At 65.9% G+C, this 56,975-nt stretch carries 51 protein-coding genes, 5 tRNA genes and 1 other RNA gene (2 of these 57 running past the window's edge); 25 read left to right on the top strand and 32 right to left on the bottom strand.

Features of this window, described 5'->3' with window-relative positions:
* The 4 genes from N2K95_RS09895 to N2K95_RS09910 form a co-directional block, all read right to left on the bottom strand.
* Positions 1-604 carry the start of a bifunctional folylpolyglutamate synthase/dihydrofolate synthase gene (locus tag N2K95_RS09895; protein ID WP_260651428.1) on the bottom strand. Its footprint begins 776 nt before the window's first position, so only the first 604 of its 1,380 coding nucleotides appear in the window; its start codon is at positions 602-604; its stop codon lies off the left edge, out of view.
* Complete coding sequence (gene ileS, locus N2K95_RS09900; protein WP_260651429.1) at positions 604-3,906, bottom strand: isoleucine--tRNA ligase; 3,303 nt, start codon at positions 3,904-3,906, stop codon at positions 604-606. The genes N2K95_RS09895 and ileS overlap by 1 nt, the downstream gene beginning before the upstream one ends.
* A gap of 351 nt (positions 3,907-4,257) precedes the next feature.
* Positions 4,258-5,016: an SDR family oxidoreductase gene (locus N2K95_RS09905; protein ID WP_260651430.1), complete on the bottom strand. Its 759-nt coding sequence runs from the start codon at positions 5,014-5,016 to the stop codon at positions 4,258-4,260.
* Positions 5,017-5,224: 208 nt separating this feature from the next.
* Positions 5,225-6,055, bottom strand: coding sequence for a hypothetical protein (locus N2K95_RS09910; RefSeq protein ID WP_260651431.1), 831 nt, complete (start codon positions 6,053-6,055; stop codon positions 5,225-5,227).
* Between the two features lie 605 nt (positions 6,056-6,660).
* Between N2K95_RS09910 and N2K95_RS09915 the strand changes: the two genes are divergently transcribed.
* Both N2K95_RS09915 and valS read left to right on the top strand, forming a co-directional pair.
* Positions 6,661-6,951: a hypothetical protein gene (locus N2K95_RS09915; protein ID WP_260651432.1), complete on the top strand. Its 291-nt coding sequence runs from the start codon at positions 6,661-6,663 to the stop codon at positions 6,949-6,951.
* Between the two features lie 260 nt (positions 6,952-7,211).
* Positions 7,212-9,839, top strand: coding sequence for a valine--tRNA ligase (valS, locus tag N2K95_RS09925; protein WP_260651433.1), 2,628 nt, complete (start codon positions 7,212-7,214; stop codon positions 9,837-9,839).
* A 73-nt stretch (positions 9,840-9,912) separates the two neighbouring features.
* Here valS and N2K95_RS09930 read toward each other — a convergent pair whose 3' ends face one another.
* From N2K95_RS09930 to N2K95_RS09955, 6 genes are all read right to left on the bottom strand, one after another.
* Positions 9,913-10,542, bottom strand: coding sequence for a mycothiol-dependent nitroreductase Rv2466c family protein (locus N2K95_RS09930; protein ID WP_260651434.1), 630 nt, complete (start codon positions 10,540-10,542; stop codon positions 9,913-9,915).
* A gap of 65 nt (positions 10,543-10,607) precedes the next feature.
* Complete coding sequence (clpX, locus tag N2K95_RS09935; protein WP_260651435.1) at positions 10,608-11,900, bottom strand: ATP-dependent Clp protease ATP-binding subunit ClpX; 1,293 nt, start codon at positions 11,898-11,900, stop codon at positions 10,608-10,610.
* A 168-nt stretch (positions 11,901-12,068) separates the two neighbouring features.
* Entirely contained in the window at positions 12,069-12,743 is a 675-nt protein-coding gene (locus N2K95_RS09940; protein WP_227921049.1) for an ATP-dependent Clp protease proteolytic subunit, read from the bottom strand.
* A 47-nt stretch (positions 12,744-12,790) separates the two neighbouring features.
* Positions 12,791-13,411: an ATP-dependent Clp protease proteolytic subunit gene (locus tag N2K95_RS09945; protein WP_227922731.1), complete on the bottom strand. Its 621-nt coding sequence runs from the start codon at positions 13,409-13,411 to the stop codon at positions 12,791-12,793.
* 283 nt (positions 13,412-13,694) lie between these two features.
* Positions 13,695-15,050: a trigger factor gene (gene tig, locus N2K95_RS09950; RefSeq protein ID WP_260651436.1), complete on the bottom strand. Its 1,356-nt coding sequence runs from the start codon at positions 15,048-15,050 to the stop codon at positions 13,695-13,697.
* A gap of 54 nt (positions 15,051-15,104) precedes the next feature.
* A tRNA-Pro gene (locus tag N2K95_RS09955) sits at positions 15,105-15,178 on the bottom strand.
* 151 nt (positions 15,179-15,329) lie between these two features.
* Between N2K95_RS09955 and N2K95_RS09960 the strand changes: the two genes are divergently transcribed.
* Positions 15,330-15,403, top strand: a tRNA-Gly gene (locus tag N2K95_RS09960).
* Positions 15,404-15,457: 54 nt separating this feature from the next.
* On the opposite strand, the gene N2K95_RS09965 is transcribed toward N2K95_RS09960, so the two are convergent.
* Together N2K95_RS09965 and N2K95_RS09970 are read right to left on the bottom strand one after the other, a co-directional pair.
* Positions 15,458-16,363, bottom strand: a complete 906-nt coding sequence (locus N2K95_RS09965) for an Fpg/Nei family DNA glycosylase (protein WP_260651437.1) — start codon at positions 16,361-16,363, stop codon at positions 15,458-15,460.
* Complete coding sequence (locus tag N2K95_RS09970) at positions 16,363-16,833, bottom strand: ribose-5-phosphate isomerase (RefSeq protein ID WP_260651438.1); 471 nt, start codon at positions 16,831-16,833, stop codon at positions 16,363-16,365. The genes N2K95_RS09965 and N2K95_RS09970 overlap by 1 nt, the downstream gene beginning before the upstream one ends.
* Before the next feature lie 336 nt (positions 16,834-17,169).
* Here N2K95_RS09970 and N2K95_RS09975 point away from each other — a divergent pair, with 336 nt between their 5' ends.
* The 5 genes from N2K95_RS09975 to N2K95_RS09995 all read left to right on the top strand — a co-directional run bounded on the left by N2K95_RS09975 (position 17,170) and on the right by N2K95_RS09995 (position 24,507).
* Complete coding sequence (locus tag N2K95_RS09975) at positions 17,170-20,007, top strand: zinc-dependent metalloprotease family protein (RefSeq protein WP_313771014.1); 2,838 nt, start codon at positions 17,170-17,172, stop codon at positions 20,005-20,007.
* A gap of 176 nt (positions 20,008-20,183) precedes the next feature.
* Positions 20,184-22,736, top strand: coding sequence for an aminopeptidase N (gene pepN / locus N2K95_RS09980; protein WP_260653781.1), 2,553 nt, complete (start codon positions 20,184-20,186; stop codon positions 22,734-22,736).
* Positions 22,737-22,792: 56 nt separating this feature from the next.
* Positions 22,793-23,281: an OsmC family protein gene (locus N2K95_RS09985; protein WP_260651439.1), complete on the top strand. Its 489-nt coding sequence runs from the start codon at positions 22,793-22,795 to the stop codon at positions 23,279-23,281.
* Positions 23,282-23,360: 79 nt separating this feature from the next.
* Positions 23,361-24,029, top strand: coding sequence for a mechanosensitive ion channel family protein (locus N2K95_RS09990; protein ID WP_260651440.1), 669 nt, complete (start codon positions 23,361-23,363; stop codon positions 24,027-24,029).
* Positions 24,022-24,507, top strand: a complete 486-nt coding sequence (locus N2K95_RS09995) for a globin (RefSeq protein WP_260651441.1) — start codon at positions 24,022-24,024, stop codon at positions 24,505-24,507. Before N2K95_RS09990 ends, N2K95_RS09995 begins: the two co-directional genes overlap by 8 nt.
* A 20-nt stretch (positions 24,508-24,527) precedes the next feature.
* On the opposite strand, the gene N2K95_RS10000 is transcribed toward N2K95_RS09995, so the two are convergent.
* Together N2K95_RS10000 and N2K95_RS10005 are read right to left on the bottom strand one after the other, a co-directional pair.
* Positions 24,528-25,199: a hypothetical protein gene (locus N2K95_RS10000; RefSeq protein WP_260651442.1), complete on the bottom strand. Its 672-nt coding sequence runs from the start codon at positions 25,197-25,199 to the stop codon at positions 24,528-24,530.
* Positions 25,200-25,679, bottom strand: a complete 480-nt coding sequence (locus tag N2K95_RS10005) for an acyl-CoA thioesterase (protein ID WP_260651443.1) — start codon at positions 25,677-25,679, stop codon at positions 25,200-25,202. It abuts the gene before it with no gap.
* Positions 25,680-25,825: 146 nt separating this feature from the next.
* On the opposite strand from N2K95_RS10005, the gene N2K95_RS10010 reads away from it, so the two are divergent.
* The gene (locus N2K95_RS10010; protein ID WP_260651444.1) at positions 25,826-26,710 is read left to right on the top strand and encodes an acyl-CoA thioesterase; all 885 of its coding nucleotides are present in this window, start codon (positions 25,826-25,828) and stop codon (positions 26,708-26,710) included.
* Positions 26,711-26,786: 76 nt separating this feature from the next.
* On the opposite strand, the gene ettA is transcribed toward N2K95_RS10010, so the two are convergent.
* From ettA to N2K95_RS10030, 4 genes are all read right to left on the bottom strand, one after another.
* Positions 26,787-28,469, bottom strand: coding sequence for an energy-dependent translational throttle protein EttA (gene ettA, locus N2K95_RS10015; RefSeq protein ID WP_255791676.1), 1,683 nt, complete (start codon positions 28,467-28,469; stop codon positions 26,787-26,789).
* A gap of 114 nt (positions 28,470-28,583) precedes the next feature.
* Positions 28,584-29,069 carry a DUF6993 domain-containing protein gene (locus tag N2K95_RS10020; protein WP_260651445.1) on the bottom strand — a complete coding sequence of 162 codons (486 nt, stop codon included), beginning with the start codon at positions 29,067-29,069 and terminating at the stop codon, positions 28,584-28,586.
* Between the two features lie 66 nt (positions 29,070-29,135).
* Positions 29,136-29,714, bottom strand: coding sequence for a single-stranded DNA-binding protein (ssb, locus tag N2K95_RS10025; RefSeq protein ID WP_260651446.1), 579 nt, complete (start codon positions 29,712-29,714; stop codon positions 29,136-29,138).
* Positions 29,715-29,955: 241 nt separating this feature from the next.
* Positions 29,956-30,028: transfer RNA gene (locus N2K95_RS10030), tRNA-Arg, on the bottom strand.
* Between the two features lie 195 nt (positions 30,029-30,223).
* On the opposite strand from N2K95_RS10030, the gene N2K95_RS10035 reads away from it, so the two are divergent.
* From N2K95_RS10035 to N2K95_RS10055, 5 genes are all read left to right on the top strand, one after another.
* Positions 30,224-31,051, top strand: a complete 828-nt coding sequence (locus N2K95_RS10035) for a DUF4397 domain-containing protein (protein ID WP_260651448.1) — start codon at positions 30,224-30,226, stop codon at positions 31,049-31,051.
* Between the two features lie 94 nt (positions 31,052-31,145).
* Positions 31,146-31,835, top strand: coding sequence for a class F sortase (locus tag N2K95_RS10040; protein WP_260651449.1), 690 nt, complete (start codon positions 31,146-31,148; stop codon positions 31,833-31,835).
* A gap of 62 nt (positions 31,836-31,897) precedes the next feature.
* Positions 31,898-32,470, top strand: coding sequence for an RNA polymerase sigma factor (locus N2K95_RS10045; RefSeq protein WP_260651450.1), 573 nt, complete (start codon positions 31,898-31,900; stop codon positions 32,468-32,470).
* A complete protein-coding gene (locus N2K95_RS10050; RefSeq protein WP_260651451.1) occupies positions 32,451-33,251 on the top strand; it encodes an anti-sigma factor in 801 nt (266 codons plus the stop codon). The genes N2K95_RS10045 and N2K95_RS10050 overlap by 20 nt, the downstream gene beginning before the upstream one ends.
* A 41-nt stretch (positions 33,252-33,292) precedes the next feature.
* On the top strand, positions 33,293-34,030 hold the full coding sequence (locus N2K95_RS10055; protein ID WP_260651452.1) for a M50 family metallopeptidase: 738 nt from the start codon (positions 33,293-33,295) through the stop codon (positions 34,028-34,030).
* Positions 34,031-34,038: 8 nt separating this feature from the next.
* Here N2K95_RS10055 and N2K95_RS10060 read toward each other — a convergent pair whose 3' ends face one another.
* A complete protein-coding gene (locus tag N2K95_RS10060; RefSeq protein WP_260651453.1) occupies positions 34,039-34,458 on the bottom strand; it encodes a DUF3224 domain-containing protein in 420 nt (139 codons plus the stop codon).
* A gap of 119 nt (positions 34,459-34,577) precedes the next feature.
* Between N2K95_RS10060 and N2K95_RS10065 the strand changes: the two genes are divergently transcribed.
* On the top strand, positions 34,578-35,843 hold the full coding sequence (locus tag N2K95_RS10065; protein ID WP_260651454.1) for a glycosyltransferase family 87 protein: 1,266 nt from the start codon (positions 34,578-34,580) through the stop codon (positions 35,841-35,843).
* On the opposite strand, the gene mptB is transcribed toward N2K95_RS10065, so the two are convergent.
* Positions 35,806-37,350: a polyprenol phosphomannose-dependent alpha 1,6 mannosyltransferase MptB gene (gene mptB, locus N2K95_RS10070; RefSeq protein ID WP_260651455.1), complete on the bottom strand. Its 1,545-nt coding sequence runs from the start codon at positions 37,348-37,350 to the stop codon at positions 35,806-35,808. The two genes, N2K95_RS10065 and mptB, sit on opposite strands and share 38 nt — an antisense overlap.
* A 242-nt stretch (positions 37,351-37,592) precedes the next feature.
* On the opposite strand from mptB, the gene N2K95_RS10075 reads away from it, so the two are divergent.
* From N2K95_RS10075 to def, 5 genes are all read left to right on the top strand, one after another.
* A complete protein-coding gene (locus N2K95_RS10075; protein WP_260651456.1) occupies positions 37,593-38,222 on the top strand; it encodes a hypothetical protein in 630 nt (209 codons plus the stop codon).
* Between the two features lie 93 nt (positions 38,223-38,315).
* Entirely contained in the window at positions 38,316-38,876 is a 561-nt protein-coding gene (orn, locus tag N2K95_RS10080) for an oligoribonuclease (protein ID WP_260653782.1), read from the top strand.
* Positions 38,877-39,016: 140 nt separating this feature from the next.
* Positions 39,017-39,092: transfer RNA gene (locus N2K95_RS10085), tRNA-His, on the top strand.
* A 172-nt stretch (positions 39,093-39,264) separates the two neighbouring features.
* Entirely contained in the window at positions 39,265-40,422 is a 1,158-nt protein-coding gene (locus N2K95_RS10090; RefSeq protein ID WP_260651457.1) for an acyl-CoA dehydrogenase family protein, read from the top strand.
* A gap of 41 nt (positions 40,423-40,463) precedes the next feature.
* The gene (gene def, locus N2K95_RS10095; protein ID WP_260651458.1) at positions 40,464-41,036 is read left to right on the top strand and encodes a peptide deformylase; all 573 of its coding nucleotides are present in this window, start codon (positions 40,464-40,466) and stop codon (positions 41,034-41,036) included.
* A gap of 98 nt (positions 41,037-41,134) precedes the next feature.
* On the opposite strand, the gene N2K95_RS10100 is transcribed toward def, so the two are convergent.
* The 3 genes from N2K95_RS10100 to rnpB all read right to left on the bottom strand — a co-directional run bounded on the left by N2K95_RS10100 (position 41,135) and on the right by rnpB (position 44,559).
* Positions 41,135-42,565 (bottom strand): glyceraldehyde-3-phosphate dehydrogenase, encoded by a 1,431-nt coding sequence (locus tag N2K95_RS10100; protein ID WP_260653783.1) that lies wholly within the window; start codon positions 42,563-42,565, stop codon positions 41,135-41,137.
* A 146-nt stretch (positions 42,566-42,711) separates the two neighbouring features.
* Complete coding sequence (locus tag N2K95_RS10105) at positions 42,712-44,025, bottom strand: MFS transporter (RefSeq protein WP_260651459.1); 1,314 nt, start codon at positions 44,023-44,025, stop codon at positions 42,712-42,714.
* A gap of 127 nt (positions 44,026-44,152) precedes the next feature.
* An RNA gene (gene rnpB, locus N2K95_RS10110) (RNase P RNA component class A) lies at positions 44,153-44,559 on the bottom strand.
* Between the two features lie 76 nt (positions 44,560-44,635).
* Here rnpB and N2K95_RS10115 point away from each other — a divergent pair.
* Positions 44,636-45,400 carry a YaaA family protein gene (locus N2K95_RS10115; protein WP_260651460.1) on the top strand — a complete coding sequence of 255 codons (765 nt, stop codon included), beginning with the start codon at positions 44,636-44,638 and terminating at the stop codon, positions 45,398-45,400.
* A gap of 5 nt (positions 45,401-45,405) precedes the next feature.
* Here N2K95_RS10115 and N2K95_RS10120 read toward each other — a convergent pair whose 3' ends face one another.
* The 3 genes from N2K95_RS10120 to N2K95_RS10130 all read right to left on the bottom strand — a co-directional run bounded on the left by N2K95_RS10120 (position 45,406) and on the right by N2K95_RS10130 (position 48,107).
* Positions 45,406-46,371, bottom strand: a complete 966-nt coding sequence (locus N2K95_RS10120; protein ID WP_260651461.1) for a reverse transcriptase-like protein — start codon at positions 46,369-46,371, stop codon at positions 45,406-45,408.
* A gap of 3 nt (positions 46,372-46,374) precedes the next feature.
* Positions 46,375-47,115 (bottom strand): zinc ribbon domain-containing protein, encoded by a 741-nt coding sequence (locus N2K95_RS10125; RefSeq protein ID WP_260651462.1) that lies wholly within the window; start codon positions 47,113-47,115, stop codon positions 46,375-46,377.
* Positions 47,116-47,192: 77 nt separating this feature from the next.
* A complete protein-coding gene (locus N2K95_RS10130) occupies positions 47,193-48,107 on the bottom strand; it encodes a Nif3-like dinuclear metal center hexameric protein (protein ID WP_260651463.1) in 915 nt (304 codons plus the stop codon).
* 129 nt (positions 48,108-48,236) lie between these two features.
* Between N2K95_RS10130 and msrA the strand changes: the two genes are divergently transcribed.
* From msrA to epsC, 3 genes are all read left to right on the top strand, one after another.
* Positions 48,237-48,761, top strand: coding sequence for a peptide-methionine (S)-S-oxide reductase MsrA (msrA, locus tag N2K95_RS10135; RefSeq protein WP_255791651.1), 525 nt, complete (start codon positions 48,237-48,239; stop codon positions 48,759-48,761).
* Positions 48,762-48,858: 97 nt separating this feature from the next.
* Positions 48,859-49,794 carry a cysteine synthase A gene (gene cysK / locus N2K95_RS10140; RefSeq protein WP_260651464.1) on the top strand — a complete coding sequence of 312 codons (936 nt, stop codon included), beginning with the start codon at positions 48,859-48,861 and terminating at the stop codon, positions 49,792-49,794.
* A 51-nt stretch (positions 49,795-49,845) separates the two neighbouring features.
* Positions 49,846-50,430, top strand: coding sequence for a serine O-acetyltransferase EpsC (gene epsC, locus N2K95_RS10145; protein ID WP_255791649.1), 585 nt, complete (start codon positions 49,846-49,848; stop codon positions 50,428-50,430).
* A gap of 81 nt (positions 50,431-50,511) precedes the next feature.
* Here epsC and gndA read toward each other — a convergent pair whose 3' ends face one another.
* The 6 genes from gndA to N2K95_RS10175 form a co-directional block, all read right to left on the bottom strand.
* Entirely contained in the window at positions 50,512-51,948 is a 1,437-nt protein-coding gene (gene gndA, locus N2K95_RS10150) for an NADP-dependent phosphogluconate dehydrogenase (protein WP_260651466.1), read from the bottom strand.
* 117 nt (positions 51,949-52,065) lie between these two features.
* Positions 52,066-52,926 carry a class A beta-lactamase-related serine hydrolase gene (locus N2K95_RS10155; RefSeq protein ID WP_260651467.1) on the bottom strand — a complete coding sequence of 287 codons (861 nt, stop codon included), beginning with the start codon at positions 52,924-52,926 and terminating at the stop codon, positions 52,066-52,068.
* Positions 52,927-53,048: 122 nt separating this feature from the next.
* Positions 53,049-53,121 (bottom strand) — tRNA-Val (locus N2K95_RS10160).
* An 85-nt stretch (positions 53,122-53,206) separates the two neighbouring features.
* A complete protein-coding gene (locus N2K95_RS10165) occupies positions 53,207-54,160 on the bottom strand; it encodes an NAD-dependent protein deacetylase (RefSeq protein WP_260651468.1) in 954 nt (317 codons plus the stop codon).
* Positions 54,157-54,621 (bottom strand): peroxiredoxin, encoded by a 465-nt coding sequence (locus tag N2K95_RS10170; RefSeq protein WP_260651469.1) that lies wholly within the window; start codon positions 54,619-54,621, stop codon positions 54,157-54,159. The genes N2K95_RS10165 and N2K95_RS10170 overlap by 4 nt, the downstream gene beginning before the upstream one ends.
* Positions 54,618-55,037, bottom strand: coding sequence for a DUF3052 domain-containing protein (locus tag N2K95_RS10175; RefSeq protein ID WP_260651470.1), 420 nt, complete (start codon positions 55,035-55,037; stop codon positions 54,618-54,620). Before N2K95_RS10175 ends, N2K95_RS10170 begins: the two co-directional genes overlap by 4 nt.
* 290 nt (positions 55,038-55,327) lie before the next feature.
* Here N2K95_RS10175 and aceE point away from each other — a divergent pair, with 290 nt between their 5' ends.
* Positions 55,328-56,975, top strand: partial view of a pyruvate dehydrogenase (acetyl-transferring), homodimeric type gene (gene aceE, locus N2K95_RS10180; protein ID WP_304659209.1) — the 5' portion only. Its footprint extends 1,097 nt past the window's final position; the window shows 1,648 of its 2,745 coding nt (coding positions 1-1,648); it begins with the start codon at positions 55,328-55,330; its stop codon lies beyond the right edge, outside the window.

A 56,975-nucleotide genomic window follows, 5' to 3' on the forward strand; every position in this document is an offset into this window, starting at 1 on the left:
TTTCCCGGGCAATATCGGCGACGTCGTCGCCCAGCAGCTCGGTGTGGTCCAGCGAAATGGGTGTGACGACGGAGACGGTGCCGTCGCTGACGTTGGTGGCATCCGTGATGCCGCCGAGGCCGACCTCGATGACCGCCACGTCCACGGGCTCGTCCGCGAAGACCGCAAACGCGAGGATGGTTACGGCTTCGAAATAGGTCAGCCGGGGCTCGCCCTCGGCCTCGAGTTCGGCGTCGACAATGTCCAGGTAGGGATGGATCTCGTCCCAGATCCGGACAAACGTTTCATCGCTGACGGGCTCGCCGTCAATGCTGATCCGCTCGGTGACGCTGGTCAGGTGCGGGCTGGTGTAGCGGCCGGTGCGCAGTCCGTAGGCGCGCAGTCCTGCTTCGATCATGCGGGCCGTTGAGGTTTTGCCGTTGGTGCCGGTGATGTGGATGATCGGGAACGCCTTGTTCGGCTCCCCCAGCACTTCCATTGCCCGGAACAGCGGAGCCATGCGCGGCTCCATCTTGTTTTCCGGCGCGCGGCTGAGCAGTTCGGCATAAACGCTCTCCACCGAGAACCCGTCAATGGAACCGGACGGGCGGTCTGCTGAACTCATTAGATCTTCTCCACTGTGACGATGTACTTGTCGGCGTCGGTGTCGGCGCCGTCGGTGACCAGGTCGCCGGTGACCACCAGGTCATCGGTGAGCGTTTCGGCCTTCACCAGGTTCCCGTTGGCTTCGAGCGCGGCCGCTTCTTCCGCGCCAGTGCTGATGCGCGTGCGGATGCGGTCGCTGATGTGCAGGTCCGCGTCGCGGCGGGCCTGCTGGACGGCGCGGATGGCGTCGCGGGCGGCGCCTTCGGCAGCCAGTTCCGGGGTGACCTCGGTGTTCAGCACCAGGAATCCGATTCCGGGCAGCAACCCTATTTCGGTTTGACCGGTACCAGTTGCGACAGTTCGCATCTCGTACATGAACTGAGGGAGCTTTATGAACTCACCCTCGCCAATTTCTACGTTGAGCCCATCAGGCCCGCCAACAAACTTATTAGCATCTATGGCCTTTTTGATGACCGGGAGTTGTTTGCCAAATGATTTGCCGATCTCCCGGAAATTCAGCCTTAGCTCGCTGCCCAGTCCATACTCTTCGGCCCGCGCTTCCGACCAGTTCTCCAAGCGCACGGACTTCAGGTTCAGTTCATCGGCGATGATGGCCGCGAACTGTCCTTCAAGCGCGTCGGCATCCGGTGCCACTACGGTCATTTCGGACAGCGGAAGCCGCACTCGGAGGTTTGCAGCCTTGCGCAGCGAGGAACCCACGGAAGCGATCTTCCGGGTGGCTTCCATGCGTTCCACCAGTGCGGGGTCGCTCGGGAAGAGGTCGGCGTCCGGCCAGTCGGTCAGGTGCACGGAGCGCCCGCCGGTGAGGCCGCGCCAGATTTCCTCGCCGATGAGCGGCAGCAGCGGGGCTGCCACCCGGCACACGGTTTCCAGGCAGGTGTAGAGCACGTCGAAGGCCTGCGGATCCTCTTCGAAGAAGCGCGTGCGGCTGCGGCGGATGTACCAGTTGGTCAGCGTGTCCATGTAGGCGCGCAGGATCTCGCACGCCACGGACACGTCGTAGCCGTCCAGTGCCGTGCCCATGTCCCGGACCAGGTCGCCTGTGGCGGCGAGCAGGTAGCGGTCCAGCGGTTCGGTGGAGTCGTAGCAGGCCTTGGCCTCGTAGCCGTTGCCGTTGTTCGCGGCGTTGGTGTAGAGGCTGAAGAAGTGCCACACGTTCCACAGCGGCAGGATGGCCTGGCGGACACCGTCGCGGATCCCCTGTTCGGTGACAATCAGGTTGCCGCCGCGCAGGATCGGGGAGGCCATCAGGAACCAGCGCATGGCGTCGGATCCGTCGCGGTCCAGGACCTCGGAGACGTCCGGGTAGTTGCGCAGCGACTTGGACATCTTCTGTCCGTCGGAGCCGAGCACAATGCCGTGGCTGATGACGTTGCGGAAGGCGGGCCGGTCAAACAGTGCCGTGGCCAGCACGTGCAGGGTGTAGAACCAGCCGCGGGTCTGTCCGATGTACTCCACGATGAAGTCGCCGGGGTTGTGGCTTTCGAACCAGTCGGCGTTCTCGTGCGGGTAGTGCACCTGGGCGTACGGCATGGACCCGGAGTCGAACCACACATCCAGCACGTCCTCCACGCGGCGCATGGTGGACTGCCCGGTGGGATCGTCCGGGTTGGGGCGGGTCAGCTCGTCGATGAACGGGCGGTGCAGGTCCGGCTGGCCCTCCTTGTTCAGCGGCAGCCGGCCGAAGTCGGCTTCCATTTCCGCGAGCGAACCGTAGACGTCGGTGCGCGGGTAGTTGGGATCGTCCGAGACCCAGACCGGGATGGGGCTGCCCCAGTAGCGGTTGCGGCTGATGGACCAGTCACGGGCGTTTTCCAGCCATTTGCCGAACTGTCCGTCCTTGACGTTCTCCGGGATCCAGTTGATCTGCTGGTTCAGCTCGACCATGCGGTCCTTGATCTTGGTGACCTCCACAAACCAGGAGGAGACCGCCTTGTAGATCAGCGGGTTCCGGCAGCGCCAGCAGTGCGGGTAGCTGTGCTCGTAGCTGGCCTGGCGCAGCAGCCGGCCGTCCGCCTTCAGCACGCGGGTGATCAGCTTGTTGGCGTCGAAGACCTGCAGCCCGGCGATGTCGGCGAGCTCCCCGGTGCCGAACATGGGCAGGAACTTGCCGCCCTCGTCCACGGAGAGGATCACGGGGATGCCGTACTGCTCGCAGACCTTCTGGTCGTCTTCACCGTAGGCGGGTGCCTGGTGGACGATGCCGGTGCCGTCGGTGGTGGTGACGTAGTCGGCGGTGACGATCTGCCAGGCGTTGGCAGTGCCCCACTTCTCGGTGTCCGTGTAGTAGTTCCACAGCGGGGCGTAGCGCAGGCCGGCCAGGTCCGTGCCGAGGTGGACGGCGGTGACGGCAGCGCGGGCGGCCTCGGCGTCGTCGTACCCCAGGTCCTTAGCGTAGGAACCCACGAGGTCTTCAGCGAGCAGGAAGCGTCCCTCGCCTGCCTGCGTGCCCTTCGGACCGGCGGGCACGACGGCGTAGCGGACCTCGGGTCCGACGGCGAGGGCCATGTTGGTGGGCAGGGTCCAGGGAGTGGTGGTCCAGGCGATGGCCTGCACGCCTTCGAGCTCCGCGGAGAGCGCGTTGTCACCGGCGGTGATGGGGAAGGTGACCGTGACCGTCTGGTCCTGGCGCATCTTGTAGACGTCGTCATCCATGCGCAGCTCATGGTTGGACAGCGGCGTCTCGTCCTTCCAGCAGTACGGAAGCACGCGGAAGCCGCTGTAGGTCAGGCCCTTTTCGTGCAGGGTCTTGAACGCCCAGATGACCGATTCCATGTACTCGACGTTGAGCGTCTTGTAGTCGTTCTCGAAGTCCACCCAGCGGGCCTGGCGGGTGACGTAGTCCTGCCACTCACCGGCGTACTTCATGACGGAGGCACGGCAGGCATCGTTGAACTTGTCGATGCCCATCTTCTCGATCTGGACCTTGTCGCTCATGCCGAGCTGCTTCATGGCCTCGAGTTCGGCGGGCAGCCCGTGGGTGTCCCAGCCGAAGCGGCGTTCCACGCGGCGGCCGCGCTGGGTCTGGTAGCGGGCCACCAGGTCCTTCACGTAGCCGGTCAGCAGGTGTCCGTAGTGCGGCAGGCCGTTGGCGAAGGGCGGGCCGTCGTAGAAGACGAACTCGTTCTCGCCGTCTTTTCCGGCCGGCCGTGCGTCAATGGAAGCCTGGAAGGTGCCGTCCTTGTCCCAGTACTTCAGAACGCGTTCTTCGAGTTCCGGAAACCGGGGGGATGAGGGGACAGCGGCAGATGCTGCGTCGCCGGTGCTGGCTTTGGGGTATACAGAGGGCATATTCGTCATCCTGATAGCGGCAAGTGAATCTGGCTGTGGAACAGGATGCGAGGGCGGCCTCTACCGGCCCCGAAAGGCCGGCGGTAACCGCGGTACCACCTCGCTTGCCGCCGTGCGTCCCCGGTGCTGCTGGGTTCGCGCGGCTGCCGCTCATTGACTGCTGTGACGGGCTTACCCGTCCGGTTCTACTGGGCTGCCCTTATTAAAGAGGTAACCGTTCTTCCGGAAGCTCACCGGTGATGGCCGGGTCAGTGCTGTTCCGGTCAAGTTTAGGCCACGCCCGCGCCGGTTGTCGAAGCACCTGTCCCTGCGGGGCTGCCCGAGGACTTCCAGCCGGGCGTCCCCGGGACTACCGGCGGTCTACTGCCCGGTGCGTATGACCTTGTGCTGGGCCGCCTGCGCCACCGGCCGCAGGACCACCTGGTCCAGATTGACGTGGTGCGGCAGGTTCAAAGCGAACGCCATAACCTCGGCGACATCTTCCGCCGTCAGCGGCTTTTCGACGCCGGCGTACACCTTGTCCGCAGCTTCCTTGTCCCCCACCCGGTTCAGGGAGAATTCCTCTGTCTTGACCATGCCCGGGGCAATCTCAATGACACGGACGTTGTGTTCGGCTTCCTCCAGGCGCAGGGTCCGGGCCAGCATTTCCTCCCCGGACTTCGCCGCGCTGTAGCCGGCCCCGCCCTCGTAGGCGGTAAAGGCCGCCGTCGACGTGAGCAGCAGAACCGATCCACGGCCGCTGTCCCGCAGTGCCGGCAGGAACGCCTGTGTCATGCGCAGTGCGCCCAGGACATTGACGTCATACATGCGCTGCCAGTCGCTGATGCTTCCTCCCGCAACCGGATCGAGTCCGAAGGCGCCGCCGGCGTTGTTGATCAGGGCGTCCACTCCCCCGCCGGCCAGGACCTGCTCTGCGAGCCGTGCCACCGAGGCGTCATCGGTGACATCCGCAGCGATTGCTTCCGCGCCGGTTTCTTCGGCGAGCGCCTGCAGCCTGTCTCCGCGGCGGGCGACGGCGACGACGTTCCAGCCCGAGGCGCGCAGCGCCCGCACTGCGGCGGCTCCGATCCCTGAACTTGCTCCGGTAACAACGGCCCGCTTCGGTGTGATCTCAGTCATGTGATCACTTTAGCCAGCGTTTCGATTCCTAACGGGGTTCTTCCGCGCGTCCACCCCTCTGTTACGGCTGCGGCTCTGTTATTACTGCTGCCCTCTGATCGCTGTGGCTGCTGGCCCTTTGCTGCAGCATTACCGGGCTTCCCTCTGACTGCTGTGGCTGCATTACAGCTACTTGGACACTATGGCTGCTGCTCCCTTACTGCCGCCGTCACCGTCGCACACGGAGGCTCCACGTATCCCGCGCCATTTTCACCAGTTTCACAAACTCTTCCGGCCGGTGCAGGACAAGTTCAGCGGTGATCCGCAGCGTGATCCACCCGGCTGCTGCCGACGCGTTCCACCGTCGCCGGTCCACGCGGTAGTGTGCCCGGCTGCTGTGGAACGCGAACCCGTCGATCTCGATGATCAACCACCCGTCAACAAGCAGGTCCACTCGTCCGATACCGGGCAGGGCCACCTCTGTCTCAACCCGAAGTCCGGCGTTCAGCAAGTGGAACCGTGCGCAGACCTCCAGTGGCGATGCCGTAGTGCGCCGAATGGTCCCCAGCAGGGCCCGGACGTGCCAGTCCTGCTGCCCGGAGAATTCCTTCTGCAGGGCCTGCAGTCCCACGGCGTTGGTTACAACTGCGGATTCCGCCATCACCAACGCATGCAGCCGGGGAAGGCAGCGGAAGGCGTCCCGGAGGATCTGCCGGGGCGGCGCTATCAGCCGGTGTGCCGAGCGCTGTCCCCGGTGGACAACCGTGCCGGGTATTGTCCGAGCCGCGTCGCACCGGACGTGTACGGATCCGGGTGGGGCTAACAACCACCAGCCAAGAACCTCTGCCGCCGAGATGCATGTCAGCGAGGCCTGGCTGCGTGCGGCATCAACCAACCGGGCGTCTGCTTGAGGCAGCGCAAACGTCCCGCGGGCCACGCGCCGGACGATCCCTGTGCGCAGAGCCTGGTCAATCGTCGACCGCGGGAACCCGTTGGCGGTCAGCGTCCCGTAGCTGGCTACTCCGTACCGTGAGAGCAGGAATGCCTCCAGTTGCTGCATCCCCCTCACAATGGTGTGTCTCCGGCCGGTTCTTGCTCTTCCAAGCTGCGGGGTGGAGCCCGCCAGGTCACCCGGTGCGGTTCGATCCTGTGTGGAGGGATGGAAGCCGCTGTCTGCGCGCACGGGGTCCCACGGTTTGGGACTGGTGGTGTCTCCTGGGGTCCCACCAGCACCAGGAGCACCACCCGGTGGGACGCTGTGTGCTGCGAGACGGGCCCAGGCCAGCACGCCATCCCACAGTTTGGGGCTGCTGGCATCTCCTGAGGTCCCACCCGCACCACCAGCACCAACCTGTGGGACGCTGTGCCGGCCTGCACGGGGTCCCACGGTCTGGGACTGGTGATAACTCCTGAGGTCCCACCCGCACCAGCAGCACCACCCTGTGGGACGCTGTGCTGCGAGACGTCCCAGGCCAGCACGCCATCCCACGATTTGGGGCTGTTGTTACCCCCTGAGGTCCCACCCGCACCAGCAGCACCACCCGGTGGGATGCTGTGCCACGACTCCCCCGCCCCGCCGGATGCCGAAGCTGTAGGCTCTGGCCTGAATACCCGTCGGGCTGCCTCCATGCCCAATCCATGCCGACACGGACAGGACACCAGGCCATGTCTTCCACGAAGAAATTCCTCGCAGGGATACTCCTCGCCAATGCAGTCCCCCACGGGCTCAGTGCCGTGCAGGGAAGACGGTTCCCAACACCGTTTGCCAACCCGCCCGGCGTCGGGCTCTCCGGCCCCATGGCCAATGCCCTCTGGAGCGGCTTGAACGCAGCCGGCGGCGTCGCCCTTCTGGGCCGGTCTCCCCAGGGCTTCCGCGAACGGATCTCGCTGGGCGCCGGCGCTATTGCCATGAGTTTTTTCCTGGCCCACTACTTCGGCAAGGCACGGGACAACTAGGTTTCGGCCCGGGGCAGGAAGGTTTCCTCCGGGAAGATCCTGCCTCTGCGCCTGCCGCACGGCAACTCCGGCAACCCCGGCAACTCCGGAGCCCCACTCCGGAGGCAACTTCGGCAACCCCGGCCGCCCCGGAGCCCAACCCCGGAGCCCCCACTCCGGCAACCCCGGAGCCAACTCCGGAGCCCGGCAGTACAGCCGCCCAACATCCCGGCAGGCCGCCGGTGCCTCAGAGCACAGGCCTGCATGGAAGAATGGAAAGCATGGCTGAACATATCCCGGGCACAGACACGCCCGACAACGAACCCCAGACCGTATCCGTCCCCGACAAGCCCGCCCTTGAGGGGCTCGAGTCCAAGCTGAGCGCCCGCTGGCGCGAGGAGGGAACGTACGCGTTTGACCCGGACACGGTCCGGGACGAGGTCTACTCGATCGACACTCCCCCGCCCACGGCCTCCGGTTCGCTGCACGTGGGACACATGTTCTCCTACACGCAGACCGACGTGATGGCGCGCTACAAGCGGATGACTGGCAAGAACGTCTTTTACCCCATGGGCTGGGATGACAACGGCCTGCCCACCGAGCGCCGCGTCCAGAACTACTACGGCGTGCGCTGCGACCCCACCAAGCCGTACGACGCCGACTACCGCCCGCCGGCGAAGGCCGCCAAGAACCAGCGTGATTTCGATGTGATCTCCCGCCGCAACTTCATCGAGCTGTGCGAGGAGCTCGCTGTGGAGGACGAGAAGGTCTTCGAGGACCTCTTCTCCACCCTCGGCCTGTCCGTGGACTGGAACCGCACCTACCGCACCATCGACGACTCCTCGCGTGCCGTCAGCCAGCGTGCCTTCCTCGACAACCTGCGCGCCGGCGACGCCTATATGGCCGAAGCCCCGACCCTCTGGGACGTCACCTTCCGCACCGCCGTCGCCCAGGCCGAGCTTGAGGACCGCGAGCAGCCCGGCGCCTACCACCGGGTGAGCTTCCACGCCCCCGACGGCGAGAAGATCTACATTGAGACCACCCGCCCGGAACTGCTTCCGGCGTGCGTGGCCCTGGTGGCACACCCCGACGACGAACGGTACCAGCGCCTCTTCGGCACCACTGTGAAGTCCCCGCTGTTCGACGTCGAGGTCGAGGTGAAGGCGCATCCGCTGGCCAAGCCCGACAAGGGCTCCGGCATCGCCATGATCTGCACCTTCGGCGACCTCACCGATGTCACCTGGTGGCGCGAACTGAACCTGCCCACCCGCGCCGTGATCGGCCGTGACGGCCGCATCCTCGCCGAGACCCCGGAGTGGATCGCCACCGAGACGGCCAAGGAAAACTACGCCGCCCTCGCCACCAAGACCGTCTTCAGCGCCAAGGAAACCGTGGTCGAGATGCTGCGCGAAAGCGGCGACCTCGACGGCGAACCGAAGAAGATCACCCACCCGGTCAACTTCTTCGAAAAGGGCGACAAGCCCCTCGAAGTGGTGACCAGCCGCCAGTGGTACATCCGCAACGGCGGCCGCGACGAGGAACGCCGCGGACGCCTGATCGCCCGCGGCAAGGAAATCGACTTCCACCCCGCGTTTATGCGCTCCCGCTATGAGAACTGGATCGAGGGCCTCAACGGTGACTGGCTGGTCTCCCGCCAGCGCTTCTTCGGCGTCCCCGTTCCCGTCTGGTACCCGCTGGATGCCGCCGGCAACCCGGACTACGACCACCCCGTGCTGCCCGCACCCGAGTCCCTGCCCGTGGACCCGGCCGCCGAAGCGGCTCCGGGTTACGAAGAATCCCAGCGCAACCAGCCGGGCGGCTTCATCGGTGACGCGGACGTGCTCGACACCTGGGCCACCTCCTCGCTGACCCCGCAGATTGTGGGCGGCTGGAGCCGGGACGAGGACCTCTTCGCGAAGGTCTTCCCGTTCGACCTCCGTCCGCAGGGCCACGACATCATCCGCACCTGGCTGTTCTCCTCCGTGGTGCGCGCCGATGCGCTCAATGCCGCCGCGCCGTGGAAGCACGCCGCGATTTCCGGCTGGATCCTGGACCCGGACCGGAAGAAGATGTCCAAGTCCAAGGGCAATGTGGTGGTTCCCACCGATGTGCTCAACGAGTTCGGCTCCGACGCCGTGCGCTACTGGGCCGCCTCGGCGAAGCTCGGCGCGGACACGGCGTACGAAATTGCGCAGATGAAGATCGGCCGCCGTCTGGCCATCAAGCTGCTCAACGCCTCCAAGTTCGTCCTGAACCTGGGCGCCACGGAGAAGAACGTGGCACTGGCGGACACCTCGGTGATCACCAACGCCCTGGACCTGTCCCTCCTGGCCCAGCTCACCGACGTTGTGCAGGCCGCCACGAGCGCCTTTGATCGCTACGACTACGCCAAGGCCCTGCAGCTGACCGAGTCCTTCTTCTGGTCCTTCACGGATGACTACGTGGAGCTGATCAAGGACCGCGCCTACGGTGCCGCCGGCGAGGCTGAGCAGGCCTCGGTGCTGGCCACCCTGGCCACCACGCTGGATGCGCTGCTGCGCCTGTTCGCCCCGTTCCTGCCATTCGCCACCGAAGAGGTCTGGGGCTGGTGGCGCGCCGGGTCGGTGCACCGGGCGCCATGGCCGAATGTGGACGGGCTGTCCACGGCCGTGGCGGACGCCGACGCCGGGATCCTCGGCACGGTTGCCGCCGCCCTGGGCGGGATCCGCAAGGCCAAGTCCGAAGCCAAGGTCAAGCAGCGGACCGAGGTCCTCAAGGCCACGGTCACCGCACCCGAGGGTGCAGTGACCCGGCTCCGCGCCGGACAGGCGGACCTCAAGGCCGCCGGCAACGTGCGGGAACTCAACCTGGCCGTCGGCGAGGGCGAGCTGGCCGTTTCCGACGTCGAACTGGCGCCTCCGGCGGAGTAGTGCCGTAGAACCAAAAACAGAACGCCCGGCCGGATATTTCCGGCCGGGCGTTCTGTTTATGGAGGCAGAATAATCAGTCGAACGCCGGGCTCTCGGTGCGGCTGCGCTTGAGTTCGAAGAACGCCGGGTTCGAGGCCAGCATCACGGCGCCGTCGAACATCGCACCTGCTTCTTCGCCGCGCGGGATGCGCGTCAGCACCGGACCGAAGAAGGCGGTCCCGTTGAAGGCCACGATGGGGGTTCCGACGTCGTCGCCCACCTTCTCGATGCCTTCCTTGTGCGAGGCGCGCAGCTGGTCGTCATACTCGTCCGTGTCGGCGTACTGCGCCAGCTCGGCGGGCAGGCCCACCTCGGCCACCGCCTCACGGATGACCGTGGGGAAGTCGCTGTTTCCGCCGATGTGGATGCGGGTTCCCATGGCGTCGTACAGCTTCTTGATGTACTCGGTGCCGTGCAGCTCCTGCGCCGCGATGATCACGCGGACCGGACCCCAGGCCGCCTCCATGCGCTTTTGGTAGTCCTCCGGCAGGTCCCGGCCCTCATTCAGGACGGCCAGGCTCATCACGTGCCAGTTGGTGCGGACATCGCGGACCTGTTCCACTTCGTCCATCCAGCGGGACGTGACCCAGGCGAACGGGCACATCGGGTCGAACCAGAAATCGGCGGTCGATGCGGAACCGGACACGGAAGCATTAGCGGTCATGGAAACTCCTTGGAAGCGTTGAACGGCGCAGACACGCCCTGCATACTACTTCTACCAACCGCGGGTCAGGCCGATTTGTTCCGGCGCTTCGTGGCGACGGCGTGCGAAATGAGGGTCGGTTCGGCCTTCTTCTCCACGGTGTCTGCGGTGATAACCACCGTGACGACGTCCTCCTGGCTGGGCAGGTCGAACATGACCGGCAGCAGGACTTCCTCCAGGATGGCACGCAGACCGCGGGCACCGGTGCCCCGCTCCAAGGCCTGCTCCGCGATCGCGTCCAGGGCACCCTGCTCGAAGGTGAGTTCGACGCCGTCGAGCTGGAACATCTTCTGGTACTGCTTGACCAGGGCGTTCTTGGGCTCGGTCAGGATGCGGATGAGCGCCGTGCGGTCCAGGTTCGAGACCGTGGTGATGACGGGCAGGCGGCCGATGAATTCGGGAATCAGGCCGAATTTCAGCAGGTCCTCGGGCATAACCTCCGCATAGGAGTCAGTGCCCTTGGTGGTTTCGATCAGCGGTGCGCCGAACCCGATGCCCTTGCGGCCGGACCGGGACCCGATGATTTCCTCCAGGCCGGCGAAGGCGCCGGCAACAATAAAGAGGACGTTGGTGGTGTCGATCTGGATGAATTCCTGATGCGGATGCTTACGCCCGCCCTGCGGCGGCACGGAGGCCACCGTGCCTTCGAGGATCTTCAGCAGGGCCTGCTGCACGCCTTCGCCGGAGACGTCCCGGGTGATGGACGGGTTCTCGCTCTTGCGGGAGATCTTGTCGATCTCGTCAATGTAGATGATGCCCTGCTCGGCCTTCTTGACGTCGTAGTCCGCGGCCTGGATCAGCTTGAGCAGGATGTTCTCCACGTCTTCACCCACGTAGCCGGCTTCGGTGAGCGCGGTGGCGTCGGCGACGGCGAAGGGGACGTTGAGGCGGCGGGCCAGGGTCTGCGCCAGATAGGTCTTGCCGCAGCCGGTGGGGCCGATCAGGAGGATGTTGGACTTGCCGATTTCGACGTCGTCGGCAGCCACTGCATCGGCGAGGTTACCGGCGCCGCGGGGAGCGTGGCCGGCCTGGATGCGCTTGTAGTGGTTGTAGACCGCAACGGCCAGCGACCGCTTGGCGGGTTCCTGGCCGATGACGTATTCCTGCAGCGAATCGAAGATTTCCCGGGGCTTGGGGAGTTCGAAGGTGCCGAGATCGGCAACCTCGGAGAGCTCTTCCTCGATGATTTCGTTGCAGAGGTCGATGCACTCATCACAGATGTACACGCCGGGGCCGGCAATGAGTTTGCGTACCTGCTTCTGGCTCTTTCCGCAGAAAGAGCACTTGAGCAGATCCGTGCTCTCACCAATGCGAGCCATAGTTCAGTCCCCTTAGATGGTCCATCAAAAAACGGTTCCGCAGCATGGGCTGAGCCAACCATGATCCACTCTAGGACACTTGGAGGAGCTATTCAGCAACCAAACGGCCCGTGGTGCGATATTACGCGCCACGGGCCGCCGGAACATGCTGCTTGTCAGCAGGGCAGGTTACATCTTGTTGATGGCCGGAGTCTTGAGCTTGCGGGAATCAAGAACCTGGTCGATCAGTCCGTATTCCAGGGCCGAATCGGCGGTGAGGATCTTGTCACGCTCAATGTCCGTGTTGACCTGCTCGGAGGTGCGGTTGGAGTGCAGCGCCAGGGTGTCCTCCAGCCATGTGCGCATCCGCATGACCTCGGCGGCCTGGATTTCCAGGTCGGAGGCCTGCCCGCCCTGTCCGCCGGACAGTGAGGGCTGGTGGATGAGCACGCGGGCGTTCGGCAGTGCCAGGCGCTTGCCCGGCGTGCCGGCAGCAAGCAGCACGGCGGCCGCGCTGGCTGCCTGGCCGAGGCAGACCGTCTGGATCTCCGGGCGGATGTACTGCATGGTGTCGTAAATGGCCGTCATGGCCGTGAATGATCCACCCGGGGAGTTGATGTACAGGGTGATGTCGCGGTCCGGGTCGGTGGACTCAAGGACCAGCAGCTGGGCCATGACGTCGTCTGCGGAGGCGTCGTCGACCTGGACACCCAGGAAGATGATGCGGTCTTCGAACAGCTTGGTGTACGGATCCTGGCGCTTGAAGCCGTAGGGCGTGCGCTCTTCGAACTGCGGCAGGACGTAGCGGCTGGTGGGCATCTGCGGGGCGACGGCGGAGCCGGCGGTGCCGAAATTATGGTTCATGAATTACTCCTGAAGTCTGCAAATGGAGGGGTGGCTGGCCGGGGACCCTAGTCCTCGTCCTTGCCCTCTGCCTGGTCCTGGTTGGTTCCGCCGCCGCCGGTTACTCCGCCTGCGTGGGCGGAGATCTTGTCGAAGAAGCCGTATTCCAGGGCTTCCTGCGCGGTGAACCACTTGTCGCGGTCGTTGTCCTTGAGGATGGTCTCGACGGTCTGGCCGGTCTGCTCTGCAGTCAGTTCAGCCATCACGCGCTTCATGTTCAGGATCAGCTCGGCCTGGATCTTGATGTCCGAAGCCGTGCCGCCGATTCCGCCGGAGGGCTGGTGCATCAGGATGCGGGCGTGCGGCGTTGCGTAACGCTTGCCCTTGGTGCCGGAGGAGAGCAGGAACTGGCCCATGGAGGCGGCCAGGCCGGTGGCGACCGTGACAACGTCGTTCGGGATGAACTGCATGGTGTCGTAGATCGCCATGCCTGCGGTCACGGAGCCGCCGGGAGAGTTGATGTAAAGGTAGATGTCCTTCTCAGGATCTTCTGCGGAAAGCAGCAGAAGCTGGGAGCAGATCGCGTTGGCATTCTCGTCCCGGACTTCCGAGCCCAACCAGATGATCCGCTCTTTGAGCAGGCGGTTGTAGATGTAGTCGTCCCGGCCGGCCGGGTCCACCGTAGCCATGGTGGGTGTGTTCGGTGCAGTTGCCATACTGAGTGACCTCTCGCTCTGGCAGGAACGGGTGCTGGCCGTGCCAGCGGCTCCTGCCGTTTGTCTCTTCTAGGACACTAGCCTGTTGCAGCGGCGATCTGCGCCCGTTTGGCTGACTGTTCGCTGACGGCGCACGATGCGCGTCACAGCGGTGTGTGGCGCAGACCGGGCCGTGAAAGGTCCGTTAAACCACGGTGCCGCCGGCCCTTTCGGACCGGCGGCACCCTGGCTGGTGTCCGTGGGACACCCTGACAGGCTAGGCCTTGTCGTCGTTCTGCTGCTCTTCGGCTTCGGCTTCGGCTGCCTCGACCTCTTCGCCTGCGGGGCGGACGAAGTCGGTCAGGTCAATCTCGGCACCGGTGGTGTCGGTGACCTTGGCCAGCTCGAGGACCTTGGCCAGTGCCTTGCGGCGGCGGACCTCGCCGACCATCATCGGAACCTGGCCGCTCTGGTCGATCAGCTGGGCGAACTGGTTCGGATCCATGCCGTACTGGGAGGCGGAGGAAACGATGTAGTCGATCAGCTCGTTCTGGGCTACGCCTACTTCTTCCTTCTCCGCTACTGCGTCAAGGATGATTTCGTTCTTGAAGGCGGCCTCGGTGTTGGCGCGGACCTCGGCGCGGTGCTCTTCGGTGTCGTGATCGGCACCGGAAGACTGGGCGCTCTCCGAGTTGAAGTGCTGTTCGATCTGCTCTTCGATGACCGACTCCGGAACCGGAACCTCCACGAGTTCGAGCAGCTTCTCGAGCACCTTGTCGCGGGCTTCAACGCCCTGCTCCATGAGCTTGGACTCAGCGGCGCGCTTGACCAGGTCTTCGCGCAGTTCGCCGATGGTGTCGAATTCGCTGGCCAGCTGTGCAAAGTCGTCATTGGCTTCGGGGAGCTCGCGCTCCTTGACGGCCTTGATCGTGACGGTCACCTCGGCGTCGGATCCGGCGTGCTCGCCGCCGGCCAGCTTGGTGTTGAACGTGGCGGATTCGCCGCTGCTCAGGCCGGTGACGGCCTCGTCCATACCTTCGAGCATGGTGCCGGCGCCTACCTGGTAGGACAGGTCAGCGGCGGAATCCACCTCTTCACCGTCTACCTTGGCAACCAGGTCCATGGTCAGGAAGTCATCGGCAACTGCGGGGCGGTCCACGGACTTCAGCGTGCCGAAGCGGCTGCGCAGTTCGTCCAGGGCCTTGTCGACGTCGGCGTCGGAAGCCTCGGCGGGCTCAACGGTGACCTCGAGGCCGGCGTAATCCGGCAGTTCGATTTCAGGACGGATGTCCAGCTCGACGGTGAAGACCAGCTGGCCTTCGTCGGTGGCGGGGTCCGGCACTTCGGTGATCTCAACTTCGGGCCGGCTCAGGGGGGTGATGCCCGTCTCGTTGACGGCCGCGGCGTAGAAGCCGTTCAGTCCGTCATTGATCGCCGTCTCGAGAACGTAGCCGCGGCCAACGCGCTGATCGATGAGGCGGTTGGGAACCTTGCCCTTGCGGAAGCCCGGGACCTGCACCTGAGTGGCGATGGTCTTGTAGGCCTCTTCGATGCTCGGCTTCAGTTCCTCGAACGGAACTTCAACGTTGAGCTTTACCCGCGTGGGTGTGAGGTTTTCTACGGCGCTCTTCACAGCGTAAGTTCTCCTGAGGGTTCTGGGATTGGTCTGCACCATGGTTATACAGAGTCGGGGTGACAGGATTTGAACCTGCGACTTCCTGCTCCCAAAGCAGGCGCTCTTCCAAGCTGAGCTACACCCCGTCAGTGCACCTGACAGCCTACCTGTCCTGAAGCGGGTATGACGAATTTCCGTGCTCCGGAGTGGATTCCGCACCCGGCCGGGAACCGGATGCGGGGCCGATTACTCTCGGCCGGTTATCGCGTGCTAAGGTAAAACCTGCCTTACGGCGCCGGGGATGTAGCTCAATGGTAGAGCCTCAGTCTTCCAAACTGATTACGCGGGTTCGATTCCCGTCATCCCCTCCACCATAGAAGGGCCTTCCGCAGCAGCGGAAGGCCCTTTCTGCGTTAACCCTGCTCTCAGGCGGCCTGGCAGGCCGGGCACCAGTACAGTTTCCGGGCGCCCATGTCCGTTCCGGCCACCGGTGTTCCGCAGCGCCGGCACGGAAGGCCGGTCCGTTTGTAGACGTAGTGGGCTTCGGACACCGGTACCGGTTCGGCGGTGTCCTCGCGGTCCTGCGGGGCGGTGGTTATGATCCTGCCCTGCCGCACGCCGTCATTCATGAGTCGCACGACGTCGCTCCACAGGTCCGCGGCTTCGGCCTCGCCCACGCTGCGGCCCAGCCGCCAGGGAGAGATCCGGGCACGGAAGAGCACTTCGGCGCGGTAGACGTTGCCCACGCCGGCCAGCACCTCCTGGTTCATCAGGAGCAGGCCGACCGGTGAGCCCTTGCTGCGGAGCCGGCGGGTGAATTCCGCTGCACGTTCGGCGCCGGCGGGTCCGTCCGCGCCGTCAGCCAGCGGGTCCGGCCCGAGCCGGGCGAGCACCTTGCTGCGCTCGGCGTCGGTGATTACCTCGCAGGCGGTGGGGCCGCGCAGATCCGCCCAGCCGTGCTCGGACACCAGCCGGACCCGCACCGCACCCCGGGGCTCGGGCGGACCCGCGTAACCCGCGCCGTCGTCGCCGGCTACCTCCTGTTCCCCCACCCGCCGGGGCGCGCCGATGCTCGAGGCGCCGGTGAAGGTTTCATCTCCGCCGAAGTCGAAGGCGCCGTAGAGGCCCAGGTGGATGCGCAGGTAGAGATCGTTGTCGAAGTGCAGGAACAGCTGCTTGCCGTGGGCGGAGGCCGCCTCAAGCACGTGTCCGTCCAGCCGGGCTGCGCCGGCGGCAAACCGGCCCTGCGGGCTGCTGACGGACAGGCGGGACCCGCCGAACACCGAGGTGAACTGCCGGGCCAGACGGTGGATCGAATGGCCCTCGGGCATTAGAGCGCGGAACCGGTGGTTTCATACCGTGCAATCTGCGCGATCCGGCGCACGTGGCGTTCGGCGTCGCTGAAGGGTTCGGCAAGGAAGGCTTCAATGATGCCCGTGGCCTCTTCGACGCTGTGCTGGCGGCCGCCGACCGCCACGATGTTGGCGTCATTGTGCTGCCGGGCGAGCCGGGCGGTGTCGAGGTTCCAGGCCAGGGCCGCACGCACGCCCCGTACCTTGTTGGCAGCGATCTGCTCGCCGTTCCCTGAACCGCCCAGCACAATTCCCAGGGCCTCGGTGCCGGCCTCCCGGTCCCGCACCACGGCCTCCGCCGCGTCAATGCAGAACGCCGGGTAATCGTCCTCGGCATCGTATTCGCGGGGTCCGTGGTCAACCACGTCGTACCCCTTGCCGGTGAGATGGGCGATGAGGTGGGAGCTCAGGTCCATGCCTGCGTGGTCGGTTGCAATGTGGACGCGCATTTGGGGTAAGTCCGTTTCTTAGGGGAGGGAAAAGACGCTTCCAGCCTAGCTTCCGAGGCAGCGCTGCCTCCAAATTCCGGGCCGCCGCGGGGACTTCCGGCTTACATATTCCGGCTCCCGGCCGATAGACCACTACGGACACGTTCGCCGGCTGCATTATCCCGGCGCGGTTCTCCGCCCCGGACGCGGGCTTTGCGGGTGCTTCACCGCTAAGTGCCCGCCAGGTCTCGTTCTACAAGGAATCCATTGAAAAGTGCAAAACTCGCAGTCTTGGCTCTCCTCGCTGCCTCATTAACGGCCGGGGGGCTCCCCGCCCAGGGGCTAGTCGCTCCCGGTGTGCCCACCCCGTCCCAGGCCCCGGCGGATCCGGAGACGGCACCTTTTGATGTCCGGCCGTCCGACCCTGCCGAAACCGCCGTGCCCGTCCCGGCGCCGTCCGGCACCCCGGGCCCCGAAGCGGTGACGCCTGAGCCCGCCGCTCCTGCACCCACTCCCGCTCCCGCTTCCACTCCCAGCCCCACCGCGGAGGCTGAGGAATCGGAAGAGGACAAAGACAAGGGCTACGACCCGGTAGTCGGCGGCGGCTTCCCCGTTCCGGGTCCCGCGACCCCCATGGTCACCGACCCCGACGGAACCGTCCGGTCCGCCGTCGAAACTGATATTTCCGCGGCGCATGACCACGGTGCGCAGTCCTTCAGCAGCGCGGCCGGTGGTGCGAGCACGGCAGGTGCCGCTGCCCGCAGCGGAACCATCCAGGTGACCATGGTGTTCGCGACGCTTACCGACAACCGCGGCAGCGTGGACCAGCAGGCGGCGAAGAAATCCATCACGGCGGCCAACGACTACTGGCGCGCCATGTCCAACGGACGCCTCGGCATGTCCGTCGTAAAAACCCGCACCCTGAACAGCACTGCGAATTCCGGCCAGGACTACGCCGCGATGATGAACACCATTCGGCGGGACCTCCAGTGGTACGAAGACCCCAACGAAGCCCTGGTGGTTTTCGTGCCGGCAGGGGATCTGCGCAGCGGCGGCTACGGCGGCATCCTCGGCGGCGGCTGGACCAGCGGACCCACAAGCGGTTCCGTCTTGATGCCCAGGCCCTCCGGTTTCACCAATAACGTGGTGACGCACGAGCTCGGCCACGTGCTCGGTCTCCTGCACGCCAACAGCCTCAAATGCAACAACGGCCGGGCCGACGTCGGCGCCGGCAGCAACGGTGCCTGGTCCGACGGCTCATGCACTTCGCGGGAATACGGTGACACGTCCGACCTCATGGGCTATGCCCAGTACAGCCTGCCGGTCATCAACTCCTATTTCTGGGATACCGGCGGCTTCGGCCGCGGCAACGAAATCCGCAATATCGGCGCCCCCGGCCAGTCCGCAACGTACACGCTGCAGGCCTGGGCAGGATCGGCAGCCAACCGTGCCGTGAAGTTCAAGGACAATTCCGGGGAAACCTATTACCTGGAACTGCAGCTACCGGTCGGTTATGACGCCGGCACTGCGGTGGGCGGCAACCGGGGAGTCAAGATAGTCAAGGCCGACCTGGCAAACGACTGGGCTGTCAACTCGGTGGTCGTGGCTCCCAATACCCGTGATTTCGCCGGATACACGAACGCCAACAGCACATGGCAGGCCGGGCAGACGTTCACCACGCACGCCGGTACCAAGGTAAAGATCAACTCGATCACCGCGAGTTCCGCGTCCGTCACCATCATGAACGGTGCCGCAGGACGTGCCTCAGCCCCCATTGCGGCAGCACGCGCAGCGCACCCGGAACTCGGTTCCGCCACCTCCGAAATTGTCGACGGGCTTCGGAACGACGGCGCCTACCAGAACTTCTCCAACGGCGCCATCCTCTGGTCACCGGCTACAGGAGCACACGTCTCACCGAAGGGCGCCATCCGGACCGCCTATCAGCTGTCGGGCTTCGAAAACGGCGCACTTGGCTATCCCCGAAGCGATGAGATGACCATCAAGGGCGGCAAGTACCAGGACTTCTCCAATGGGTCCATCCTCTGGTCCTCGGCCACCGGCGCCCAGATTTCACTCAACGGATCCATCCGCACCGCGTACCAGAAGGCCGGCTTCGAAGCCGGAGCCCTGGGCTTCCCCACCAGCGGCGAAGTGACCATCAAGGGCGGCAAGTACCAGAACTTCTCCAAGGGCGCGATCCTCTGGTCCTCGGCCACCGGCGCCCAGGTATCCCCCAACGGATCCATCCGCACCGCCTACCAGAAGGCCGGCTTCGAAGCCGGAGCCCTGGGCTTCCCCACCAGCGGCGAAGTGACCATCAAGGGCGGCAAGTACCAGAACTTCTCCAAGGGCGCGATCCTCTGGTCCTCGGCCACCGGCGCCCAGGTATCCCCCAACGGATCCATCCGCACCGCCTACCAGAAGACCGGCTTCGAAGCCGGAGCCCTGGGCTTCCCCACCAGCGGCGAAGTGACCATCAAGGGCGGCAAGTACCAGAACTTCTCCAAGGGCGCGATCCTCTGGTCCTCGGCCACCGGCGCCCAGGTATCCCCCAACGGATCCATCCGCACCGCCTACCAGAAGGCCGGCTTCGAAGCCGGAACCCTGGGCTTCCCCACCAGCGGCGAAGTGACCATCAAGGGCGGCAAGTACCAGAACTTCTCCAAGGGCGCGATCCTCTGGTCCTCGGCCACCGGCGCCCAGGTATCCCCCAACGGATCCATCCGCACCGCCTACCAGAAGGCCGGCTTCGAAGCCGGAGCCCTGGGCTTCCCCACCAGCGGCGAGGTATCCGCCAACGGCGGGAAATACCAGAACTTCGCCAAGGGCACCATCTACTGGTCGACCTCGACCGGAGCGCAGGTGTCCGTCAACGGATCCATCCGCACTGCCTACGTAAAGTCCGGGAACGCCGGCGGTCCGCTCGGCTTCCCCACCGGCGGTGAAGTGACCATCAAGGGCGGCAAGTACCAGAACTTCTCCAAGGGCGCGATCCTCTGGTCCTCGGCCACCGGCGCCCAGGTTTCATTGAACGGACCCATCCGGACTGCCTACCAGAAGGCAGGCTTTGAAACCGGCCGTCTTGGCTTCCCCAAGTCCGGGGAATATGCCGTTGGCAAAACCCGGGTCCAGGATTTCCAAGGCGGAAGAATCACCCTGGGCACCGATAAAAAGACAACAATCCGCTACAACTAGCGGCCGCAGAGACATCTGCGGGAAATAAACGGAGGGCGGATTGCTACGGCAATCCGCCCTCCGCCACTTGGCAGGGTGCTTAGCAGTGACAGAATGGTGCACTAGATCACCAACGTGCGGCGGATCTCGTGAAACGCCGGCCCCCTTGTCCCTCGAAAGGCCCCACCTTGCCCGGTATGAATCTCACCCGCTCCGAAGCCCGTGAACGTGCAGAACTGCTGAACGTTGAGTCCTACGACGTCAACCTTGACCTGACCCGGGGAGAGACGGTGTTCGGCAGCACCACCGTTGTCCGGTTCTCCGCCCGTCCCGGGACGTCGACGTTCATCGACGCGGTCACCGACACCGTGCACCGGATCACGCTGAACGGCGTTTCGCTGGATCCGGCGGAGGTATCCGACGGCGTTCGCATCGCACTGCCGAACCTCGCCGAGTCCAACGAACTGGTGGTGGATGCCGATGCCCGCTACATGAACACCGGCGAAGGCCTGCACCGCTTCGTGGACCCCGTGGACAACGAGGTCTATCTGTACTCCCAGTTCGAGGTACCGGACTCGCGCCGGATGTTCGCGGTCTTCGAGCAGCCGGACCTGAAGGCCACGTTCCGCTTCACGGTCACCGCGCCGTCGCACTGGGACGTCATCTCCAACTCCCCCACCCCGCAGCCCCTTGCCGCCGGCGACCTGGCCGATGCCAGCCCGCGCTCCACCTGGGCCTTCGAACCCACCCCGCGGATCTCCAGCTACATCACCGCGCTCATCGCCGGCCCCTACCAGTCCGTCCGCAGCGAACTCACCAGCTCCGACGGCCGCACCATTCCCCTGGGCGTCTTCGCCCGCCGTTCCCTGATGCAGTTCATGGACGCAGAGAACATCTTCGAGCTGACCCGGCAGGGGTTCGCCTTCTACGAGGAGCAGTTCGGCACGCCGTACCCGTTCGAGAAGTACGACCAGCTGTTTGTGCCGGAGTTCAACGCCGGCGCCATGGAAAACGCCGGTGCGGTGACTTTCCTCGAGAGCTACGTCTTCCGCTCCCGGGTCACGGACGCCACCGTGGAACGCCGCGCCGTGACCATCCTGCACGAACTCGCGCACATGTGGTTCGGTGATCTGGTCACCATGCGCTGGTGGAACGATCTGTGGCTGAACGAATCCTTCGCGGAATTCATGTCCACCCTTGCCGCCGCCGAGGCCACTGAATTTAAGCAGGCGTGGACCACCTTTGCCTCGCTGGAAAAGGCCTGGGCCTACCGCCAGGACCAGCTGCCCACCACGCACCCGATCGTCGCCGAAATCCGTGACCTGGAAGATGTCCAGGTGAACTTCGACGGCATCACGTATGCCAAGGGCGCTTCCGTGCTAAAGCAGCTGGTGGCCTGGGTGGGGCAGGATAAGTTCATGGCCGGAGTGCGGGAGTACTTCGGCAAGCACGCCTGGCACAACACGGAACTTTCGGATCTGCTGTCCGAGCTGGAAACGGCCAGTGGCCGGGACCTCAAGGAATGGTCCGCCCAGTGGCTGGAAACCGCCGGCGTGAACACGCTGCGCCCCGCGCTCGAAACTGACGCGGACGGCACCATCACCTCCTTCGCCGTGCTGCAGAGCGCCATCGAGGAATACCCCACCCTGCGTCCCCACCGTCTGGCCATCGGTTTCTACAACCCTGACGAGGACGGCCGGCTGCAGCGCACGCACCGCGTGGAGCTCGACGTCGACGGCGAACGCACCGAAGTGCCGGAACTCACCGGGCAGCCCCGCCCGGCGCTGCTGCTGCTCAACGACGACGATCTTGCGTATGCGAAGATCCGCCTGGATGACGCCTCCCAGCACACCGCGACCCGGAGCCTGCGCAACATTGCGGATTCCCTCCCCCGGACCCTGGTCTGGGCCTCCGCCTGGGATGCCGCTCGCGACGCCGAGATTCCCGCGCGCAACTATGTGGAACTGGTCCTGCAGAACATTGCGTCCGAGTCCGATTCCACCGTGGTGCAGGTCCTGCTGCGCCAGCTGGCCACCACGCTGGCCTTCTATGTCAGCCCGGATGACCGCGAGCCCATGACGGCGGCTGCTGCCGACAGCCTCTGGGAGCTGGCGTCCGCCGCGGAACCGGCATCGGATTCGCAGCTGCAGTTCGTCAAGGCGTTTGCTGCCCATGCCGCTTCCGGTGAACAGCTGGACACGCTGGCCGGACTGTTCGCCGGCAGCCAGTCCCTCGAGGGCCTGGAGATCGACGCGGACCTGCGCTGGGAACTGCTCACCGGCCTGGTAGCCGGAGGACGGATGGGTGCCGCGGACATCGACGCCGAGCTTGAGCGCGATGCGACGGCCACCGGCGCCCTGGCCGGCGCCATGGCACGAGCCGCCCTGCCCACGGCCGAAGCCAAGGCAGCCGCCTGGGAAGCAATCGTGGAGCGTTCGGACATGCCCAACGCCGCCCAGCGGTCCGCCATCGCCGGGTTTATGCGCGTGCACGACGCCGGCCTGCTGGAACCGTATGCGCAGAAGTACTTCGATTCCATCCGCGACGTCTGGGCCAGCCGCACGCATGAGATTGCCCAGCAGATCGCCGTCGGCCTCTATCCGACCCGGCTCACCCGCCAGGAAACGGTGGATGCCACCGATGCGTTCCTGGCGGATCTGGGCGATGACTCGCCCTCGCTTCGCCGGCTGATCCTGGAAAACCGCGACGGTGTGGTCCGCGCACTGAAGGCCCAGGCGGCCGACAGGTAACACCTGCCGCCGCGGTTTCCCCTTCGGCGGGGTGGAGAGACGGTAGCTTTGGAGACGTGAATCTCTCCGAACACCGTTACACACTCGAGCTGGAATGGACGGGAAACCGCGGCGACGGCACCGCCTCCTACCGGGGCTACGGCCGTGACCACATCATCCGGGCAGCCGGCCTGCCGGACCTGCCCGGAACCGCGGACCCCACGTTCCACGGCGACCGGGACCGCTGGAACCCCGAACAGCTGCTGCTTGCCGCGCTGTCCCAGTGCCACATGCTCTCCTACCTGCATGTGGCTGTCCGCCGCGGCATCCGGGTCCTCGCCTATGCGGACTCCCCCGAGGGGCTGCTGCGGCTCAACCGGGACGGCAGCGGGGAGTTTACCTCCGTACTGCTGCGCCCCTCGGTCACCTTCGACGGCGCCGGCGGGTCTGCCGCCGTCGAACTGGCCTCCGGGCCGCTGCACGCCGAAGCCAACCGCCTGTGTTTCATTGCCCGGAGCGTGAATTTCCCGGTGGAGCACCGGCCGGTGACGCTGACCGGGTCCTGAATGCGGCCCCAGGGCCCCCGGCACGGGTAGCCTTAACCGCAGACCCCTGTCCGGCAACACAAAGGATGTTCAGCAGCCTGTGCTTTCCGCCTCCGAAATTGACCTCTCTTCAGTGACCGTCAATGATTTTGACTTTTCCGGCCTGATCGAGGCTGCCTTTATTGTCCTGGCCGCCACCGGCGTCTGGTTTGTCGCACGCTTCCTGATCAACCGGCTGGTGGCTCGTGCCCAGAAGGGCTACGCGCTGCTGCACTCCTCCAAGATCAAGTGGCCGCAGCCGGTGATGCGCAACCTGGATAAGAAACGCCGCGCGCAGCGGGCCGACACCATCGGCGCCCTGCTGCGCAGCGCGGTCAATGTTTCCATCTGGACCGTCGCGATCATCATGGTGCTGGATGCCGTCGGGATCAATATCGCCCCGCTGCTGGCCAGCGTCGGCATTGTCGGCATCGCCCTCGGTTTTGGTGCCCGGGAACTTATCCGCGACGCCCTGGCCGGATTCTTCATCACCATTGAGGACCAGTACGGAATCGGCGACGTCATCGAAGTCGGCGACACTGCCGGAACGGTGCAGTCCGTGGGTATCCGGATCACGCGGATCATCGATGACCGCGGCGTCATCTGGTACATCCGCAACGGCGAGATCGCCAAGATCGGAAACCGGTCCCAGGGCACCTACCTGGGCGAAGCACCGGCGGAACCGGCAAAGGCAGACGCGCCGAAGGACGGCATGGTTGCCAATGACTGAGCCGACACCTGAACCGGCAGAGGCGCCGCCCAGCGCCTCGTCCCTGCCGCTGCGCCCGGCCCAGCAGCCCACGCAGCAGCCCCAGGCCTTCCAGCAGCCGCAGTACACGGACAACTTCTACGACGAAGTGGGCGGGCATCCGACCTTCGTAAAGCTCGTCGATGTGTTTTACGACGGCGTGGCGGAGGATCCGCTGATGCGCCCGATGTATCCGGAAGAGGACCTCGGGCCGGCCAAGGAACGCCTCCTGCTGTTCCTCGAGCAGTACTGGGGCGGCCCCAAGACCTACGGCGAGCAGCGCGGGCACCCGAGGCTGCGGATGCGGCACATGCCTTTCATCGTCACCCCCGCGGCCCGCGACGCATGGCTGCGCCACATGCGCGCCGCCGTCGACTCGCTCGAGCTCTCTCCCCTGCACGAGGGCACCCTCTGGGATTATCTCGAGCGCGCCGCGCACTCCATGGTCAACTCCGCCTGAGCCGACGCTGCAGGCCGGGCCTACAGGACCGCCGGCGACCGGGTCAGCACGTGCCCCCGGGGAGTACTCAGCCGCAGCCAGCGTCCGTTGCTGAACAGGGCGGCGTCGCCGGCTCCGGCCTGCGGTCCGTCGCCCGGCAGGAAACCGAGGGAAAGGGCCGCAAAGGCAGCCCCCGCGGGCACCGGGACCTCGGTTCCGCCCATCGGCTGCGCCCAGACCCTCGTCCGGGCACTATGTACGACGGCGGCTCCCGGACTCTGCGGGAGCATGGCGGCCACCTCGCGGATCCCGCGGTGCGCCGTCTGCTCCAGCAGCTGTACCGGCACCCGGCCGGCGGGCTGCCAGCCGGAACGCGGCGCCAGGATGCCTGCCCAGGTCTCGCGGACGGTCATCGGCGGCACCGGCAGCACTGTATCTGCCGTTCCCATCCGGGCCAGCCGGTCCCCCACGGCCGCCAGCTGGACGGTGGTATCCACTTCGGCCGGGGCCGCCAGGGGCATGGTCCGCAGGCCCAGTACCGTCGGGGTGTCCTCCCCCAGAATCCGGGGACGCAGGACGCAGACGTAGGCCGCCAGGACGCTGCCCACCGCCTGCAGGCGGACCGCGCCGTCGTCGGCCGTCCGCGCACGGGCTACGAAGTTGCGTAGATCGGCAGTGACCTGTGGATCTGCCAGCCGGAGTTCGCTGTCCATCTAGCTGCCCTGTCCTGCAGCGACGGCGGCACGGAAAGGCACCGGCTCGCCCAGCCATCCCTGGAGCACCTGCCGCTGTTCATCCGTGAGCGGTGTGGGCTTGCCGGTAGCGGCTTCAACCTGGACCATTGCTGCTTCGGCATAGGCGTACACGGTGCCGGAGTCTTCATCCGTCAGCCGGAAACCGTAGGAAAGACTGCTGGAGCCGATCCGGGTGACCCAGACGTCCACCCACACTGGCTCCCTGCGGTGGAGCAGGGGTGCCCGGTACTCGACTTCCTGCCGGGCCACGTAGGTTGCCGTGCGGTCCCCGGTCAGGTCGCGGAAGCTGCCGGGCCCGCCGGCGCCGGCCGGAAGCGGCAGCAGGCCCAGCTGGACCCGCGCTTCCTCAAGGAACTGGATGAACGCGACGTTGTTGATGTGGCCGTTGGGATCTTGGTCGCCGAACCGAAGCTGGACGGGGAAACGATGCACAGACATGCCCTCCATCTTCCCAGAGAGTGAGCTTTGCCCTAAAACGGCGGACCCGGGCCGCCGGACTTGTTACTGGCCGGTACGTTTAAGCTAAGAGTGTTCCGCGGTCCGCCCCCGGCGGCACCGCCCTTCCTGCTAGGAGATAGTCCCTGATGTCCATTGATGAATCCTTCGATCCGACAGCATCCCTGTTGGAACTGCTGAACCTTAGCTGGGCCGACGGCGCGAAGACCGATGAGGACATTTTTGTCGGAGGTTCCCAGCCGGAGCCCCGCAAGCGGGTCTTCGGCGGGCAGGTGCTGGGCCAGTCCCTCGTCGCTGCTTCCCGGACCGTGCCAGAAGACCGGGTCATGCACTCCATGCACGGATATTTCCTGCGTCCCGGTGACACCGAGGTGCCCATTACCTTCGGCGTCGAGCGCCTGCGTGACGGACGGTCCTTTTCCGCCCGGCGCAGCCACGCGTACCAGAACGGCAAGCCGATCCTGTCCATGATTGCTTCCTTCCAGGTCCCCGATTCGGGCCTGGACCATCAGGAAGAGATGCCCGCGGGCATCCCCGACCCGGAGGACCTGCCTACCACCGCCGAGCTGCTGAAGGACTTCGACCACCCGGTGGCCGAGGCCTGGTCCCACCGGCGCCCCATGGACATCCGTCACGTGATGGACCCGGTCTATGTCCGCGCCGGTCGGGAAAAGACCCCGCACAACGCCGTCTGGATGAAGACCTTCAAGCCTATGCCCGACGGCGAGAACCTGCACCGCGCCGCCCTCGCCTACGCCAGCGACTACACCCTGCTGGAGCCGGTCCTGCGCGGCCACGGGCTCTCCTGGACCACGCCGGGCATGAGCATCGCCAGCCTGGACCATGCCATGTGGTGGCACCGCCCGGTCCGGGTGGACGACTGGCTGCTCTATGTGCAGGAATCCCCCAGCGCCTCTGCTGCACGGGGTCTGTCCACCGGGCGGATCTTCAACCGCAGCGGCGAACTGGTGGCCACTGTTGCCCAGGAGGGCATGGTCCGCGTCCCGCAGTAATCCCTGCTGGCCCTGAATGCAAAGAGCTCCGCTTCCCCGAAGGGAAGCGGAGCTCTTTTTCTTTGGCTACGCCGGACTAGTCGCGCGTCAGGCGGCGGTGCGTCACCCGGTGCGGCTTGGCCGCGTCCGGGCCGAGGCGCTCAATCTTGTTCTGCTCGTAGGACTCGAAGTTACCCTCGAACCAGTACCAGTTCGCCGGGTTTTCCTCAGTGCCTTCGAAGGCGAGGATGTGGGTGGCCACACGGTCCAGGAACCAGCGGTCGTGAGAGACCACCACGGCGCAGCCGGGGAATTCCAGCAGCGCATTTTCGAGGCTGGACAGGGTTTCGACGTCCAGGTCGTTAGTGGGCTCATCGAGCAGGAGCAGGTTGCCGCCCTGCTTCAGGGTCATGGCCAGGTTCAGCCGGTTGCGCTCACCGCCGGAGAGGACACCGGCCTTCTTCTGCTGGTCCGGGCCCTTGAACCCAAAAGCGGAGACATAGGCGCGGGACGGCATTTCCACCTGTCCCACCTGGATCCAGTCGTGTCCCTCGGAAACGACCTCCCACAGGCTCTTCTCCGGGTCGATGCCGCCGCGGGACTGGTCCACGTAGGAGATCTTCACGGAGTCGCCGATCTTCAGCTCACCGCCGTCGAGCTCTTCCAAGCCGACGATGGTCTTGAACAGGGTGGACTTACCCACGCCGTTCGGGCCGATGACGCCCACAATGCCGTTGCGCGGCAGGGAGAAGGACAGTCCGTCGATCAGCTGCCGGTCGCCGAAGCCCTTCTGCAGGCCCTTGGCTTCCAGCACGAGGGAGCCCAGGCGCGGGCCCGGCGGGATCTGGATTTCTTCGAAGTCCAGTTTGCGGGTGCGGTCCGCTTCGGCTGCCATCTCCTCATAGCGGGCCAGGCGGGCCTTGGACTTGGTCTGGCGGCCCTTCGCGTTGGAGCGGACCCAGTCCAGCTCGTCCGTGAGGCGCTTGGCCAGCTTCTGGTCCTTTTTGCCCTGGACTTCCAGGCGGGCGCGCTTCTTCTCCAGGTAGGTGGAGTAGTTGCCTTCGTACGGGTACAGGTGCCCGCGGTCCACTTCGGCGATCCACTGGGCCACGTGGTCCAGGAAGTACCGGTCGTGGGTCACGGCCAGGACGGCGCCGTGGTACGCGGACAGGTGCTGCTCGAGCCAAAGCACGCTCTCGGCGTCCAGGTGGTTGGTGGGCTCATCAAGGAGCAGCAGGTCCGGCTTCTGCAGCAGCAGCTTGCACAACGCCACGCGGCGGCGTTCACCGCCGGAGAGGAGGGTGACATCCGCTTCGGGCGGCGGGCAGCGCAGGGCATCCATGGCCTGTTCGAGCTGGGAGTCAATGTCCCAGGCATCGGCGGCGTCAATGGCTTCCTGCAGCTTGCCCATTTCCTCCAGCAGGCTGTCGAAGTCCGCATCGGGTTCAGACATCGCTTCGGAAATCTCATTGAACCGCTGGATTTTGGCGTAGATCTCGCCAACGCCCTCCTGGACGTTGCCGAGTACGGTCTTTTCCTCATTCAGCGGCGGTTCCTGGAGCAGGATGCCCACGGTGTAGCCGGCGCTGAGCCGGGCCTCACCGTTGGAGGGGGTGTCCAGTCCGGCCATGATCTTGAGGATGGTGGACTTACCCGCACCGTTGGGACCCACCACGCCGATCTTGGCACCGGGGTAGAAGGACATGCTTACGTCGTCGAGGATAACTTTGTCGCCAACGGCCTTGCGGGCCTTGGTCATCGTGTAGATAAATTCCGCCATATCTACAAGGCTAATGTGTCAGCGGCGATATATACCATTTTCCGGCTTCCGGGACGGGCGGCTGTCCCCCGGGAGCGTTCCGCAAGTCCCGGCGGCGGACCAGGATTCCGGTGGTCAGTTACCGACGAAGCAACCGCCGTCGGACAGCACCGGAAGCACGGTCACACTCACCGACCCGTTCCGGACTTCACCGAAAATGCACTCCCCGTCCTGCACGGCCGCTGCCTGGATGGAATCGACTTCCAGACCGGTGGGCGTGCGGTCCGCAGACACCTCCACCGAGTCCGCCGGAAAGCCGGCCGCGGTGAACGCCCCTGCCACCGCGCTCCGGTCCGGGGTCGGATCGGCGTCCGCCAGCTTCCCCAGCTCGGATTGCAGTGCTGCGGTGACCGCCGCGGGCGCATCGTCGGGAGCCGGGGCGGGCGTCGGGCTGGCGGCTGTATCGGCGGGGACGGATTCCGGCGCGGCGGATTCGCGCGGCAGAGGCGCAGTGTTGTCCTCCCCCGGTGAACCGCAGCCGGAGAGCCCAACCGCGAGCGCCAGGAACGCGGCCCCCAGCACGGCGGCGGGTACGGACGGTCGAGCTGGGCGGCGGTTCATCCGGCGATTGTGTCATGCGCCACCGCGGACGGACAAAAGGCCGCCCGGTAACCGGAAGGGGCCCGGTCAGTACGGTGCGCCTGCCCGTTCGCGGGTTTCCACCGTTGCTCCCGCCCCGTCATCGTCCGCAGCACTACCGTCGTCGTCGGGATCAAGAAGCTCACCGGTCAGCGGATCCAACCGGCCCGGCGACAGGTCCGGATCGCCGTCGGCACCGGGTCCGCTGCCGTCGTCTGTCCCGGCCGCATTGTCCTGCCGCTCCCCCGCGGATGCGTCGGCTCCGGACGAGGCCGTGCGGCGGAAGCTTGCGGTGCCCCACATCAGGTCGTGGCCCACGGTGTCCGCATCGATGTCGGCGCTGGTGCCGCTGCGGCCGTCCTCCGTCACCCATTGCCGCAGCCGCAGCCGGCCGGTTACCACTACCCGGTCCCCTTTGTGGATGCTGAACACGGAATTGGTGGCGAGCTGGCGAAACAGGCTGACGGCGTACCAGTTTGTCTGCCCGTCCTGCCATCCCCCGGTGTCCCGGTCATAGCGGCGTTCCGTGGTGCACATCCGGAAACTGGCGACGGCGAGTCCGTTATCGGTGGTGTTCTGGCGGAGGTCGGTGGCCACGTAGCCCCGGAGCGTAATGGTGTCACTCATGTTTTCCTGCCTTCGGCTCAACGCCTCGGTGCCGTGCCCATGGGCCCGGCCCGGACGGCCTGGGTGCCGGCGGAACCGCCGGTCCAACCAGTTTTCGCCGCCGGCACCGTGGCCGCCGCACCGGGACGCCCATTGTGGATACCCGCAGACGGGCACCGGCACGGGACTCGCTGTGGAGGAAAAGCCACTGAAACGAAAGGCCGCCCGGTTAAAAACCAGGCGGCCGCTTCCGTCTTTTCGGTGCCCCCGGCGCGACTCGAACGCGCAACCTACGGATTAGAAGGCCGTTGCTCTATCCATTGAGCTACGAGGGCCACCCGTCGATGTTACTACGCCGGCCGGGGTTGTCCGCGCGGCCGGGTCGGGAGACGGACCGCGGCAGGCTCCCGCCGGACGCCGGCCGAAAAATAGTTCCGCCCACCTGCATCCAAGACGGGCACCCCGGAAGTAGTAGGGGTGTAAGTCACAAATCCGTACCGATGGGTGCGGCAGAACAAGGAGCTCAGACCATGCGCAAGACCGCTACCGCTCTCGCGACACTCGGCCTGGGTGCCGCCGCAGCCTTCTCGGCTGTACCGGCATCCGCCGCCGACTCCGATACCGCAAAACTGTCGGTACTGCACGGTGTTCCGGACACTCCGGTGGACGTGTACGTGAACGGCACACTCACCCTGGATGACTTTATGCCGGGCGAGCTTGCCGGACCGCTGGACCTGCCGGGCGGCAACTACCAGCTGGCCATCACGGCGGCCGATGCCGCTGACGCCTCGGCGCCGATCATCGGCCCGGTGTCCGCGGATCTGGCAGCCGGCGGCAACTACACCGCCACGGCCAACCTGGATGCATCGGGCAAGCCGACGGCGAACCTGTTCACCAATGACACGGCCGCCGTGGAGGCGGGCAAGTCCCGCCTGACCGTCCGCCATGTGGCAGCCGCACCCGCCGTCGACGTCCTGGCCGGCGGCACGCCGGTCATCGAGGGCCTCACCAACCCCAATGAGAAGGCGCTGACCGTGGATGCCGGAACGGTCTCCGCATCGGTTGCCGCGGCCGGCACCACCACGCCGGTAATCGGTCCGGCGGATCTGACCCTGGCCGAAGGCACCAACACGATTGCCTACGCCTGGGGTTCCCTCGAAGCGGGAAACCTGGCCCTCGCCACCCAGACCATCGAGGGCCTGCACTCGGCGCCGCACGCGGTTCCGGGCGCCCTGGAACAGGTTGCCCAGTCCGGGGACGAGCAGGCCCTGACGGCGGCTGCCGCTGCCGGCGGCGTCGCACTGCTCACCCTGGGTGCCGTTATGCTGCGCCGCCGTTCCACGGCCGGCAGCAACTAAGGCGCACCCGTCCCGATCCCCCGGTGCTGCGGCGCACCCGAAACCCCCTTTCCGCGCCGCAGCACCGGGGCCACCCTTTCCGGAGGTCCTTTTTATGCCCGTTGTCTCCCTGCGGCGAGTCGCAGCAGCGGCCTGCCTCTCAGTCGGCGTCCTTGCCGGGACTGCGGCCTGCAGCGGCGATCCCGGAGCCGGCTCAGTAACCGGTTCCATGTCGAGTCCGGCGCCTTCCCCGTCATCCACGGCGGCAGCGCCGCCGGAGGCATCCGCATCCGCCGCACCCGCGGCACCCGCCACGGAGATACCGGTACGGCCAGCAGTGCCCACACCGGCCGAAGCCGTTCCGGAGCCCGTCCGCGTGAGTGTGGAGGGAACCGGCATCGAGCTGGAGGTGATCCCGGTGGGCCAGGAGGATAACGGCGCCATGACGCTGCCGGACAACCATTACCAGGCCGGCTGGTACCGCTTCGGCCCCGCACCCGGGTCCTCCCGCGGAGCGGCGGTGCTGGCCGCCCATGTGGATTCACGCACCGAGGAGCTTCCCATCGCGGGCCTGGACGATGTCCCCGCCGGCACCCCCGTGACCGTGACCCGCAGCGACGGAACCGTCGTGAAGTACACGACCGAAAAGGTGCAGAACATTCCCAAGGCATCACTCGACGAATTTAATCTCTTTGACCGTGACGGTGCGCCGCGGCTGGAACTGGTAACGTGCGGCGGTAGATGGCTGGACCCGGTAGGTGACTATGAAGACAACGTTGTGCTCACCGCCGTACCCGTACCATAGTGGCTACCTCAGAGAGCTGCCGGATACCGGACGCAGCCCCGCACGGCAGGAGAACGGCACTGATGCCCACGGGCGCCTCAGATCGCGACGCCGCGATGGACGCTGCCTTCGCTGCAGGGGACGAAGCGGCACTGGCGGAGGCCTACCGCCGGTTCTCACCACTGATCCGGGCGCTGGCGCTGCGCAGGGTCCTGGATCCGGGCGCAGCCGACGACGCCGTGCAGGAAGTGTTCATCCGGGCCTGGAAATACCGCGGCAGCTATGCCCCTGAGCGCTCCACTCTGGCCGCCTGGCTGGTCGGCATCGGACGGAACGTGGCGGCCGGCATGGCGACGGCCCAGGTCCGTTCCTCCGAAACCCTGATGGAGTCTCCGGAGCCTGGCCGCCATGCCGTACCGTCCGCCGGACCGGACCCCGACGGCGTGGCGGACCGTGTGGTGCTCGACGCCGAACTGGCCAGGCTCGGGGAGCCGCAGGGTTCCATCCTCCGCCTGGCCTTCCATGACGATCTGACACATCAGCAGATATCGGAAACACTGAAACTCCCGTTGGGTACCGTAAAGAGCCATATCCGAAGAAGCCTTGTCCAACTCCGGCACCGATTGGAGGTCAGCGATGCAGCATCTGCCACCTGAGGAGCTGGCCCTGTGCGCCCTTGGCGAGGCCGGATCCGACGAGACGGCCCACCTTGCCGGCTGTGCCGAATGCTCCGCGGAAGTCACGGCCCTGCAGCGCGTCGTCACAGCCGGGAGGAGCCCGGCCGCGGCGGAGGCACTACCCCGGCCGCCGTCGTCCGTCTGGGACGGCATCCATGCCCGGCTCGGACTCAGCGACGCCGTCCGCTCCGACCCGTTCGACGAGGCTCCGTCCGACATTTCCGGCGCCGGCACGGCGCCGACAGCCGCCGAGGCGCGGGCGACCGCCCCGGAAACGTCCCGGACGGGGTCGTCACCGGTGCCTTTGGAGGCTGCCCGGAAGCGGCGCGAACGGCGGCGGCTCCCGCAGATCCTGGGTGCCGCGGCAGCGGCCGTGGTGCTGGCTGCGGCCGGTACCTGGGGCGTCGCACGGATTCTGTCGGACCGGACCGAGGTTATTGCCGCAGTGGACCTGGCTCCCCTGCCTGAGTACTCGGAAACGGGCCGCGCCGAGGTGGATGAGCGTGCCGACGGCGGACGCGAGCTGGTGGTCACGGCAAGCGGTTCCGATGCGCAGGGCTTCAGGGAAGTCTGGCTGATAGCCCCGGATGTGGAACGGATGGTCAGCCTCGGGACGATGGAGGGCACGGAAGGCCGGTTCACCATTCCGGCTAACCTTGACCTCGATGAGTACCCGATTGTTGATATCTCCGACGAGCCCTTTGACGGGAACCCCACGCATTCCGGGGACTCGATCCTGCGCGGCGTCCTCGATCTCTGAGCCCGCCCGCCTCGACAACCGGCCGCGGAGGCCGGCCGCCCGTGGCTGAACCGTTGGACATCGCCGGCGAGTGGTGGAACCGGGTCCTGTCCGGCTTCGACCGGGTACCGGCGGTGGATCCGGATCCCCTGGCACTGCTGCTGATTGCCGGTGCAGCGGCCCTGCTCAGCATCCCCCGGGGGACGTGGCGGTGGTTCGGACTGTTCGTCACGTTCGTCCACGAGCTCGGCCATGCCTTCGCCGCGCTGACAACCGGGCAGGTCGTGAAAGGCATCCGCCTGCGCTTTGACCATTCCGGCGATATGCGCTCCCTGGGCCGGGGAGGTTTCCCCGCAGCCTGGGCCGGGTTCTGGGGCTACCCTGTCCCGGCGGTGGTGGGCGCCGTCCTGGTGCTGGCCGGACTTAGTGGCTGGTCCGGCGCTGCCCTGTCCCTCAGCGCCCTGGTGCTGCTCTCCGCGCTGCTGTTCATCCGGAACGGCCAGGGGTTGCTGATTGCCTTCGGCTGCGCGGGAGTCTCGGTGCTGCTGGTCTGGTTCGCGGCCCCTCCCGTCGCCGGGTACGTGGCCATGGGTACGGGTATTGCGCTGCTCGTAGGGGCCGTCCGCGACTGGTTCAACGTGCTGAGCGTACACACACACCGGCGCCGGAACCTGGAAAGCTCCGACGCCTATATCCTCTCCCGGCGTACCGGGGTTCCTGCTGCGCTGTGGCTGGCGGGGTTCGCCCTCGTGATCGCCGCTTCACTGGCGACGGCGGTGTTCGCCGCTCTGGGCGGGTAGTTCGCGGCCTATCCCTGGACGGCGGGGAAGGTAACCCGCAGTTCAAGCCGGTGCTGGCCGTCCTCTTCCTGCGTGTAGATGGCCTTGCCGGAGATGCCGGCAAGATCGTCCGTGCCGGAGCCCGGAATAATGTGTCCGGAGCTGGCCGTCGCCGTTCCTTCGGCCAACCCCCAGTGCTGGATCACCATGGTTCCGGAGCGGCCCGCTATGGTCCCGGCGAAAACCTCGGATCCGACATAGCCGGCACCCACGGAGTTTCCGGCCATAATCAGGTCAGCGACGGAAGTCCCGGTGATGTCGCCTTCGTAGATCTTCACTGCCCGAACCGTGGACAGTTCGCTGTTGGTTCCTTCCACCTGGTACGGAGTGGGTTCCCACTCCGAAACGTCGAAATCCGCCACAATCACTTCTTCAGTTAGGTCGGTCATTACTTCAGTATCCCGTGTCCGGCGGCGGATTGCATGCCGGGTGCTGCGCTTGGGTAGCCTTATCGCTGTGCACGCGACGCGGCACGGCAACGGATTTACCTAAGGAGCACCACCCTCGCATGTCCCGGAAATCGGCCTTCCAGCTTCATCGGTTACTCCGCCCCGCCGCCCTCTGGACGGTATTTGCCGTCGTCCATTTGGGTTTCCTTGCCGCCCTCGCGACCCGTATTCTCGGCGGCGATGTCCTCAGTGACGTCGGCTTCTACCGGCTGTGGGCGTTCTCCGGAATCCAGGAAGGCTACTGGGTCGGGATTGACGGCGGCTGGGTCTATCCCATTGCCGCGCTCGTACCGATGGTCCTGGCAGCTGTCTTCGGCTACGGCGCCTACCAGTTCACGTGGTTCCTGCTCTTTACCGCCCTGAACGCGGCCGGCGTCGCGGTCCTTGCCCGGCGCGCCGGAACCCAGGGCATCGCAGCCGCCTACTGGTGGCTGGCCATCACGGCGCTGCTCGGGCCGGTTGCGGTGGGCCGAGTGGACGGACTCACGGCACCGCTGGTGATCATGGGCCTGCTGTTCCTGGCCACCCGTCCCGTGCTGGCATCGGCACTGCTTTCGCTGGCAACCTGGATCAAGGTCTGGCCGGCCGCCGTCATCCTCGCGGTGCTCGTGGCGTGGAAGAAGCGCCTGACCCTGCTGGCCACCGGCGCGGCGGTATCGGCGCTCATTGCCGTCGCCGTGGCACTCTCGGGCGGCCTTCCCCACCTGCTGAGCTTCGTCGGCGAACAGGGTGCCCGGGGCATGCAGATGGAAGCGCCCTTTACGACGCCGGGACTCTGGCAGGCGATCCTCGGATCCTCAGACGCGTACATCTTCGAAGACAAGGTCATCAACACCCGCGAGGTCCGCGGTGCCCTCGGCGAGCCCGTGGCCGCGCTGATGACGCCGCTGCTGGCACTGGCCGCCCTCGCCGTCGTCGGGCTGCTGATCTGGGCGCTGCGCCGCGGCGCCGATTCCCGTGCCCTGCTGATCTCCGGCTCGCTGGCACTGGTGAGCGCGTTCATTGTGTTCAACAAGGTGGGATCGCCGCAGTTCATGCTCTGGCTGGGCGCCGTGGTCGCCGTCGGCCTCGCCTGGGAGGGAAGGGACTGGAAGGTGCCCGGGATCCTCATGGCGGCGATTGCCGCGCTGACCACCCTCGTCTATCCGATGTTCTACGCCGCCCTGTACAACGACCTGAACATTGCCGTGGCGCTGCTCCTGACCGCCCGCAATATCCTCCTGCTGGTGCTTTTCGGCTGGTCGCTGGCCCGGGTCATTCGCCTGACCCGGGCCGGCGGCGACAGGCTTAGTGCGTCCGCAGTTCGCCCGGAGCAGGCTCCGTAAGCTTCTTGCGGAACAGGACCTTGGTCTTGGGGTCCAGGAAAATCAGGTAGAGGGCGAAGCCCAGCGCGATGACCGCAGCGATCTGGCGGGCCGCGCTGAGGCTGAACTCGAAGTAGGGCCAGATATCCAGCTGGTCGCTGATGGCGTAGACCATAAAGAACGAGACGAACAGGTACAGCGTCTTCGCCTGCCAGTCATCCCGCAGGCCGGTCACCGCGAACAGCGGGATGAGCCAGACGACGTACCAGGACTGGATCATCGGCGCCAGCATCACGATGGCGGCGAAGGCCAGTGCCAGCCGCCGGATCATGCGGCTGTGCTGCCCCACGAACATCTGCCACAGCACAATGGCCACGGAGGCAAGGCGTCCAATCATGTGGACGATGTCGGCCAGGGTCCATCCCGGCAGCCCGAGGGCATTGCCCAGGGTTGCCACCAGCATGCCGGCGAAGCCCACCGGTGCGTACCAGATCCAGACACTGCCGGGGGTGCTCAGGGCCCCCACCCAGCCGAAGCCGAACCCGTTGATGAGGCCCATGATCCACAGCAGCCCCAGCGAAAGGCCCGCCGTCATGAACCAGTAGGTGAACTTCCGCCGCCACGAGGCGTTCTTTCCGGCCCAGAGCAGGCCGATGAACGGAAGGAAAATGATGGTGATCGGCTTGATGCCGATGGACAGGGTCACCAGCAGGATGCCGGCCAGGGCACGGTTGGTTGCCGCCAGGTACAGCCCGGCCAGGGCCAGGCCGATCATCAGGGCATCGTTGTGGACGGCGGCAATGAAATTGACCAGGAACAGCGGGTTCGCTGCCGTCAGCCACAGGGCCCGGTTGGGGTTGATGCCGTGCAGTTCGGCCAGCTTCGGCACGTAGTAAACGCACAGGGCAACACCGACCAGTGCAATCAGGCGGAACAGCAGGATCGAGAACTCGGGCTGCCCTCCGGTAATCCGTACCACCAGCTCTTCGATCCAGAGGAAGACGGGACCGTACGGCGTGGGGCTCTGTGCCCAGAGATCGTCCGCGCCGAGCTGCAGGTAGTTGGAGATCTGGGAGTAGCCGTCCTTGTACGGGTTCAGCCCGCTGACCATGACCAGGCCCTGGGCGATGTAGGCGAAGACATCGCGGCTGAACAACGGCAGGGTGAAGCACATGGGCGCCGACCAGGCGATCACGGCACGCAGGACCACGGGCCGGGATTCCGGGCCCCAGCTACCCTTCATCCGCTGGCCCAGGCGAAGCCAGGACCGCACCAGGAGCATCCCGCCCGTGGCCAGCATCAGGACTGCGGCAACGGCGCCGATGGGCTGATCAAAACGCATCCAGATGATCAGCGGGTTGCTCCGCAGATTGACGGAAGCAAGCGACAGCCAGCCGACGCCGAAGGATCCCGCGAGCATCAGGAGGGAACCTATGAACCCCTGCACAATCGCGATGTTGGGGCGGTCGGCTTTCGCTATCTCCGAGCCCGGAGACGAAGGCTCGGTCGCGGGGACCTGGGCGGTCATCTACGTGGTTCCAATCTCTGGGTTAACACTTTGTCCTGCGGGCCTGTGGGCAGTCAGGGTCCGGTACCGGTCCCGAAATGCGGGCACAAGAATGCCCGGTACCGTAACAGGCTGATATTAGCATCGAGGCCTGTAGCCACCCGGGCCGCAGGCGACGCGCCCGCCGCCAATCCTGTGAGGTGGACCACTGTCCCTTACACTGAAGTTTCAGTTGGGACAACCGAGGTAAGGCGGTATTGGCTGTGGGGCGCCACCGGGCAGAACCTATCAAGACAAGCAAACCCGAAGTACGTCGGGACGCGGCACCGCGGCCGCAGGGACGCAGTCCCGAGCTGCTGGCCTGGGGCGTGTTCCTCACCGCCGTCGCCACCGCTGCCCTGCTGTGGGCTGAGGCGCCCCGGGGTGCCGTTGCGGCTGGGTCGGGCCTGCTGTTCCTGACGTTTGGGCTGAGTTGGTTCTTCGAACCGCCGCGCGCCCTTCCCTCCGGCTCCGCGGACCCTATGGAGGCCACGACGACGACGGCGGCCGTCCCTGCTTCCTTCCTCCCGGTGGCGCCGGTCTTCCTCCCGGCGTCCCCTGAACCAACGGCGCCCTCCCCCGGCCGGGCTGCGTCTGCTGCCGAGGCGTCCCCTCGGGCAGCAACCGCCCATGCCGCGGCCCGCACCCGCAGCGAACCGCACGGACGCCGCGCTGCTGCTGTGCCTGTGTTCCACGAGATGCCCGCCGAACCGAGCCGGTGGACCCGCACCTTCGGACCGCCCGAGACGGGACAGATCCCCCTGCAGCCCTATTTGAACGGCGTTCCGGCCAGTTACGCGACCGCAGGCAGCGAATCCCCCGAACGGCGCCAGCGCAGCCACTCCAGCCATTAGGCTCCCGGCGGTTCCCAAAGGCCTGACCGTTGAAAGCGGTACATTGGAGACGTGCCAATAACAAATGAACGTATGGTCTGGATCGACTGTGAAATGACCGGCCTGGACATCAAAAACGACGCCCTGATCGAAGTGGCCGTCCTCGTCACGGACTCCGAGCTGAACATCCTCGGTGACGGCGTGGACGTGGTCATCAAGCCGGATGATGCCTCGCTGGCCCAGATGGGTGACTTTGTGCGCCAGATGCACACCACCTCCAAGCTCCTGGACGAGCTGCCCAACGGCATCACCATGGCCGAGGCCGAGGCTGCCGTCGTCGAATACATCACCAAGTGGGTGCCCGAGCCGAAGAAGGCGCAGCTCGCGGGCAACTCCGTGGGGACGGACAAGATGTTCCTGGCCCGGGACATGCCGGAGGTCATCGACTACCTGCACTACCGGATCATCGATGTGTCGACCATCAAGGAGCTGGCCCGCCGCTGGTATCCCCGGGCCTATTTCCAGGCGCCGGCCAAGAGTGGCGGCCACCGCGCCCTGGGCGATATCCGCGACTCCATCAACGAGCTGCGCTATTACCGCGAGGCTGTTTTCGTTCCCGCTCCGGGGCCGGATTCCGCCACTGCCAAGAAGATTGCCGCCGGGATTTCGAGTTAGCTCCATCACAAAAAGCCCGCATGGGACCGGACGTGTCAAAAGCACTCCAAAAACCGTGTAAGCTTGATTCCGCTGCCTCAGATAAATGAGTCCGCAAGACCACTCGCCTGGACTTCGCGGATGAACGTTTGAGGCACATGGTGGGTATAGCTCAGTTGGCAGAGCGCCTGGTTGTGGTCCAGGAGGTCGCGGGTTCAACCCCCGTTACTCACCCCAATGAGGCTGGCGGTTCCAGCTTCGATAGGCCGCCTCGGATTAGTCCGGGGCGGCCTTTTATGTTTGTGTTTCACTGTTAGCGGTGCGGTGCCTGATGCACGGCGCCCGCGGGCAATGGTCCGCACTGAACCCCATACGCCTATGCGTGGCTTATCAATGAGGAGGCGCCGCCTTGGAGCGCAGACTGTTCGAAGAGGACCATGAGCTGTTCCGGGAAGTCGTCCGGGAATTCGATTCCCGCGAAGTCGCCGCCGGGTACCCGGAGTGGGACGCGGCGCACATGATGCCCCGCCGGCTATGGAAGGCTGCCGGCGAGCAGGGCCTGCTGGGCCTGGCGGTCCCCGAGGAGTTCGGCGGCGCCGGCATGCCGGATTACCGCTTCCGCGCCGTGATGGACGAGGAATTCGCCCGCGCCAACCACCTCGCCGTCGGCCTGGCCTTCCACCTGCATGACGACATGGTCCTCCCCCACCTGCTGGCCTACGGCTCCGACGAGCTCAAGGCACACTGGCTGCCGGGCATGGTGTCCGGAGATCTGGTGACCTCGGTGGCCTGGACCGAGCCCGGCGCGGGCAGCGACCTGCGCGGCATCCGCACCAAGGCGGTCCGCACCGACGACGGCGACTGGCGCCTCAGCGGCCAGAAGACCTTCATCGGCAACGGCATCAGCGGCGACGCGTCCCTGGTCCTTGCGCGCACCGACGGCAGCACCGGCCGCGGGCAGCGGGATTCCTTCAGCATGTTCATGGTGGCGAAAACCGAGGGCTACAGCACGGGACGCCAGCTGGACAAGATGGGCCTGAAGGCCTCCGACACCGCTGAACTGTTCTTCGACGACGTGCGCGTCCCGGCAGCCAACCTCGTGGGCGACGTCGGCCGCGGTCTGGAGTACGCCGAGGGCCAGCTCCCCCAGGGCCGGCTGGCCATCGCCGTCGCCTCCTCCGCCGTCGCCCGGCAGATCTACGAAGCCACGGTGGAATACACCAAAAACCGCAACGCCTTCGGGGACCGGATCGCCGACTTCCAGAACAGCCGGTTTGCCCTGGCGGACATCCTCACCGAGGTTGAAGTCACCGAAGCCTATGTCGATTCCGCCATCCTTGCCTTCAATGAAGGCAGGCTCGACGCCGTCTCCGCCGCCAAGGCCAAGCTCTGGGCCAGCGAACGCGCCAAGTCCATCACCGACCGCTGCCTGCAGCTGCACGGAGGCTACGGCTACATCCTGGAATACCCGGTTGCCCAGGCCTTCCTGGCCGCCCGCCTGCTGACCATCTTCGGCGGCACCAGCGAAATCATGCGGGAAGTCATCGGGCGCGGCATCGTCCGCTGAGCCCGGCTCCCGGCACCACCACCCACGAGAGAAAGACAGTAATGACCGTTCGTCCCATCGTCATCCACGGAGAGCCCGTACTGCACCGCAGGGCGGCCGAGGTGGAAGAGTTCAATGACGAACTGCGCACCCTGGTTGCCGACATGTTCGAAACCATGGACGTCGCCAACGGCGTGGGCCTGGCAGCGCCGCAGATCGGCGTCGGCCTGCGCCTGTTTACGTTCGCGTTTGAGAACGACGACGATGCCCCCGACCGCGGCGTCGTCATCAACCCGACCCTGATCACGTCCAAGATTCCGGGGTCCGCCCCCGATCCGGACGAGACCTCCGAAGGCTGCCTCTCCGTGCCCGGCGAGAACTTCCCGGTGAACCGGGCGGAATGGGTGAAGATCAGCGGCTTCGACGAATTCGGTGCGCCCGTACAGTTTGAGGCGACCGACTGGTTTGCCCGTGTCCTGCAGCACGAGTATGACCACCTCGACGGCAAGCTCTACGTGGACCGGCTCACCGACCGGTGGGGCCGGAAGGCCCGGAAGGTGCTGAAGGCGCAGGGCTGGACCGTTCCGGGGCATTCCTGGATGCCGGGCGTGGATCCGGATCCCTTCGGCCACTGAGCCGCCCCGGGGCCCACTGCCTCGTTAACCACTGAAGGACCCGCGGGAGATTCTCCTGCGGGTCCTTCGTTGGTTGGCTGCTTCGCCGCTGCCTGCTGTTAGCCGGCGATGGCTGCCAGCGACTGTGCCTTGGGGAAGGCCGGCGGGTTGACGTGTGCCATTTCCTCCAGCACCCGGACCACCTGGCAGCTGTAGCCGAATTCGTTGTCGTACCAGACGTACAGCACGAGGTTCTTCCCGTTGGAAATGGTCGCCAGGCCGTCCACGATTCCGGCCCGCTTGGAGCCCACGAAGTCGCTGGAGACCACCTCGGGCGAGGCAATGTAGTCGATCTGCTTGTGCAGCGGCGAGTTCAGCGAGGTTTCGCGCAGGAACGTGTTGACCTCATCCCGGGTGGTGGGGTTCTCCAGGTTCAGGTTCAGGATGGCCATGGACACGTCCGGGGTGGGAACCCGGATGGCATTGCCGCTAAGCTTGCCCTCCAGTTCCGGCAGTGCCTTCGCCACGGCCTTCGCGGCACCGGTTTCCGTGATGACCATGTTCAGCGCCGCCGACCGACCGCGCCGGTCGCCGTTGTGGAAGTTGTCGATCAGGTTCTGGTCATTGGTGAAGGAATGCACCGTTTCCACGTGCCCGTTTTCAATGCCGTACTTGTCGTTGAGCACCTTGAGCACCGGGGTAATGGCGTTGGTGGTGCAGGAAGCGGCCGTGATGATGCGGTCCTCATCGGTGATGGACCCGTGGTTGATCCCGTGCACGATGTTCTTCAGGCTGCCCTTGCCCGGGGCGGTCAGCAGCACCCGGGACACGCCCTTGGCGGCCAGGTGCTGGGACAGGCCTGCCTCATCGCGCCAGCGGCCGGTGTTGTCCACCACCACTGCGTTGCTGATGCCGTAGGAGGTGTAGTCCACGGTGGCGGGATCGTTGGAGTAGATGACCTGGATCAGGGTGCCGTTGGCGAGGATGGTGTTGTTTTCCTCGTCCACCGTGATGGTGCCGTTGAAGGCGCCGTGCACCGAATCCCGGCGCAGCAGGCTCGCACGCTTCACGAGATCGTTTTCGGATCCCTTCCGCACCACGATGGCGCGCAGCCGCAGGCCCTGGCCGCCGCCGGCCTTCTCCACGAGGATCCGGGCGAGCAGCCGGCCGATGCGGCCAAAGCCATAGAGCACGACGTCGGTGCTGGTCCGCTCGTCTGCCCCCCGCTTACCGGCGACGTCGGCCAGTTCGATGCGCAGGAACTCGGTGAGGTCCCCGCCGCCCTGCTCCTTGTACTTGTTGCTCAGCCGGGCCAGGTCGACGGAGGCTGCACCCAGTTCCAGTCCACTCAGTGCCAGGAGGAGCGGATAGGTCTCCGAGACCGGCAGTTCGGTTTCGTCGATCTGGCGGGCGAACCGGTGGGCTTTCAGAATGTCGATGACGGACTTATTGACGAGCGGACGCCCGTACACCGAGGTCACTACGCTGTTTTCCCGGTAGAGCCGCCCGATCAGCGGAATCATGGCCTCGGCGAGGGCCTCCCGGTCCATCCAGGCGTCGAGGCACGTATCCGAATTGGAGCTCACAGAACTTCACATCCTTTTCTCAGCCGGCACCGCGTTGTGCCGGTTGGGGGTAATCCCTACCAGTGTATTAGGACACATCCGGCCCACCAGCCCCATGCGTGAGAGATCGGTCACACGGTGGAAGCAGGCCGTCCGGTCCCGGCGGCGTTTCCAGCGGTGCCGGCGGCTTTGGCCGGCTCCAGGTCGGCGAGGTCCCGGACCCGGCGGAGCGGACCGAAAGCAGCACTCAGCGGTGCCAGGGCGGCGATCAGGATTCCGGTGAGGATCCCGCCGCGGATATCCACCAGTTCAACCAGCAGACCGGCGGCAAAAGCCGCCACCGCGAGCATCCCCCAGGTCACCATCCGCTGGGCCGAGCCGAGCCGGCCGAGCAGTTCCGGCGGGCAGACCCGCTGGCGGAAAGTCGTAGAGACCACGATGTTCAGGGAAATCGAGAAGCCGGCAATGAAGAGGCCGATGAATCCGGCGGTCATTCCCCGGCCCGGCGAGATGAACAGCAGGCTCGCGTATCCGGCGACCACCGGGAACATTGAATACCGCCACACCCGTCCGGAGCCGAACCGCCCGGTGATGGCCTTGGCGGACAACCCGCCGACGGTGCCGCCCACTGCGGTGGCAGCCGTGAGCAGGCCCAGCATGACGGGAGTCTCCCCGAGGGAGCGGATCACCAGGAGCACCAGCAGGGACACCACAATGTTGCCGCCGAGGTTCCAGAGCGCCCCGGTGATCAGCAGCATGCGCAGCGGCACGGTGCTGAAGGTGTACCGCAGGCCCTCCGCCATGTCCCGGACAACCTTCCGGTCCTTCGGCCGGTCCGGCCGGGATTCGCTGATGTCCAGCCGGAGGATCGCCATGAGGGAGACAACGGACGCCGAGACCTGCAGCAGCAGCGCGTTGGAGGCTCCCCAGGCATCAGTGACCCACCCGCCGGCGGCCCGGCCGCCGGCGTCGCCGAGGGCGCCGGAGCCCGTCATCAGTCCGTTGCCTTCCACCAGTTCCTCGCGGTTCACTGCCAGGGGCACCAGCGCCTGCTCCGCGAGGGTGAAAAACACGGCCGCCAATCCGGCTCCGAAAGACACCAGGAACAGCTGCGCGATGCTCAGGACACCGAGCCACCATGCCACGGGCAGGCTGGCCAGCAGCAGGGTCCGGACGGTGAGGGAGATGACAATCAGCGGACGGCGCCGGTGCCGGTCCACCAACACGCCGATCGGCAGGGCGAACAAAAGCCACGGGAGGAAGGTCATCCCGGAAAGGACGGCAACCGTCGCGTTTGAAGCATCCAGCTCGGTTACCGCTATGACGGGCAGGGCGACGCTGGTGACGGCAGAGCCGAAGATTCCGGCGGTTGAAGAGAGCCATAACCGGCCGAAATTGGTGTTGCGCAGAACCAATGGCTTTTTTGTCGCCTCGGTTTGGGACATTGCCACAGAATAGCCCAGCACCTGCCGAATAAAACCCGTCGGCGTGCCGGAGCAGCAATCTGCCCCAAAGCTTCGCCGGAAGTGCGGATTTCCCAGGTGCGGAAACCCCGGTTTTGTGAAAAGTATGTGGACGGGCTGGCCGATAAGCCGGGTTTTGTACGCCCGGACCGTTACCGGACCGGGAGCGGCAATCATCCATCTAGGGCCGCCGTTGCCGGCGGCCTCAAGCGGCCTACCCGGACACATCGGGCGGGCAGCCCTCAAACGCGTCCTGTATGGCCTTGCTCCGGGTGGGGTTTACCTAGCCGTCCCGGTCACCCGGGACGCTGGTGGTCTCTTACACCGCCTTTTCACCCTTACCTGCAGAAGCCGCAAAAGCGGCCCGCCGGCGGTTTCTTTTCTGTGGCACTGGCCTGCGGGTTTCCCCGAGTGGGCGTTACCCACCACCCTGCCCTGCGGAGCCCGGACTTTCCTCGGCGGCAGCGGCTTCCTCCAAAAAGGAATCCGCGCCGACGCGATCGCCTGGCCAACCCGTCCAGAGTCAACTCTACCGTCCCGCCGGGGCCTTCCGGGCCGGAAGCAGCGCCGGCTGCTCGCGTAGGATTAACCGGTGCTGATTCTCCTCCCGCCCTCCGAAGGTAAAACCGCTGCTCCGTCCGGGCCCGTGCTGGACCCGTCCCGGCTGCATTTTCCGATGCTTGCCGAACCTCGGGCCCTGGTGCTCAAGGCCCTTGCCGAAGCCAGCAGCTCCGGTGATGCGCTGTCGGTCCTGGGTGTGGGGGCAACCCTGGCGGCTGAAGTGCACCGCAACACGGTGCTGGACTCGCAGCCCTGCGCACCCGCCCACCGGGTGTACTCCGGTGTGCTCTATGACGCGCTGGGCTACGCGTCGCTTCCGGCACAGGCGCAGGGAAGGGCCGACGACGCAGTGCTGGTGATGTCCGCCCTGTGGGGCGCCCTGGGCTTTGCCGATCCCATCCCGGCGTACCGGCTCTCAATGTCGGTGTGGCTGCCGGAAACCGGACGCCTTGCCTCCTTCTGGAAGCAGCACCTGACTGGTCCGCTGAATGAGTATGCGGGCGATTCGCTGGTGGTGGACTGCCGTTCCAGCACCTATGCGGCAGCGTGGACGCCGGACCCGCAGCACACGGCTGCGGTGAATGTGTTTACTGTCCGGGACGGCAAACGGAAAGTGGTTTCGCACTTCGCCAAGCACACCCGGGGCGAGCTGGCCCGCCATCTGCTCCTGCGCGGCGGCGCGGAGCCCGCAACACCGCAGGAACTGCTGGCCGCTGCGCAGGAGAAGTGGGAGGCCGAGCTGGTGGCTCCGGCAGGCCGGAAGCCGTACCAGCTCAACCTTCTCCTGGCCGGGTAAGGGTCCTAGCCGGCCACCAGTTCCACTTCGAAGCCTTCTTCGTTCTCCAGATAGGCCGCGTAGTGCTCCGCTCCCCCGGCGTAGGGGTGCCGGTCCGCGAACAGCAGCGTCCAGCCGTGGCTGGAGGCGCGGCGTGCCAGCAGGTCGACGTCGGCCTCTGAACCGGCGCGGAACGCCAGGTGGTTCAGGCCCGGCCGTTTCCTCGAATACGGACCCGGTTCGACGTCGGGGCCGGCCTCGAGCACGAAGTACCCGTCAGCGCCCTGCCAGCTTGCGCCGGTGGACCAGGTGTCCTTCCGGACGTAGCCCACCCGCTCCAGCAGCCAGCCGAGGGACTTTTCCGCCGCGGCGAAGTCGTTGACCCAGATCTCCGTGTGATGCAGCCGTCCCGTGGGCGCGGCCTCCGGAGCGGGAGACGAAGCCGCTTCCAGCACCGCTGCGGCAGCCGCAGCCTTGATGTCGGCCCCGGCGCGCGGCTTCCACGGCACCCCGGCGGTTCCGGCGTCCATTGCCTCATTCGACAGCCGGTCCGCGTCCTTGTTCAGCTCCCGCGGAATCCACTGGTATTTCACCCGCTGCGGGTTGACGATCGACCGGGCCTTGGCCGCGAGCTTCTGCATATCCGCGTGCTTGATCTTCCAGCGCCCGCTCATCTGCTCCACCACGAGCTTGGAATCCATCTTGGCCAGGATCCAGCAGTCGGGGTCGATGCTGTGCGCCAGCTCCAGGGCGGCAATCAGGCCCGAATACTCGGCCACGTTGTTGGACACCCGGCCCACGTATTCGGCCTTCTCGGCCAGGATGCGGCCGGTGTCGGGGTCGCGGACCAGCGCGCCGTAGCCGGCGATGCCGGGATTGCCGCGCGAACCGCCGTCCGCTTCCACGATCAGGGTGCGCCGGGCCCCGCCGGCCGCGGCACGGGCAGGCGCGGGCTCGGCACCGGCGTCAGGCTCCGGGTCGAACAGTGTCACCGCTCAGCTGCCCCACTCGGCGGAACGGACCAGGATGCAGCCCGAATCCGGGCAGAAGACAATCTCGTCGTCGGCGGCCTTGCGGATGTCCGCCAGGTCGCCGGGGCTCAGCTGCATCCCCGAGCCTTCGGAAGTGCCGTGGAACAGCCGTGCTGCGCCGATGCCGTGCTTGGAGAGCGTCTTTTCGTAGACGGCGAGCAGTGCCGCGTCGAAGCTTGCGGCGAGCTCCTCGCGGCGGGCCTCGGCGTCGGCGCGGTCAGAACCGATGACTGCCAGTTCGGCGTCACGCTTGTCTTCCAGTTCCCGGCGCTTCTCGTGCAGGGCGGTCAGGGCCGCGCCGGCTTCGGCTTCGCGGGTGCGCGCCGCTTCGAGCCGTTCCATCACGTCGAGTTCCACGTCTTCAAGGTCGGACCGGCGGCGCTCAAGTGAAACGATTTCCGCCTGCAGGGCGGTGAGCTCCTTGGAGCCGCCCTTGCCGCTGTCCAGGTGCTGCTGGTCACGGGCCATACGCGCAACCACTGACGCTACATCCGCTTCGGCGCGGGTGAGCTCACGTTCAATGTCGGCTACTTCCGTGCCGGCTGCCACGCGTGCGCTTTCGGCGGCGGCAACGGCACCGGCAAGGGACGCGATCTCGGGATTGTTGTTAACGTTGCGGGCCTGGTTCCGCAGGGACTTGATCCTGCTGTCCAGGGCCTGCAGATCCAGCAGCCTCAGCTGCTCCGCGGGCGATGCTTTTGCCACCGATTACCTCCGTGTATATCCGGACCTGCCTGGCCCGGCTCTCCTAAGCCTATGCCACCGGCGGGGATCACTTCAGCCTAGGGAGTAAGTACAAAGTCCCACGGATCGGTGTTCACGCCGCTGACGCGCACCTCAGCGGTGAAACCCTGGTCCGTCAGCACGTTTTCCAGCGCGTTGGCGGCCGGGGTCAGCCACAGCCACTCGCTGCCGAAGTGGGAGACGTCAATCAGATAAGGGCGGCCGTTGCCGGTGAGGGCACGCTCCCGCAGTTCCGACGCCGGGTGGTGGCGAAGGTCCGCAGTGACGTAGACATCTGCACGCTCCGCACGGACGGCGTCGAACAGGCTGTCACCGGCTCCTCCGCAGACCGCCACCCGCCGGATCAGGCCCTGCGCTTCCCCGGCCACGCGGACGCCGCCGGCGACGGCGGGCAGGAGGCCGAACACGCGTTCGGCGAAGGCCGCGAGGGTGAGCGGCTCGGGCAGGTCACCGACCCGGCCGATTCCCTCTTCGGGCAGGCCCGCGGCAGCGGGCACCAGCGGGGTGACGTTCCCCAGCCCGAAGGCGTCGGCGAGCACGTCGGAGACTCCCCCGACGGCGCTGTCGCCGTTGGTGTGTACGGTCAGCAGGGCGCAGCCGCCCTCGATCAGGCGGTGTACGGCGTCGCCCTTGAATGTGGTGGCAGCCACCGAGTTGACGGGTTTGAGCAGCAGGGGGTGATGGGTAATGAGCAGATCCGCTTTCCACTCCAGTGCCTCGTCGATGACTTCGCGGGTGGGATCGACTGCGAACAGGATCCGACGGACCTCCCGGTCTGCCCGCCCGGCCACGAGGCCGGGTGCATCCCAGTCCTCCGCCAACGATTCGGGCCAGAGCTCTTCAGCTGCCAGCAGGATGTCGCCAAGGGTGGGGATGCTGCTGCCGTCGGTTTGCTGTGCCTGATCAGGGACAGTGTCGGCGCCGGCGCGTTCGTGGGGGTGTTCCGCTTCCATAACTTTAGTTCTACCCTGCCCCAGTTGCCCCGCTCAATTCCGCCGCGCCTGCCGTGACGGAGGGAACACCGCTGCACCCTTTTACGGGCTCCCGGGAATCAAAGCGGGTCCCTGCGCCTTGTTAAGGGCATGAAGACGTATGTATTAGGCGGAGGCTGCTTCTGGTGCCTCGATGCCCTCTACCGCAAGGTCCGCGGCGTAACCGACGTAGTTTCCGGCTATACGGGCGGGGCGGTGGACAACCCCGATTATGACAGTGTGAGCGCCGGCGTCACCGGACACGCGGAGGTGGTGGCGGTGACCTTTGACGAGGACATCATTCCCCCCGAGGTCATCCTGGACATGTTCTTTTCGCAGCATGATCCCACCACGCTCAACCGCCAGGGCTACGACGTCGGTACCCAGTACCGGTCCTCGATGTTCTACGGGAACGAGGACCAGCGCAAGGACTTCGAAGCGGCCGTCGAGCGGGCGCGGGAGAACTGGAAGGATCCGATTGTGACTGAGATCGTCCCCCTCCCGCGGTTCTACCCGGCTGAGGACTTCCATCAGGATTTCTACGCCAAACACCCCGGCCAGGGTTACTGCCAGGTGATTATTAATCCGAAGCTGGCCAAGGCCCGCAAGTATTACTCCGAATGGCTTCAGGGCTAGGCCCGTCAGGCCGCCCCGATAGGCTGGAACGGGCAGAACGGAGTTCGGGCTTTTTGAGTCCGGCTTTTTCAGGAACGTTGAAGGAATAGAGGAAACCATGGCTCGTATTTATGACGATGTAACCCAGCTCGTAGGCGGAACTCCGCTGGTCCGTTTGAACCGGCTCGCGGCAGGGCTCCCCGCCCAGGTCGCCGTGAAGCTGGAGTTCTACAACCCCGCCAACAGCGTCAAGGACCGGATCGGCGTGGCAATTGTTGACGCCGCCGAAAAGGCCGGAGCACTTCAGCCCGGCGGCACCATTGTCGAGGGCACCTCCGGCAACACCGGCATCGCACTGGCCATGGTGGGTGCTGCCCGCGGCTACAAGGTGATCCTCACCATGCCCGAGACCATGTCCACCGAGCGCCGGGTCATGCTGCGCGCGTACGGCGCCGAGATTGTCCTCACACCCGGTGCCGAGGGCATGCGCGGTGCAGTGGAGAAGGCCAAGGAAATCGTCGCCGCCACCGAGAACGCCATCTGGGCCCAGCAGTTCGCCAACGAGGCCAACCCGGCGGTGCACCGGGCCACCACCGCCGAGGAGATCTGGGCGGATACCGACGGCAAGGTGGACATCTTCGTTGCCGGCATCGGCACCGGCGGCACCATCACCGGCGTCGGGCAGGTCCTGAAGGAACGCAAGCCGGACGTGAAGATCGTGGCCGTGGAACCCAAGGACTCCGCCATCCTCAACGGCGGCTCCCCCGGGCCCCACAAGATCCAGGGCATAGGCGCCAACTTTGTCCCCGAGATCCTGGACACCACCGTCTACGACGAGGTCTTCGACGCCTCGATCGAGGACTCCGTTGCCACGGCCCGTGCCCTGGGCACGCAGGAAGGCATTCTGGGCGGCATCTCGTCCGGTGCGATCGTCTGGGCTGCACTGGAACTCGCCAAGCGCGAAGAGAACGCCGGTAAGCTGATTGTTGCCACCGTCTGCGACTTCGGGGAACGTTACATCTCGACCGTCCTGTACGACGACATCCGCGGCTAGGCCGCGTTCCGGCCCTTCCCCGGGACGGATCATCCGAGCAGAAAGTCCTCTGTGAGTCTGTTAGCCCGACTGCGCGAAGACCTCGACGCCGCCGCATCACATGATCCGGCGGCCCGGGGTGCGCTCGAAAACCTGGTTGTCTATTCCGGCCTGCATGCCATCTGGATGCACCGGCTGACGCACCGCATGTGGGCGAAGCCTGCCCTGCGGTTCCCGGCCCGCGTACTGTCGCAGGTGACCCGTTTCGCCACCGGCATTGAGATCCACCCCGGCGCGACCATCGGCCGCCGGTTCTTCATTGACCACGGCATGGGTGTAGTCATTGGCGAGACCGCCGAGATCGGCAACGACGTCATGCTGTACCACGGGGTGACCCTGGGCGGGCGTTCGCTGGCCCGGGTCAAGCGTCACCCCACGATCTGCGACGGTGTGACCGTAGGCGCAGGCGCGAAGATTTTGGGGCCGGTGGTCATCGGTGCCAACAGTGCGGTGGGAGCCAATGCCGTGGTGGTCAAGGATGCGCCGGCGGATTCGATCATCACCGGCATTCCGGCCAAATGGCGGCACCGGGACACGAAGATGACCCAGCCGGCCGTGGACCCGGCCGAGTACATCGACCCGGCCATCTACATTTAGCCCCGGGCATCAGGCATAAGGCATAAGGCATAAGGAAGGCCCGCAGCGTCCGCTGCGGGCCTTCCTTATGCCTGGCCGGTCCTAGTGGGTGTCCACTGCCTCAACCTCGGCGCGGTCCTCGCCCCACATGGTGTGGAAGGTACCCTCGGCATCCACCCGGTGGTAGGTGTGCGCGCCGAACAGGTCGCGCAGCCCCTGGGTGAGTGCTGCAGGAAGGCGCTTGCGGCGCAGGCCGTCGTAGTAGGCCAGCGAGGAGGAGAACACCGGCACGGGGATGCCCAGCTGCACGGCGACGGACACCACGCGGCGCCAGGCCGGAACAGCCGCGGCGATGGACTCGGCGAAGGCCGGCGCGAACAGCAGGTTGGCGGGTGCTTCGCTGCCTGCGTAGGCCTTCATGATGTCATCCAGCAGTTCCGCACGGATGATGCAGCCGGCGCGCCAGAGCGAGGCAATCTCGTCCAGCTTCAGGTCCCAGCCGTATTCCCTGGCGGCAGCGTTGAGCATGTCGATGCCCTGCGCGTAGCTCACCAACTTGGAGGCGTAGAGGGCCTGGCGGACGTCGTCCACGAAGGTGTCGGGAAGCTCGACGGCGGTTTCCGCGCCCTGCAGGGTCTCCTGCGCCACCTCGCGCTGGCCGCGCTGGGAAGACAGTGCGCGGGCGAAGACGGACTCGGCGATGGCTGAGACCGGCGAGCCCAGGTCCAGGCCGGAGACAACGGTCCAGCGTCCGGTGCCCTTCTGCCCGGCGGAGTCCACCACTACGTCCACGAACGGCTTCCCGGTGCGGGCGTCCACGTGACCCAGGACCTCGGCGGTGATTTCGATCAGGAAGGAACTGAGCTGGCCGGTGTTCCACTCGTTGAAGATGGTTGCCTGCTCGGCGGGCTCGATGCCGGCAGCGGAGCGCAGCAGGTCGTAGGCCTCGCCGATCACCTGCATGTCTGCGTATTCGATGCCGTTGTGGACCATCTTCACGAAGTGGCCGGCGCCGTCGGTGCCGATCCAGGTGCAGCAGGGCTCGCCCTCGTACTTGGCAGCGATCTTTTCCAGCATGGGGCCGAGGGAATCGTAGGACTCGCGGGAGCCGCCGGGCATGATGGAGGGGCCCAGGAGGGCGCCCTCTTCACCGCCGGATACGCCGACCCCCACGAAGTGCAGGTCCTTCTCGGCCAGGGCGGCCTCGCGCCGGCGGGTGTCTTCGAAGTGCGAATTGCCGCCGTCGATGACGATGTCGCCCGGCTCCAGCAGCGGCACCAGCTGGCCGATCACGGAGTCCACCGGCACGCCGGCCTTGACCATGATCAGGACGCGGCGGGGCTTCTCCAGCGAGTCGACCAGTTCCTGCAGCGTCTCGGTGCGGATGAAGTCCCCCTCCTCGCCGTGGGCGGAAAGCAGGGCATCCGTTTTTTCGATGGAACGGTTGTGCAGGGCCACCGTGTAACCGTTGCGGGCGAGGTTGCGGGCGAGGTTCGCTCCCATGACGGCAAGGCCGGTTACACCAATTTGTGCACTCAAGTTCTCTCCAAGGATGGTTCGGGTGCCCGGCGGGCACGGGGCAGGCGCTGGAAAAAGCGCCGGTTCACGCTCCAGCCTATGCTTCTTCAGCTCCCCGCCGCCACATCGGCACGGGGCTCACCCGCCTTCCTCGTAGCCGTTGACCGTGGAGGCAACGCCTTCCACAACGTCGATCCCTTCCGGGAGGGTGGAATTCCGGGAGCTGAGCACAACGATGCTGTAATCGCTGTCCCCGGTGCGGACAAAACCGGCGCTGCCTACGTTCCATACGGCGTCGTCGTCCTGCAGCCAGCCGTTCTTCAGCGCCACTTCGGCACCGTAATCCTGCACCCCGGCGCTGATGCCCCAGTTCTGCTCCGGGCAGACGTTTTCCATCAGGCCGACGGCGAACTCCAGCAGGTCCGCATCCAGCCAGTCGGCGCCCTGTGCGGCGGTCCGGGCGATCCGCAGCTGGTCCTCAGCCGTGGTTTCATTGGCGCCCCAGGTTTCGCCGGCTTCCGTGTCCGATACCCCGATGAGTTCGTAGGTCCGGTTCAGCTCCGTCCGGCCTCCCACCCTGCTGTAGAGCTCGCTGGTGGCCTCATTGTCGCTGTATTCGATCATCATCGCCGCCAGGCTCTCCTCCTCCGCCGTGAGGCTGCGCTGTTCCTCGGTCGCCTGCCGGACCAGTGTGAGGAGGATGGGAACCTTCACCAGGCTCGCTTCGAGGTAGCGTCCCTGCGGGTTATAGCTCCAGGAAGCGCCGGTGCGGTTGTCCTGGACGGCGACGGAGAAGTCCGCCCCGGTGTCCGCGGCCACCTGTTCAAGCTCGGCGGCAAGCGGGTCGGGCGGAGGCGCCGGTTGAACGGCACTGTCCTCGGGATCCGTCCCGGCCGGCTCCGTCACCGGGGCGTCCTCCGGCCCTGCGCAGCCCGCCAGCAGGAGCAGCCCGGCCAGCATCGAGCAGACGGTCTTCCGCGTCTTTAATGACTCAGTCATTAACCCCTTTGTCCTGTTCCGCCTTCTTTCTTTTCTTCCCTCGAGTGGAGGTCCTCTGGCTTAAACGACAAAAAACCGCCGTTACCTCCCGCATGTGCGGAAAGTAACGACGGTTGATCTTGTGGGTCCTACCGGGATCGAACCGATGACATCCACGGTGTAAACGTGGCGCTCTACCAGCTGAGCTAAAGACCCGAATCATGGTGCCGGGACGCCGCGGAAAGTTCTCCACGGCCCTGCATCACGAGGAACTACATTACCCCAGAATCGGGACGGATGCCTAATCGGTGCTTCCGGGGGTCCCTGCCGGCAGGTCAGGGAGGTTTTCCGCCAGCCAGGTCAGGGCGGTGCTGACGCCCATGTCGATCTTCAGGGTAGCCAGCGGATCCCCGCGGGTGGTGCCCCGGTTGATGATGACCACCGGCTTGCCGGCCTTTACGGCGTACCGGACAAAGCGGAGGCCGCTCATCACCGTCAGGGAGGAGCCCGCCACCAGGAGGGCACCGGCGTCGTCCACCACCGCATAGGCGCGGGCCACCCTGTCCTTCGGGACGTTTTCCCCGAAGTACACGAAGTCGGGTTTGAGCATCCCGCCGCAGACCGGGCAGTCGGCCACCAAGAAGTCATCGGTATCGGCGATGTCCGCGTCGGCGTCCGGGGCGATTCCGCCGTCCAGACGTACCCGGTCGAGGTAGCCGGGGTTCAGCTCCTGCAGCAGCTCGGCAACCTCGGAGCGGGAGAACCCGGAGCGGCAGTTCAGGCACACCACGCGGTCGTAGCGCCCGTGCAGGTCGATGACACTGACACTGCCGGCGTCCGTGTGCAGCCGGTCCACGTTCTGGGTGATCAGGCCGGACAGCAGTCCCCGCCGTTCCAGTTCCGCCGCCGCCGCGTGGCCGGGGTTGGGCACGGCATGGCGCAGATGGTGCCAGCCGATGTGGTTGCGCGCCCAGTACCGCCGCCGGAGGTCCGCATCCGAGACGAACTGCTGATAGGTCAGCGGGTTGCGCGGCGGCGCGTCGGGGCCCCGGTAATCGGGAATGCCGGAGTCGGTACTCAACCCTGCCCCGGTCAGCAGCGCCAGCCGCTGTCCGCCCAGATAACCGGCGGCGCGCCCGAGCAGCCGCAGTTCCTCCTCCGTGGGCGCCGGAACGGAGTCGAGCGCCCGGCCCCTGGCGAAGCCCGTAAGGCCGAGGCCCGGGCGGGAGTCCTTTGGTTCTGGCTGTTCGCTCACAGTTCCTCCAAAGCAGCGCGGTACTGCTCGAGCGGGCGGGCGGCGCCGGGCTCGGAGCGGATACAGGCACGGAGCATTCCCTGCCCGTCAATGACGAAGCTGGCACGCTGCGCCAGGCCTAAACGCTCGTCAAAGGCCCCGAACGCCCTGGCCGTGGCTCCGTGGGGCCAGAAATCGGACAGCAGGTCGAAACCGAAGCCTTCCTGCTCCCCCCACGCCCGCAGCGTGTATTTCGAATCACAGGACACCGCCAGAAGGCGCACGCCGGCGTCGTCAAACAGCGCCCGTTCGGCCTCCAGCTCGGCTAGTTCACCGCGGCACACCTGGGAGAACGCAAAAGGAAAAAAGACCAGCACGACGCCGGAGCCCCGCAGGCCTTCCAGCCGAACAGCCTCGCCAAACTGGTTGGGGAGGCAGAAATCCGGAACAGCAGCACCTGCCGTGGGCAGGTGCGCAGTCACTTCTTGCGTCGGCTCACCAGGCGCGTAGCGGCCCAGTCCTCGGTGACTCCCGGAGACGTCGTGACGTGCAGTCCCGCAGTGGGGGCCGCTTCCTCGATGTCGGCGGGGGGAACGTAGCCGTCCCGTCCGGACTTCGGGGTCAGGACCCAGACCACGCCGCCGTCGTCGAGCGTGGTCAGCGAATCGACCAGCGCATCCACGAGGTCGCCGTCGTCGGCACGCCACCAGAGGATGACGCCGTCCACTACATCGTGGTCGTCTTCGGTCAGCAGCTCGCCGCCGATGAGGTCCTCGAGGTCCTCGCGGAAGTCGAAGTCCACATCCTCGTCGTAGCCGTACTCCTGGACCAGGTCACCGTCCTTGAAACCCAATCTGCTCGCCACGTTTTCCTCAGTGACGGCCTCGGCCTCGCTCACTTCACTCCTCCTGGTTGACTGCATAAATACAAGGGAATCACACATTTGCCTGATCTGCGCGGTCTCAGAGTCAACGAAACACCTAAACCCCGCCGGCATCAAGGGTTTTGGGGCTGTACGCCGTCAGCGATGACTTCCGTGCAGGCTACGCAACAACGGCGGCTCGGGACTACAGTGGAATGAAAGCAGGTTTGGGCGCCGAGGCGCGCATACGCGCAAGCGAAGATCCGGCGGACACCGGCCGGATCCCACAGAATAATGTCGCAGACACAATCTGTACATGAGAGAGGTTGGCCGTGGCCGCAGAAGACACAACGGACATCCTGAGCGGGTTAACAAACCAGCTACCGGACCGTGATCCTGAGGAAACCGCAGAATGGATCGAATCACTTGATGAACTGATCCGTTCGCAGGGCACTGAACGCGCACAGTACATTATGCGTTCGCTGCTCCAGCGTGCCGGTTCCCAGAGCGTGGGCGTGCCGATGGTAACCACCACCGACTACGTCAACACCATCCCGGTTGATCAGGAACCTGAATTCCCCGGCGACGAGGAAATCGAACGGCGATACCGCGCCTGGCTGCGGTGGAATGCCGCCATCATGGTGCACCGGGCCCAGCGCCCGGGAATCGGCGTCGGCGGACACATTTCCACGTACGCCGGAGCGGCAACCCTGTACGAAGTGGGCATGAACCACTTCTTCCGGGGCAAGGACCATCCGGGCGGCGGAGACCAGATTTATTTCCAGGGTCACGCTTCCCCCGGCATGTATGCCCGCGCCTTCCTTGAAGGCCGCCTGTCCGAAGAGGACATGGACGGCTTCCGCCAGGAGAAGTCCCGTGAGGGACACGCCCTGTCCTCCTACCCGCATCCGCGCAGCATGCCGGACTTCTGGGAGTTCCCGACGGTTTCCATGGGCATCGGCCCCATGAATGCCATCTACCAGGCGCAGTCCAACCGCTACCTGCAGAACCGCGGCATCAAGGACACCTCCGAACAGCACGTGTGGGCGTTCCTCGGCGACGGCGAAATGGACGAGCCGGAATCGCGCGGCCTGCTCCAGCTTGCCGCCAACGACAAGCTCGACAACCTGACCTTCGTCATCAACTGCAACCTGCAGCGCCTCGACGGTCCGGTCCGCGGCAACGGCAAGATCATGCAGGAACTGGAAGCCTTCTTCCGCGGAGCCGGCTGGAACGTCATCAAGGTTGTCTGGGGCCGCGAGTGGGATGACCTGCTTCAGCGCGACAAGGACGGCTCGCTGGTGGACATCATGAATGCCACCCCCGACGGCGACTACCAGACCTACAAGGCCGAGTCCGGCGGATTCGTGCGCGAGCACTTCTTCGGCAAGAGCCCGGAGACCAAGGAACTGGTTGCCAACCTGACCGACGAGGAAATCTGGAACCTCAAGCGCGGCGGCCACGACTACCGCAAGGTCTACGCCGCGTACAAGGCCGCCATGGAATTCAAGGGCGCCCCGACGGTCATCCTGGCCCACACGGTTAAGGGCTACGGCCTGGGCACGCACTTCGAGGGCCGCAACGCGACCCACCAGATGAAGAAGCTCACCCTCGACGATCTGAAGGCCTTCCGCGACCACCTGCGGATCCCGATCAGCGACGAGCAGCTCGAAGCCGATCCGTACCAGCCTCCGTACTACAACCCGGGAGCGGATGCCCCCGAGATCAAGTACATGCTGGAACGCCGCCGCGAGCTGGGCGGCAACGTCCCCGAGCGCCGGGTTCAGCACGAGCCGGTCCACCTTCCGGATGAGAAGGCCTACGAAGTAGCCAACCGCGGCTCCGGCAAGCAGCTGGCAGCCACCACCATGGCCTTCGTCCGCCTGCTCAAGGACCTGATGCGGGACAAGGAATTCGGCAAGCGCATTGTGCCGATCATTCCCGATGAGGCCCGAACCTTCGGCATGGACTCGT

The sequence above is a fragment of the Arthrobacter zhaoxinii genome, from assembly GCF_025244925.1.
In the GTDB taxonomy this organism is placed as follows: domain Bacteria; phylum Actinomycetota; class Actinomycetes; order Actinomycetales; family Micrococcaceae; genus Arthrobacter_B; species Arthrobacter_B zhaoxinii.

What these genes read in the sequence shown, in the direction of transcription:
- ileS (WP_260651429.1), bottom strand. Translation starts at nt 3,906, where the DNA reads ATGACGAATATGCCCTCTGTATACCCCAAAGCCAGCACCGGCGACGCA.
- N2K95_RS09905 (WP_260651430.1), bottom strand. Translation starts at nt 5,016, where the DNA reads ATGACTGAGATCACACCGAAGCGGGCCGTTGTTACCGGAGCAAGTTCA.
- N2K95_RS09910 (WP_260651431.1), bottom strand. Translation starts at nt 6,055, where the DNA reads ATGCAGCAACTGGAGGCATTCCTGCTCTCACGGTACGGAGTAGCCAGC.
- N2K95_RS09915 (WP_260651432.1), top strand. Translation starts at nt 6,661, where the DNA reads ATGTCTTCCACGAAGAAATTCCTCGCAGGGATACTCCTCGCCAATGCA.
- valS (WP_260651433.1), top strand. Translation starts at nt 7,212, where the DNA reads ATGGCTGAACATATCCCGGGCACAGACACGCCCGACAACGAACCCCAG.
- N2K95_RS09930 (WP_260651434.1), bottom strand. Translation starts at nt 10,542, where the DNA reads ATGACCGCTAATGCTTCCGTGTCCGGTTCCGCATCGACCGCCGATTTC.
- clpX (WP_260651435.1), bottom strand. Translation starts at nt 11,900, where the DNA reads ATGGCTCGCATTGGTGAGAGCACGGATCTGCTCAAGTGCTCTTTCTGC.
- N2K95_RS09940 (WP_227921049.1), bottom strand. Translation starts at nt 12,743, where the DNA reads ATGAACCATAATTTCGGCACCGCCGGCTCCGCCGTCGCCCCGCAGATG.
- N2K95_RS09945 (WP_227922731.1), bottom strand. Translation starts at nt 13,411, where the DNA reads ATGGCTACGGTGGACCCGGCCGGCCGGGACGACTACATCTACAACCGC.
- N2K95_RS09965 (WP_260651437.1), bottom strand. Translation starts at nt 16,363, where the DNA reads ATGCCCGAGGGCCATTCGATCCACCGTCTGGCCCGGCAGTTCACCTCG.
- N2K95_RS09970 (WP_260651438.1), bottom strand. Translation starts at nt 16,833, where the DNA reads ATGCGCGTCCACATTGCAACCGACCACGCAGGCATGGACCTGAGCTCC.
- pepN (WP_260653781.1), top strand. Translation starts at nt 20,184, where the DNA reads ATGAATCTCACCCGCTCCGAAGCCCGTGAACGTGCAGAACTGCTGAAC.
- N2K95_RS09995 (WP_260651441.1), top strand. Translation starts at nt 24,022, where the DNA reads ATGACTGAGCCGACACCTGAACCGGCAGAGGCGCCGCCCAGCGCCTCG.
- N2K95_RS10000 (WP_260651442.1), bottom strand. Translation starts at nt 25,199, where the DNA reads ATGGACAGCGAACTCCGGCTGGCAGATCCACAGGTCACTGCCGATCTA.
- N2K95_RS10005 (WP_260651443.1), bottom strand. Translation starts at nt 25,679, where the DNA reads ATGTCTGTGCATCGTTTCCCCGTCCAGCTTCGGTTCGGCGACCAAGAT.
- N2K95_RS10010 (WP_260651444.1), top strand. Translation starts at nt 25,826, where the DNA reads ATGTCCATTGATGAATCCTTCGATCCGACAGCATCCCTGTTGGAACTG.
- ettA (WP_255791676.1), bottom strand. Translation starts at nt 28,469, where the DNA reads ATGGCGGAATTTATCTACACGATGACCAAGGCCCGCAAGGCCGTTGGC.
- N2K95_RS10020 (WP_260651445.1), bottom strand. Translation starts at nt 29,069, where the DNA reads ATGAACCGCCGCCCAGCTCGACCGTCCGTACCCGCCGCCGTGCTGGGG.
- ssb (WP_260651446.1), bottom strand. Translation starts at nt 29,714, where the DNA reads ATGAGTGACACCATTACGCTCCGGGGCTACGTGGCCACCGACCTCCGC.
- N2K95_RS10035 (WP_260651448.1), top strand. Translation starts at nt 30,224, where the DNA reads ATGCGCAAGACCGCTACCGCTCTCGCGACACTCGGCCTGGGTGCCGCC.
- N2K95_RS10040 (WP_260651449.1), top strand. Translation starts at nt 31,146, where the DNA reads ATGCCCGTTGTCTCCCTGCGGCGAGTCGCAGCAGCGGCCTGCCTCTCA.
- N2K95_RS10045 (WP_260651450.1), top strand. Translation starts at nt 31,898, where the DNA reads ATGCCCACGGGCGCCTCAGATCGCGACGCCGCGATGGACGCTGCCTTC.
- N2K95_RS10050 (WP_260651451.1), top strand. Translation starts at nt 32,451, where the DNA reads ATGCAGCATCTGCCACCTGAGGAGCTGGCCCTGTGCGCCCTTGGCGAG.
- N2K95_RS10060 (WP_260651453.1), bottom strand. Translation starts at nt 34,458, where the DNA reads ATGACCGACCTAACTGAAGAAGTGATTGTGGCGGATTTCGACGTTTCG.
- N2K95_RS10065 (WP_260651454.1), top strand. Translation starts at nt 34,578, where the DNA reads ATGTCCCGGAAATCGGCCTTCCAGCTTCATCGGTTACTCCGCCCCGCC.
- mptB (WP_260651455.1), bottom strand. Translation starts at nt 37,350, where the DNA reads ATGACCGCCCAGGTCCCCGCGACCGAGCCTTCGTCTCCGGGCTCGGAG.
- orn (WP_260653782.1), top strand. Translation starts at nt 38,316, where the DNA reads ATGACCGGCCTGGACATCAAAAACGACGCCCTGATCGAAGTGGCCGTC.
- def (WP_260651458.1), top strand. Translation starts at nt 40,464, where the DNA reads ATGACCGTTCGTCCCATCGTCATCCACGGAGAGCCCGTACTGCACCGC.
- N2K95_RS10100 (WP_260653783.1), bottom strand. Translation starts at nt 42,565, where the DNA reads ATGGACCGGGAGGCCCTCGCCGAGGCCATGATTCCGCTGATCGGGCGG.
- N2K95_RS10105 (WP_260651459.1), bottom strand. Translation starts at nt 44,025, where the DNA reads ATGTCCCAAACCGAGGCGACAAAAAAGCCATTGGTTCTGCGCAACACC.
- N2K95_RS10130 (WP_260651463.1), bottom strand. Translation starts at nt 48,107, where the DNA reads ATGGAAGCGGAACACCCCCACGAACGCGCCGGCGCCGACACTGTCCCT.
- msrA (WP_255791651.1), top strand. Translation starts at nt 48,237, where the DNA reads ATGAAGACGTATGTATTAGGCGGAGGCTGCTTCTGGTGCCTCGATGCC.
- cysK (WP_260651464.1), top strand. Translation starts at nt 48,859, where the DNA reads ATGGCTCGTATTTATGACGATGTAACCCAGCTCGTAGGCGGAACTCCG.
- N2K95_RS10155 (WP_260651467.1), bottom strand. Translation starts at nt 52,926, where the DNA reads ATGACTGAGTCATTAAAGACGCGGAAGACCGTCTGCTCGATGCTGGCC.